Origin of the sequence: Exiguobacterium chiriqhucha RW-2, from assembly GCF_000416965.1 — a bacterium.
Lineage (GTDB): Bacteria > Bacillota > Bacilli > Exiguobacteriales > Exiguobacteriaceae > Exiguobacterium > Exiguobacterium chiriqhucha.
Genome location: NZ_ATCL01000014.1, coordinates 627,186 through 683,821 on the forward strand (window position 1 = coordinate 627,186; position 56,636 = coordinate 683,821).

General features: G+C 52.3%; 65 protein-coding genes (2 of these 65 cut by a window edge). 52 read left to right on the top strand and 13 right to left on the bottom strand.

Features of this window, described 5'->3' with window-relative positions; translation table 11 throughout:
* Positions 1–49: the beginning of a methyl-accepting chemotaxis protein gene (locus tag M467_RS22765; RefSeq protein WP_021066486.1), read on the bottom strand. 1,655 nt of this gene lie to the left of the window's left edge; 49 of the gene's 1,704 nt are visible here — the first part of the coding sequence; the start codon lies at positions 47–49; its stop codon lies beyond the left edge, outside the window.
* A gap of 217 nt (positions 50–266) precedes the next feature.
* On the opposite strand from M467_RS22765, the gene gatC reads away from it, so the two are divergent.
* The 7 genes from gatC to M467_RS22800 all read left to right on the top strand — a co-directional run bounded on the left by gatC (position 267) and on the right by M467_RS22800 (position 7,241).
* Positions 267–557 carry an Asp-tRNA(Asn)/Glu-tRNA(Gln) amidotransferase subunit GatC gene (gene gatC / locus M467_RS22770; protein WP_021066487.1) on the top strand — a complete coding sequence of 97 codons (291 nt, stop codon included), beginning with the start codon at positions 267–269 and terminating at the stop codon, positions 555–557.
* A gap of 11 nt (positions 558–568) precedes the next feature.
* A complete protein-coding gene (gene gatA, locus M467_RS22775; protein ID WP_021066488.1) occupies positions 569–2,011 on the top strand; it encodes an Asp-tRNA(Asn)/Glu-tRNA(Gln) amidotransferase subunit GatA in 1,443 nt (480 codons plus the stop codon).
* 12 nt (positions 2,012–2,023) lie between these two features.
* Positions 2,024–3,454 carry an Asp-tRNA(Asn)/Glu-tRNA(Gln) amidotransferase subunit GatB gene (gatB, locus tag M467_RS22780; RefSeq protein ID WP_021066489.1) on the top strand — a complete coding sequence of 477 codons (1,431 nt, stop codon included), beginning with the start codon at positions 2,024–2,026 and terminating at the stop codon, positions 3,452–3,454.
* Between the two features lie 61 nt (positions 3,455–3,515).
* A complete protein-coding gene (locus tag M467_RS22785) occupies positions 3,516–4,517 on the top strand; it encodes a diacylglycerol kinase (protein ID WP_021066490.1) in 1,002 nt (333 codons plus the stop codon).
* Between the two features lie 96 nt (positions 4,518–4,613).
* Positions 4,614–5,975, top strand: coding sequence for a 23S rRNA (uracil(1939)-C(5))-methyltransferase RlmD (rlmD, locus tag M467_RS22790; protein ID WP_021066491.1), 1,362 nt, complete (start codon positions 4,614–4,616; stop codon positions 5,973–5,975).
* A 77-nt stretch (positions 5,976–6,052) separates the two neighbouring features.
* The gene (locus tag M467_RS22795) at positions 6,053–6,625 is read left to right on the top strand and encodes a dihydrofolate reductase family protein (RefSeq protein ID WP_021066492.1); all 573 of its coding nucleotides are present in this window, start codon (positions 6,053–6,055) and stop codon (positions 6,623–6,625) included.
* Positions 6,626–6,722: 97 nt separating this feature from the next.
* Positions 6,723–7,241 carry a DM13 domain-containing protein gene (locus M467_RS22800; protein WP_021066493.1) on the top strand — a complete coding sequence of 173 codons (519 nt, stop codon included), beginning with the start codon at positions 6,723–6,725 and terminating at the stop codon, positions 7,239–7,241.
* A 180-nt stretch (positions 7,242–7,421) separates the two neighbouring features.
* On the opposite strand, the gene M467_RS22805 is transcribed toward M467_RS22800, so the two are convergent.
* Together M467_RS22805 and M467_RS22810 are read right to left on the bottom strand one after the other, a co-directional pair.
* The gene (locus M467_RS22805) at positions 7,422–7,982 is read right to left on the bottom strand and encodes an AAA family ATPase (RefSeq protein ID WP_021066494.1); all 561 of its coding nucleotides are present in this window, start codon (positions 7,980–7,982) and stop codon (positions 7,422–7,424) included.
* Between the two features lie 110 nt (positions 7,983–8,092).
* A complete protein-coding gene (locus M467_RS22810) occupies positions 8,093–9,052 on the bottom strand; it encodes a DUF5692 family protein (RefSeq protein ID WP_021066495.1) in 960 nt (319 codons plus the stop codon).
* Between the two features lie 217 nt (positions 9,053–9,269).
* On the opposite strand from M467_RS22810, the gene M467_RS22815 reads away from it, so the two are divergent.
* From M467_RS22815 to M467_RS22915, 23 genes are all read left to right on the top strand, one after another.
* On the top strand, positions 9,270–9,872 hold the full coding sequence (locus tag M467_RS22815) for a TetR/AcrR family transcriptional regulator (RefSeq protein ID WP_021066496.1): 603 nt from the start codon (positions 9,270–9,272) through the stop codon (positions 9,870–9,872).
* Positions 9,873–9,968: 96 nt separating this feature from the next.
* Positions 9,969–10,976 (top strand): tRNA dihydrouridine synthase, encoded by a 1,008-nt coding sequence (locus M467_RS22820; protein WP_021066497.1) that lies wholly within the window; start codon positions 9,969–9,971, stop codon positions 10,974–10,976.
* Positions 10,977–11,098: 122 nt separating this feature from the next.
* Positions 11,099–11,425, top strand: coding sequence for a PadR family transcriptional regulator (locus M467_RS22825; protein WP_021066498.1), 327 nt, complete (start codon positions 11,099–11,101; stop codon positions 11,423–11,425).
* Complete coding sequence (locus M467_RS0115930) at positions 11,422–11,952, top strand: DUF2812 domain-containing protein (RefSeq protein WP_021066499.1); 531 nt, start codon at positions 11,422–11,424, stop codon at positions 11,950–11,952. The genes M467_RS22825 and M467_RS0115930 overlap by 4 nt, the downstream gene beginning before the upstream one ends.
* Positions 11,953–11,976: 24 nt before the next feature.
* Positions 11,977–12,468 (top strand): hypothetical protein, encoded by a 492-nt coding sequence (locus M467_RS22830; protein WP_021066500.1) that lies wholly within the window; start codon positions 11,977–11,979, stop codon positions 12,466–12,468.
* A gap of 96 nt (positions 12,469–12,564) precedes the next feature.
* Positions 12,565–13,245 (top strand): response regulator transcription factor, encoded by a 681-nt coding sequence (locus tag M467_RS22835; protein ID WP_021066501.1) that lies wholly within the window; start codon positions 12,565–12,567, stop codon positions 13,243–13,245.
* A gap of 1 nt (position 13,246) precedes the next feature.
* On the top strand, positions 13,247–14,251 hold the full coding sequence (locus tag M467_RS22840; RefSeq protein WP_021066502.1) for a sensor histidine kinase: 1,005 nt from the start codon (positions 13,247–13,249) through the stop codon (positions 14,249–14,251).
* 85 nt (positions 14,252–14,336) lie between these two features.
* Positions 14,337–15,020 (top strand): ABC transporter ATP-binding protein, encoded by a 684-nt coding sequence (locus M467_RS22845; RefSeq protein WP_021066503.1) that lies wholly within the window; start codon positions 14,337–14,339, stop codon positions 15,018–15,020.
* Entirely contained in the window at positions 15,017–17,587 is a 2,571-nt protein-coding gene (locus M467_RS22850; protein WP_021066504.1) for an ABC transporter permease, read from the top strand. The genes M467_RS22845 and M467_RS22850 overlap by 4 nt, the downstream gene beginning before the upstream one ends.
* Before the next feature lie 97 nt (positions 17,588–17,684).
* Entirely contained in the window at positions 17,685–18,194 is a 510-nt protein-coding gene (locus tag M467_RS22855) for a hypothetical protein (RefSeq protein ID WP_021066505.1), read from the top strand.
* A gap of 57 nt (positions 18,195–18,251) precedes the next feature.
* The gene (locus M467_RS22860; RefSeq protein WP_021066506.1) at positions 18,252–18,797 is read left to right on the top strand and encodes an RNA polymerase sigma factor; all 546 of its coding nucleotides are present in this window, start codon (positions 18,252–18,254) and stop codon (positions 18,795–18,797) included.
* Positions 18,794–19,537, top strand: coding sequence for a hypothetical protein (locus M467_RS22865; protein WP_021066507.1), 744 nt, complete (start codon positions 18,794–18,796; stop codon positions 19,535–19,537). Before M467_RS22860 ends, M467_RS22865 begins: the two co-directional genes overlap by 4 nt.
* 33 nt (positions 19,538–19,570) lie before the next feature.
* A complete protein-coding gene (locus M467_RS31740; protein ID WP_021066508.1) occupies positions 19,571–19,744 on the top strand; it encodes a hypothetical protein in 174 nt (57 codons plus the stop codon).
* Positions 19,745–19,766: 22 nt separating this feature from the next.
* Complete coding sequence (locus M467_RS22870; protein WP_021066509.1) at positions 19,767–20,189, top strand: hypothetical protein; 423 nt, start codon at positions 19,767–19,769, stop codon at positions 20,187–20,189.
* 19 nt (positions 20,190–20,208) lie between these two features.
* On the top strand, positions 20,209–20,859 hold the full coding sequence (locus M467_RS22875) for an SIMPL domain-containing protein (RefSeq protein ID WP_021066510.1): 651 nt from the start codon (positions 20,209–20,211) through the stop codon (positions 20,857–20,859).
* Positions 20,856–21,284 carry a hypothetical protein gene (locus tag M467_RS22880; RefSeq protein WP_021066511.1) on the top strand — a complete coding sequence of 143 codons (429 nt, stop codon included), beginning with the start codon at positions 20,856–20,858 and terminating at the stop codon, positions 21,282–21,284. Before M467_RS22875 ends, M467_RS22880 begins: the two co-directional genes overlap by 4 nt.
* Before the next feature lie 83 nt (positions 21,285–21,367).
* Positions 21,368–21,838 carry a flavodoxin family protein gene (locus M467_RS22885; protein WP_021066512.1) on the top strand — a complete coding sequence of 157 codons (471 nt, stop codon included), beginning with the start codon at positions 21,368–21,370 and terminating at the stop codon, positions 21,836–21,838.
* A 110-nt stretch (positions 21,839–21,948) separates the two neighbouring features.
* Positions 21,949–22,350, top strand: coding sequence for a hypothetical protein (locus M467_RS22890; RefSeq protein ID WP_021066513.1), 402 nt, complete (start codon positions 21,949–21,951; stop codon positions 22,348–22,350).
* An 87-nt stretch (positions 22,351–22,437) separates the two neighbouring features.
* Positions 22,438–23,550: a M14 family metallopeptidase gene (locus M467_RS22895; protein ID WP_021066514.1), complete on the top strand. Its 1,113-nt coding sequence runs from the start codon at positions 22,438–22,440 to the stop codon at positions 23,548–23,550.
* 86 nt (positions 23,551–23,636) lie between these two features.
* Positions 23,637–24,437, top strand: a complete 801-nt coding sequence (locus M467_RS22900) for an alpha/beta fold hydrolase (RefSeq protein WP_021066515.1) — start codon at positions 23,637–23,639, stop codon at positions 24,435–24,437.
* Between the two features lie 390 nt (positions 24,438–24,827).
* Positions 24,828–25,256, top strand: coding sequence for a CBS domain-containing protein (locus M467_RS22905; RefSeq protein WP_021066516.1), 429 nt, complete (start codon positions 24,828–24,830; stop codon positions 25,254–25,256).
* Between the two features lie 76 nt (positions 25,257–25,332).
* Complete coding sequence (locus M467_RS22910; RefSeq protein ID WP_021066517.1) at positions 25,333–26,586, top strand: hypothetical protein; 1,254 nt, start codon at positions 25,333–25,335, stop codon at positions 26,584–26,586.
* A gap of 84 nt (positions 26,587–26,670) precedes the next feature.
* Positions 26,671–27,516 (top strand): pentapeptide repeat-containing protein, encoded by an 846-nt coding sequence (locus M467_RS22915; RefSeq protein ID WP_021066518.1) that lies wholly within the window; start codon positions 26,671–26,673, stop codon positions 27,514–27,516.
* A 50-nt stretch (positions 27,517–27,566) separates the two neighbouring features.
* Here the strand turns inward: M467_RS22915 and M467_RS22920 are convergent, their stop codons facing one another.
* Together M467_RS22920 and M467_RS22925 are read right to left on the bottom strand one after the other, a co-directional pair.
* Positions 27,567–28,514, bottom strand: coding sequence for an LLM class oxidoreductase (locus M467_RS22920; protein WP_021066519.1), 948 nt, complete (start codon positions 28,512–28,514; stop codon positions 27,567–27,569).
* Between the two features lie 10 nt (positions 28,515–28,524).
* Positions 28,525–29,727, bottom strand: coding sequence for an MFS transporter (locus M467_RS22925; RefSeq protein WP_021066520.1), 1,203 nt, complete (start codon positions 29,725–29,727; stop codon positions 28,525–28,527).
* A gap of 260 nt (positions 29,728–29,987) precedes the next feature.
* On the opposite strand from M467_RS22925, the gene M467_RS22930 reads away from it, so the two are divergent.
* From M467_RS22930 to M467_RS22940, 3 genes are all read left to right on the top strand, one after another.
* Complete coding sequence (locus tag M467_RS22930) at positions 29,988–30,314, top strand: winged helix-turn-helix transcriptional regulator (protein ID WP_021066521.1); 327 nt, start codon at positions 29,988–29,990, stop codon at positions 30,312–30,314.
* A gap of 81 nt (positions 30,315–30,395) precedes the next feature.
* Positions 30,396–30,899, top strand: coding sequence for a cupin domain-containing protein (locus M467_RS22935; protein ID WP_021066522.1), 504 nt, complete (start codon positions 30,396–30,398; stop codon positions 30,897–30,899).
* Positions 30,896–31,786 carry an aldo/keto reductase gene (locus M467_RS22940; RefSeq protein WP_021066523.1) on the top strand — a complete coding sequence of 297 codons (891 nt, stop codon included), beginning with the start codon at positions 30,896–30,898 and terminating at the stop codon, positions 31,784–31,786. Before M467_RS22935 ends, M467_RS22940 begins: the two co-directional genes overlap by 4 nt.
* Positions 31,787–31,947: 161 nt before the next feature.
* Here M467_RS22940 and M467_RS22945 read toward each other — a convergent pair whose 3' ends face one another.
* Together M467_RS22945 and M467_RS22950 are read right to left on the bottom strand one after the other, a co-directional pair.
* On the bottom strand, positions 31,948–33,066 hold the full coding sequence (locus tag M467_RS22945; protein WP_081637923.1) for an acyltransferase family protein: 1,119 nt from the start codon (positions 33,064–33,066) through the stop codon (positions 31,948–31,950).
* 245 nt (positions 33,067–33,311) lie between these two features.
* Positions 33,312–35,006 (bottom strand): M3 family oligoendopeptidase, encoded by a 1,695-nt coding sequence (locus M467_RS22950; protein WP_021066525.1) that lies wholly within the window; start codon positions 35,004–35,006, stop codon positions 33,312–33,314.
* A 206-nt stretch (positions 35,007–35,212) separates the two neighbouring features.
* Here M467_RS22950 and M467_RS22955 point away from each other — a divergent pair, with 206 nt between their 5' ends.
* The 3 genes from M467_RS22955 to M467_RS22965 all read left to right on the top strand — a co-directional run bounded on the left by M467_RS22955 (position 35,213) and on the right by M467_RS22965 (position 36,662).
* Positions 35,213–35,713, top strand: coding sequence for a PTS sugar transporter subunit IIA (locus M467_RS22955; RefSeq protein WP_021066526.1), 501 nt, complete (start codon positions 35,213–35,215; stop codon positions 35,711–35,713).
* Between the two features lie 86 nt (positions 35,714–35,799).
* Positions 35,800–36,399, top strand: a complete 600-nt coding sequence (locus M467_RS22960; protein ID WP_021066527.1) for a helix-turn-helix domain-containing protein — start codon at positions 35,800–35,802, stop codon at positions 36,397–36,399.
* A gap of 56 nt (positions 36,400–36,455) precedes the next feature.
* Entirely contained in the window at positions 36,456–36,662 is a 207-nt protein-coding gene (locus M467_RS22965) for a hypothetical protein (protein ID WP_021066528.1), read from the top strand.
* A 46-nt stretch (positions 36,663–36,708) separates the two neighbouring features.
* On the opposite strand, the gene M467_RS22970 is transcribed toward M467_RS22965, so the two are convergent.
* The 3 genes from M467_RS22970 to M467_RS22980 form a co-directional block, all read right to left on the bottom strand.
* On the bottom strand, positions 36,709–37,134 hold the full coding sequence (locus tag M467_RS22970; RefSeq protein WP_021066529.1) for a hypothetical protein: 426 nt from the start codon (positions 37,132–37,134) through the stop codon (positions 36,709–36,711).
* A gap of 63 nt (positions 37,135–37,197) precedes the next feature.
* Positions 37,198–38,391 carry an ABC transporter permease gene (locus tag M467_RS22975; protein WP_021066530.1) on the bottom strand — a complete coding sequence of 398 codons (1,194 nt, stop codon included), beginning with the start codon at positions 38,389–38,391 and terminating at the stop codon, positions 37,198–37,200.
* Positions 38,381–39,271, bottom strand: coding sequence for an ABC transporter ATP-binding protein (locus tag M467_RS22980; protein ID WP_021066531.1), 891 nt, complete (start codon positions 39,269–39,271; stop codon positions 38,381–38,383). Before M467_RS22980 ends, M467_RS22975 begins: the two co-directional genes overlap by 11 nt.
* 117 nt (positions 39,272–39,388) lie before the next feature.
* Between M467_RS22980 and M467_RS22985 the strand changes: the two genes are divergently transcribed.
* Both M467_RS22985 and M467_RS22990 read left to right on the top strand, forming a co-directional pair.
* Positions 39,389–40,333 carry a VOC family protein gene (locus M467_RS22985; RefSeq protein ID WP_021066532.1) on the top strand — a complete coding sequence of 315 codons (945 nt, stop codon included), beginning with the start codon at positions 39,389–39,391 and terminating at the stop codon, positions 40,331–40,333.
* On the top strand, positions 40,330–40,929 hold the full coding sequence (locus M467_RS22990) for an alpha/beta hydrolase (RefSeq protein ID WP_021066533.1): 600 nt from the start codon (positions 40,330–40,332) through the stop codon (positions 40,927–40,929). Before M467_RS22985 ends, M467_RS22990 begins: the two co-directional genes overlap by 4 nt.
* Here M467_RS22990 and M467_RS22995 read toward each other — a convergent pair.
* Positions 40,926–41,414, bottom strand: a complete 489-nt coding sequence (locus M467_RS22995; protein WP_021066534.1) for a hypothetical protein — start codon at positions 41,412–41,414, stop codon at positions 40,926–40,928. The genes M467_RS22990 and M467_RS22995 overlap by 4 nt on opposite strands.
* Before the next feature lie 276 nt (positions 41,415–41,690).
* Here M467_RS22995 and M467_RS23000 point away from each other — a divergent pair, with 276 nt between their 5' ends.
* The 5 genes from M467_RS23000 to M467_RS23020 all read left to right on the top strand — a co-directional run bounded on the left by M467_RS23000 (position 41,691) and on the right by M467_RS23020 (position 45,830).
* Positions 41,691–42,746, top strand: a complete 1,056-nt coding sequence (locus M467_RS23000) for an acyltransferase family protein (protein ID WP_021066535.1) — start codon at positions 41,691–41,693, stop codon at positions 42,744–42,746.
* Positions 42,747–42,819: 73 nt separating this feature from the next.
* A complete protein-coding gene (locus M467_RS23005; protein ID WP_021066536.1) occupies positions 42,820–43,155 on the top strand; it encodes an Asp23/Gls24 family envelope stress response protein in 336 nt (111 codons plus the stop codon).
* A gap of 200 nt (positions 43,156–43,355) precedes the next feature.
* The gene (gene pgmB, locus M467_RS23010; protein ID WP_021066537.1) at positions 43,356–44,021 is read left to right on the top strand and encodes a beta-phosphoglucomutase; all 666 of its coding nucleotides are present in this window, start codon (positions 43,356–43,358) and stop codon (positions 44,019–44,021) included.
* A gap of 218 nt (positions 44,022–44,239) precedes the next feature.
* On the top strand, positions 44,240–44,653 hold the full coding sequence (locus tag M467_RS23015) for a Rok-like winged helix domain-containing protein (protein ID WP_021066538.1): 414 nt from the start codon (positions 44,240–44,242) through the stop codon (positions 44,651–44,653).
* A 124-nt stretch (positions 44,654–44,777) separates the two neighbouring features.
* On the top strand, positions 44,778–45,830 hold the full coding sequence (locus M467_RS23020) for a glycosyltransferase family 4 protein (RefSeq protein WP_021066539.1): 1,053 nt from the start codon (positions 44,778–44,780) through the stop codon (positions 45,828–45,830).
* A 48-nt stretch (positions 45,831–45,878) separates the two neighbouring features.
* Here M467_RS23020 and M467_RS23025 read toward each other — a convergent pair whose 3' ends face one another.
* A complete protein-coding gene (locus tag M467_RS23025) occupies positions 45,879–46,901 on the bottom strand; it encodes an LCP family protein (protein ID WP_021066540.1) in 1,023 nt (340 codons plus the stop codon).
* 41 nt (positions 46,902–46,942) lie between these two features.
* Positions 46,943–47,584, bottom strand: a complete 642-nt coding sequence (locus M467_RS23030; protein WP_021066541.1) for a YigZ family protein — start codon at positions 47,582–47,584, stop codon at positions 46,943–46,945.
* 174 nt (positions 47,585–47,758) lie between these two features.
* Here M467_RS23030 and M467_RS23035 point away from each other — a divergent pair, with 174 nt between their 5' ends.
* The 9 genes from M467_RS23035 to M467_RS23075 all read left to right on the top strand — a co-directional run.
* Positions 47,759–48,883, top strand: coding sequence for a sensor histidine kinase (locus M467_RS23035; protein ID WP_021066542.1), 1,125 nt, complete (start codon positions 47,759–47,761; stop codon positions 48,881–48,883).
* Between the two features lie 25 nt (positions 48,884–48,908).
* Positions 48,909–49,601, top strand: coding sequence for a response regulator transcription factor (locus M467_RS23040; protein WP_021066543.1), 693 nt, complete (start codon positions 48,909–48,911; stop codon positions 49,599–49,601).
* 94 nt (positions 49,602–49,695) lie between these two features.
* Positions 49,696–50,544, top strand: a complete 849-nt coding sequence (locus tag M467_RS23045; RefSeq protein ID WP_021066544.1) for a DegV family protein — start codon at positions 49,696–49,698, stop codon at positions 50,542–50,544.
* 91 nt (positions 50,545–50,635) lie between these two features.
* On the top strand, positions 50,636–51,301 hold the full coding sequence (gene treR / locus M467_RS23050; RefSeq protein ID WP_051627780.1) for a trehalose operon repressor: 666 nt from the start codon (positions 50,636–50,638) through the stop codon (positions 51,299–51,301).
* A gap of 203 nt (positions 51,302–51,504) precedes the next feature.
* Positions 51,505–52,953: a PTS system trehalose-specific EIIBC component gene (gene treP / locus M467_RS23055; RefSeq protein ID WP_021066546.1), complete on the top strand. Its 1,449-nt coding sequence runs from the start codon at positions 51,505–51,507 to the stop codon at positions 52,951–52,953.
* Between the two features lie 83 nt (positions 52,954–53,036).
* Positions 53,037–54,668 carry an alpha,alpha-phosphotrehalase gene (treC, locus tag M467_RS23060; RefSeq protein ID WP_021066547.1) on the top strand — a complete coding sequence of 544 codons (1,632 nt, stop codon included), beginning with the start codon at positions 53,037–53,039 and terminating at the stop codon, positions 54,666–54,668.
* 167 nt (positions 54,669–54,835) lie between these two features.
* Positions 54,836–55,060: an AbrB/MazE/SpoVT family DNA-binding domain-containing protein gene (locus tag M467_RS23065; protein ID WP_021066548.1), complete on the top strand. Its 225-nt coding sequence runs from the start codon at positions 54,836–54,838 to the stop codon at positions 55,058–55,060.
* A gap of 27 nt (positions 55,061–55,087) precedes the next feature.
* A complete protein-coding gene (locus tag M467_RS23070; protein WP_021066549.1) occupies positions 55,088–55,588 on the top strand; it encodes a cation:proton antiporter regulatory subunit in 501 nt (166 codons plus the stop codon).
* 3 nt (positions 55,589–55,591) lie between these two features.
* Positions 55,592–56,636: the 5' portion of a cation:proton antiporter gene (locus M467_RS23075; RefSeq protein ID WP_021066550.1), read on the top strand. Its footprint extends 164 nt past the window's final position; only the first 1,045 of its 1,209 coding nucleotides appear in the window; the start codon lies at positions 55,592–55,594; its stop codon lies beyond the right edge, outside the window.

The window sequence follows — 56,636 nt, forward strand, 5'->3', positions numbered from 1 at the left end:
ACACGAGCAAGACGGTGAAAGCGACGATCAGTTTATTACGGATTGACATAGGAATCCCCCTCGAAAAAATAATGCTTCTTTCTAAGCATAATGAGATTAGGGGACGGACCGAATAGGCGTTTTTGGAAACGAGTCAATATTACGAGGACATTCCCTAAGTTTTCAAAAAAGACATCAAGATTGGTGAGATGGGATTTTCTTTTTTGTCTTATAAAAAAGTGGTATGATAATGGACGATGTATTGAAAACTGTTGGAGGTGGAACCTTTGGCTCGAATCACAGAAGCTGAAGTTCGGCACGTCGCCGGACTCGCCCGACTTGCGATCACAGAAGATGAAGTGACGCACTTCACGGAGCAATTGACAAAAATCCTCGAGTTCGCCGAGCAACTCGATGAACTCGATACGACGGGCGTCATCCCGACGACCCATGCCCTAGATTTGAAAAACGTACTACGCAAAGACGAGGTTCGTCCTTCACTTCCACGCGAGGAAGTCGAACGGATGGCACCTGATTGGGAGAACGGCCAAGTCCGTGTCCCAGCGGTCTTTGAATAAGGAGGCCCTTCATGAGTTTATTTGATCACGGTGTAGCCAAGCTGCATACGCTTATAAAAGAAGGCGAAGTCACGGTATCCGACCTCGTCAAAGAATCATTTGACCGCATCGAGGCGACCGACGAGAAAATCGGTGCCTTCTTGACGCTCAACGAAGACGCGTTCGAACAGGCGAAACGGATGGACGAGCTCGCCAAGACCTCGGACAACCCGCTCTTCGGTTTGCCAATCGGCGTCAAAGACAATATCGTCACGAAAGGGACACGCACGACGTGTGCCTCGAAGTTCCTCGAGAACTTTGTCCCGGCCCATGACGCGACGGTCGTCGAGCGTCTCCATGACGCCGGTGCCGTCACAATCGGGAAGTTGAACATGGACGAGTTCGCGATGGGTTCATCAAACGAGAACTCGGCGTTCAAAGTCGTCCGTAACCCATGGGACCCAACGCGCGTACCAGGCGGTTCGTCAGGCGGTTCAGCGGCAACGGTCGCGGCCGGCCAAGTCCTGTTTAGCCTCGGCTCGGATACGGGTGGCTCGATTCGTCAACCGGCAGCCTATTGTGGCGTCGTCGGGATGAAACCGACGTACGGTCTCGTCTCACGTTACGGCCTCGTCGCATTCGCCTCGTCGCTCGACCAAATCGGTCCGCTCACACGTACGGTCGAAGATAACGCCTACTTGTTGAACGCGATTGCCGGTCATTGCGACATGGACTCGACGTCGGCAACGGTCGATCTTCCGGATTACACGAAATCGCTTCACGGCGACATCAAAGGCATGAAGCTCGCGCTTCCGAAAGAGTTCATGGCTGAAGGCGTGTCGGACGGTGTCCGCAAACAGATTGAAGAAGCGGTCGAGACGCTCAAATCACTCGGGGCGACGGTCGAGACCGTCTCACTTCCGACGGTGAAATATGCGCTCCCGACGTACTACTTGCTTGCATCATCGGAAGCCTCATCTAACTTGGCTCGCTTCGACGGGATCCGTTACGGACGCCGCGCCGAGGCCGATGCGCTCGAAGAAGTATTCACGTACTCGCGCGAACAAGGCTTCGGGGAAGAAGTGAAACGCCGCATCATGCTCGGGACGTACGCGCTCAGCTCAGGTTACTACGATGCGTTCTATAAGAAATCGCAACAGGTCCGCACGCTCATGAAGCAAGACTTCGCGAACGTGTTCGCCGACTACGATGCGATTATCGGACCGACTGCGCCGACGGTCGCGTTCAAACTCGGTGACCAGCTCGAAGATCCGCTCACGATGTATGCCAACGATATTATGACGATTCCGGTCAACTTGGCGGGCATCCCGGCCATCTCGGTACCGGCTGGCTTGTCAGAAGGCCTCCCGGTCGGTTTACAGATCATCGGGAACCATTTCAGTGAACCAACACTCTACCGCGTGGCCCATGCTTTTGAACAAGCAAACGGCGGTTTCAAGATGCCACAGCTCTAAGGAGGACGTACGATGAACTTTGAAACAATCATCGGGATCGAGGTGCACGCCGAGCTGAGCACGAAGTCGAAGATTTGGTGTGGCTGCTCGCGCACATACGGTGCCGAAACGAATACACAGACGTGTCCGATTTGTCTCGGACACCCGGGCGTCTTGCCTAAATTGAACGAAGAGGCGGTCAATCTAGCCATCAAGGCCGCGATGGCACTCAACTGCGAAATCGCGACCGACACGAAGTTCGACCGCAAGAACTACTTCTATCCAGATACGCCGAAAGCGTACCAAATCTCGCAGTTCGACCAACCGATCGGCTTCAACGGTCACGTCGACGTCGAAGTCGACGGTGAGATGAAACGGTTCCGCATCGAACGCGTCCATCTCGAGGAAGATGCCGGGAAGATGAACCACACGGGCGAGAAACACTCGGTCGTCGACTTCAACCGGACCGGCTCACCTCTCATCGAAATCGTCAGTGAGGCCGACATGCGCTCACCGAAAGATGCCGTCGCTTACCTCGAGCGCTTGAAAGAAGTGCTCTCGTTCGCGGGCGTCTCGGACGTCAAGATGGAAGAAGGGTCGCTCCGTTGCGACTGTAACATCTCGGTCCGTCCGTTCGGTCAAGAGCCGTTCGGCACAAAGACGGAGCTTAAAAACTTGAACTCGTTCTCGAACGTCTTGAAGGCGCTCGAGTATGAGGAAGACCGTCACCGCAAATTGCTCATCACGGGCGGCGTCATGCGTCAAGAGACGCTCCGGTTTGACGAGGCGGCGAAGAAGACGATTCTCATGCGTGTTAAAGAAGGAGCGGCCGATTACCGCTACTTCCCAGAGCCGGACCTCGTCCGTCTCGAAATCGATGAGGAATGGAAAGAACGCATCCGTGCCACGCTTCCGGAACTTCCGGTCGCACGTCGCGAACGCTACATGAACAATTACGGTCTGTCGGCGTATGACGCCAAGGCGCTCACGTCGACGCGGGAGTTCTCGGACTTCTTCGAAGCGACGACGGCAGCCGGTGCAGAACCGAAAGCTGCTGCCAACTGGCTCATGGGCGAAGTGCTCGGTCATTTGAACAAATCGGACGATACGATCGAGACGATGAAATTGACGCCGAGCTCGCTCGCGGAGTTGATTCGTTTGATTGGAGAAGGTACAATTTCTTCGAAGATCGCCAAACGCGTATTTACAGCCATGATCGAAGAAGGCGCCGAACCGAAGGCGTACGTCGAAGCGAACGGTCTCGCCCAAATCTCGGACGAGAACTTGCTCCGCGGCTACATCCTCGACTTGTTCGAAGCGCATCCGCAGATGATTGAAGACTTTAAGAACGGGAAAGACCGTGCCAAAGGCTTTATCATCGGGCAGATCATGAAGCAGACGAAAGGGATGGCGAACCCGGCACTCCTCGATGGCTTGTTCCACGAAGAGATCGCCAAACGCTAAACAAGCGGCGAGGCACTTGTGTCTCGCTTTTCGCTCGACTTGAGCATGGGGAGAGAACATTATGCAACGAAAACGCGCACGGGTCATCTATAACCCGACATCTGGAAAAGAAGTGATCAAACGGGAACTCCCGTACATTTTGAACCGCCTCGAGGATGCGGGTTATGAGACGTCGACGTACGCGACGAAAGCAATCGGCGACGCGACGCTCGAGGCCGTTCGAGCCGCGGAGGCCGAGTTCGACTTGATTATCGCGGCCGGTGGGGACGGGACGCTGAACGAGGTCATCTCGGGACTCGCCCCGCTCGACACGCGTCCGACGATCGGGCTCATCCCAGTCGGAACGACGAACGACTTTGCCCGAGCGATGCGGATTCCGCTCAACGTCGTCGGTGCCCTCGACGTCATCTGTGACGGATTCGAGATGCCGGTCGACCTCGGTGAGATTGAAGGGGAGACAGGGGATATCCACTACTTCATCAATATCGCCGGTGGCGGCATCATGACGGAGCTGTCGTACGAGGTACCGTCGAAACTGAAGACGGCGCTCGGTCAGCTCGCCTATTACGTCAAAGGGATGGAGAAGCTTCCACTCATCAAGCCGACATATATTGAGCTCGAGCACGATGAGGGCACGTTCAGCGGCGAGGTCATGATTTTCCTCACGTCGAACTCGAACTCGGTCGGTGGCTTTGAGAAGATTTCACCACACGCCTCACTGAACGACGGACTGTTCGACTTGTTCATCTTGCGCAAGTGTAACTTGTTCGAGTTCATCCACGTCGTCCGTTTGTTGCTCCGTGGTGAGCACTTGTCGAGTCCGCTCGTCGAGCACGTCAAGACGGGACGCGTCAAGATGAAGACGACGACGGAACGGATGAGTCTCAATATCGACGGCGAATACGGCGGCGAATGCACGGGCGAGATGCGAAACTTGTTCCGTCACTTGACGGTGCTCGCACCGAACGCGCGCATCCGTGAGATGGAAGACTTGAACGCCCAGTATGAACGCGAACAGATGATCAAACAGCTGTTCAACGTGTCAAACGAGAAAGCAGAATGATTCGGCTCGGCGTGGCGCACACGCCGAGCTTTTCGTTCGCTTGGAACGGGTATGAACCAATACACACTATTTTTTGAATCGGGAAAGGAGAGACTCATGTTACCAGTCCAAAAAAATGACCGTCTCGACGTCCACATCCATGACCTCACACACGAAGGCGCGGGCGTGGCACGCGTCGACGGTTATACGTTGTTCGTGCCGAACGCACTTCCGGGAGAGACCGTGGAGATCGTCGTGACGAAGACGAATAAACAGTACGGGTTCGCCCGCTTGATCGATGTGAAGCAAGCGAGTGCGGACCGCGTTGAGCCGCCGTGCCCGATTTTCTATCAGTGCGGGGGCTGTCAGCTCCAACACTTCAGCTACGACGGCCAGCTCCGTCAAAAACGGGACCGTGTCGTCGAGGCGCTCCAGCGACTTGGCCAATTCGATGTGCCTGTCCACGAGACGATCGGCATGCCGGAACCATGGCGTTACCGCAACAAGGCGCAAGTGCCGTTCAAAGACGAGGCCGGCCGCCTCGTCGCGGGATTCTATCGTCCACGTTCGCACGACATCGTCGAGATGAAGGAATGTCTCATCCAAGACGAGAGAAACGATGAGGCCGTCCAAGTCGTCCGTGACGTGCTCGCGGCGCACCGTGTGCCGGCGTACGATGAGAAGACCGGGCGCGGCGTCATCCGCCACGTCATGGCCCGTTACGGCTACCATTCGGGCGAATTGATGATCGTCCTCATCACGAAGACAACGAAAATCAAAGGCGTCAACGAGATTGTCGCCGACATCTTGAAACGTCTGCCGGACGTGACATCAATCATGCAAAACGTCAACCCGGACAAGACGAACGTCATCTTAGGATCGACGAACAAATTGTTATATGGCCATGAGACGATTGAGGATAAGATTGGTGGACTGACGTTCACGATTTCCCCGCACTCGTTCTTCCAAGTCAACCCGGTCCAGACGGAGAAGCTATACGGTAAGGCGCTCGAATACGCGCAACTCACGGGGACGGAGCAAGTCGTCGACGCCTATTGCGGCATCGGGACGATCAGTCTGTTCCTCGCCCGGAAAGCGGCGCACGTATACGGCGTCGAAGTCGTACCGGAAGCGATTGAGGACGCGAAACAGAACGCGCTCGTCAATGAGATCGACAACGTGACGTACGCGTGTGGCGCAGCGGAAGATGTGTTGCCGCAGTGGAAGCAGGATGGCATCAATCCGGACGTCATCGTCGTCGATCCACCACGTAAAGGCTGTGCCGAGTCGTTCCTTGAGACGATGGTCGAGATGGCACCGAAGCGGATCGTTTACGTGTCGTGTAACGTCGCGACGCAGGCACGCGATATGCGTTATCTTGCGGACCGTGGCTACCGACTCGTCGAAGTGACACCGGTCGACATGTTCCCGCATACGGCGCATGTGGAGACGGTGGCGTGGCTAGAAAAAATGGAATAAGATGAATGTAGATGGACCTTCGATTTTGTTTGAAATCGGAGGTTTTTTGTTTAGTCGTGTCAAAAGGGGTGATGAAGATGAGGAAAATCATTGTACTTGAACATGTATCCTTGGATGGTGTGATTCAGTCACCGGGTGGGCAAGACGAGGACGTGAGCGAAGGGTTTACGTATGGAGGATGGACAGAACCATTTGCGAGTGATGAGTTAGGTCGTCTGATTCGGACGCAAATGCACAGCGACTTTGCATTGCTACTTGGGAGAAAGACGTATGAACAATGGGGAGACTATTGGCCCCAACACGCGAATGTTTGGCCGGAAGCACAAATTGCGACAAAGTACGTAGCGTCACAAACGTTGCGTGAAAGTCTATGGGAGCCGACCGTTTTTTTGACGGACCCCATCAAACAGTTAAAGCTATTGAAGCTGGAAGCTGAGCCCGATTTTCATGTGTGGGGAAGCAGTGATTTGGCCCATGCTCTGTTTCAAAACGACCTAGTCGATGAATGTTGGTTGATTATCTATCCGATTATCATAGGGGCAGGGAAGCGCTTGTTCCCAAATGGTGAAATGAATCCAATCACTTTTAAATCAATTGAGCATTATCCGATGACGAAAGGTGTCATTGTCTCTCATTATCACAGGATGTGATTGCACATTGCGGTTTGAGTAGACCTTGAAGCTCCAATAGACAGAAACATATAATTGATGTAAACCCGTGTTCTCCTAACGAAAGGGAGCGAAAAAAATGAAGGCTTTCACTAAACTCGTAATCGGTCTCTTGCTCGTCTTAATAATGGTCATTGGTTGGTGGTTAATCTCTCCTCTCTTTCTCGATCAAACAGTAGATGAGGGGCTCCCACCCGTCTCTACAGACACCGTTGAGATGACCGAAGATCCGGAAGCTGTAGCGCCCGATGCGGAAGATGAAGCAAAGGATTCAGAGACTCTCGGTTTGTCAGGAATGTTTATGGATGGAGAAAAGAATTACCAAACTTCTGGAACGATCCAAACAATTAACGCGGACGATGGTTTGTACCTAAGATTTGAGGATTTTCAAACGACCAATGGACCCGACCTGTTTGTTTATTTGATTCAGCCAGGGACGGAAACGACAGAAGGAATCAGCTTAGGGGCTTTGAAAGGAAACACGGGGAATCAAAACTATTTAGTCCCTGAAGACGTCGACCTCACTCAATATTCGACGGTCGTGATTTGGTGTCGAGCCTTCGATGCGGATTTTGGTTTTGGTGAACTAAAACAATAATCGATTTACGAGTTGACCGCGCTCGTTCGTCGTCGAAGCACGCATGAAGCACTATATGGAGCGGATTGAATTTTGGCGCGAGCATACTAGTGAATATGAATGGGCCGCGTTCATGATGAAAGACTAAAGACTCCTCAAGAATGAACCCTTCAATCGGTAGATTGGAGGGTTCTTGCTTCGTCATGACCGGAACGCGCGTACGAAGAGACTGCGTTTTACGGCTAGTAGTGTCAAGCCGCTCCGCTTAGCGATTTCCTCGACGACCTGTTCGACTGTAAGGTGATTGGTCTCGATTTTGTCATGTGTGATGTCGTGATGAAAAGCGTGGAGGCAGCGGTCGATTTGTATCTTGCCCCACGAATTGAACCATTCGAAGCGTTTATTTAATCGTCTTACGAGTGTCCGTTTATCGGCGTGAAGAATATAATGGTCGACCCGAATCCCGTCACATTGTAAGGCTCCGATGATTTCATCGTAGTAGAGCTGGTCCACGAGCGTCATCGGGACGATAATCACGCCATCGTATGAACGGGCAATCTTCGCCAACATCTCAACATTGAACGCCCGCCATTCCGGATGATGTTGGAAATCGGCAAGTCGCATGTCTTCGGGCAGATTGTCGCGAATGAAAAAGCCGACTTGTTCCGGGTCATAGATAAACGCGTTCGGTAACCGTTGTTGCAATTGTTTGGCGGCTGTCGTTTTTCCTGATCCGAAAGCGCCGTTGATCCAAACGATCATCTTTATCCATCCTTTCAAAATACTTTCTGTATTACCATTCTGATTGGTTTGACGATTGTCCTGTAAAAAATAAAAAAGACGGACTATCACGCAGTCCGTCTGTCTCATATTTACAGCACTCTACTGGCCGCAGTTTCCTGTTCAGAAACAGCGTCTTCGCGCATCGCATCAATTTCTTTATATTCGTTCGTATCTTTCCACAACTCATCTTTCAACGGATTGAGTTTGTATTTGAGGATCCGTGTCACTTGCCAGACGGCGAGGACGACGTTCAGTGCCAAACTGAGCAGGGCGATCGTCCAGTTCGCTGCCGGGTTGTATGACACACTCACATTGAACGTGCTACCGACAGCAAAGAAGTAAGGGAACGTCATGACCCACATCATCCAAAACGAAAGCGTCTGGGCACGGTTTTGCATCCATGTACCTTTTGCCCATAAGAGTACGGGCACTGTCGCAGCGATGTTCAAAGCGAAGCCTGAGTAAAAAGCGTTACCCGGTGCACATGAATAGACGTAGGCGATGTTCCAAACACCATAGGCGATAATCCATAGCTTCGTCTGGTCGGGCCAGAGCATGTCTTTCTTTTTACCAGATGTCGCGAAGATCCCGACCCAGCCGCAGATGAGGAGCAAGTTCAAAATTCCCGCGACGGCGTTCACATAGTTCCAACCGCCCGAGATGTAGTACATTCCATCGACCATCCCTTCGAATCCCATGATCCCGACTTGGAACTCTCGAACGACGGCCTCGGCGATGTTAAGTGCCAAAATACCTGGGACAAGCATCAAATACCATGGATGCTTCTTATGGTAATCGGTGAAGCGGATGACCATGTAAATCAAGCTTCCGGCCAATGCTGAATACACTTTCACCCAATGGAACCATGAGGTGATTTCAGGATCGGCGGTGAAAAACCAAATCGGGGGTAAGGCGATCGGTACGGCCATGAACATGAAGATACTTGCTTTTTTGCTAGATCGGACGATTTCATTCAACCCGATCAATAGACCGAAGACGACGAACCACATCACGACATTGTACCAAGGGATAGACTCAAAGAAGAACATACGATAACGCCCCTTTCATTTCTAAAGGATAGTGATGAAGCAACGATGAAAAGATGATGTCTTTAAACATACCGAACGTTCGTTATGTTTATGTGAAAAGTGTAACAAACTAATGAAAGCGATGTCAATACGGTTTGGTACGTCACAGGGACATGTCATAAATCCGACAAATCATTATGATATAATTAGCCATTATTACGTGAGGAGCGTCGGGCATATGATGAACGAAGGAAAACAAAAGATATTAGAAGCGGCGCGAGCGACGATTATCGAAAACGGGATTCAAGGTACGACGCTTCGGGGAATCGCAAAAAAAGCAGGCTTTAGCACGGGCGCGATCTATCATTATTACAGTTCGAAAGAGGCTATTCTGTATGACGTGATGGACGAAGGATTAGGTGAGATTCGACGAATCGCGACCATCTCGATTGAAGATAAGAAAGAGGCCCGCGAAATCATTCAAGAAATCTTTGATGGGATGCAAGACCGACTCAAAAAAGATGCGGAAAGCCGGTTGCAGTTTTATTTGGCTCACGAGGCGATGCTCGGGAATGTGGAGTTACAAAATAAGTTTAAGGAAAAATATGAGGATTGGATCAATCGCGTCGAAGCCATCTTTGTGAGAGCGTACGGCGTTGAACGCGGACCCTCGACGAGAGCGGTCGCCGCGTGGACGATGGCTGCAATCGATGGGATGGTGCTCCAAACGCTGTTGAATGTTCAAGTTGTCGAATCTGAGCACACGAATCGTATATTAGAGTATTTGCTGCAGGACGGGTTTACACACTTCTTTAAAGTCATCGAAAATGAACAACGCTGAGCTTTTTAAAGTATTGTCAGTTGATACATTCCCGCGTCCATAATAAGATAGATAAAGTGATTTTATTGGATTGACTACGAAAGGGAATGATTTGACATGAAAGAAAACTTCTGGCGCGATTTGCCGCGTCCATTCTTTATACTTGCCCCGATGGAAGACGTGACCGATGTCGTCTTCCGCCATGTCGTCGCCCATGCCGGCCGACCTGACGTCTTTTTCACCGAGTTCGCCAACTCGGACAGCTATTGCCATCCAGAAGGGAAAGGCAGCTTGCGCGGACGTTTGACGTTCACCGAGGACGAACAGCCGATGGTCGCACACATTTGGGGTGACAACCCGGACTACTTCCGCGAGATGAGCATCGGCATGGCCGAGATGGGCTATAAAGGCCTCGATATCAACATGGGTTGCCCGGTCCCGAACGTGGCCAAACGCGGAAAAGGGAGCGGGCTCATCCTCCGTCCTGACGTCGCAGCGGAACTCATCCAAGCGGCGAAAGCCGGCGGAATCCCGGTCAGCGTCAAGACGCGTCTCGGTTTCGCGAAGCTCGACGAGTGGCGCGACTGGTTGACGCATCTTTTGAAGCAAGACATCGCCAACTTGTCGATTCACTTGCGCACACGCAACGAGATGAGTAAAGTCGACGCGCACTGGGAGATGATCCCGGATATCGTCAAACTGCGTGACGAGATTGCACCGGACACGCTCATCACGATTAACGGAGATATCCTCGACCGTCAGATGGGGTTAGAACTCGTCGAGAAGTATGGCGTCGACGGCGTCATGATTGGCCGCGGGATTTTCAAGAACCCATTCGCGTTCGAGAAAGAACCGCGTGAGCATTCGATGGAAGAGTACCTCGACTTGCTTCGTCTCCAACTCGATTTGCAAGACAAGTTCCAAGAAGAGGTGCCGCGCTCTATTTCGAACTTGCATCGCTTCTTCAAGATTTACGTGAAAGGATTCCGCGGGGCGAGCGATCTCCGTGTGAAACTGATGGACACGAAATCGACAGACGAAGTGCGGGCGCACCTTGATGCGTTCGTCGAGAATTATCATAAAGAAGAAGCTGCGCTTGCCGAGGCGGCGTCGACAGTTGAATAAGTTTTTGAAGGGATTCAGTGTATACTGGGTCCCTTTTTTTCTTGTAGTCATCCACCAATTTTTAGGATATACTAAGTGTATCGGAAGCCGATATATCGTTAGACGAAGTAAAGGGGACAACTATGGCACAATCAGCTGGAAGCATCGCCTTGACGGAAGCGGTTTATTACATTTTACTGTCGCTACAAATTCCTAGACACGGATACGGCATCATGCAGTTTGTACAAGAATTGAGCCACGATCGCGTTCAATTGGCGGCGGGGACCTTGTATGGGGCACTCAGCAGCCTGGTAGAAAAGGGATGGATTGAGGCGGTCGAAGGAGCAAGCGGACGAAAGAAGGAGTATGTCATCACCATAGATGGACAATCAGTGCTCGAAGCCGAACTCCTTCGACTTGAAGAGCTCGTCGCAAACGGGAAACAGTGGATTGGAGCAAACCGATCATGAAAACAAAAACAGTTTATCGTGTATATGTCGATTATGAAAAAGAAGAGAAATGGTTGAATAAAATGGCGGCACAAGGATGGTTTCTCGAACAATTTAAGTTAGGTCGTTATGAGTTTAGGCAGGGGAATCCGAATGAGTACACGTATCGGATTGAGTTACTTGAAGAATTGCCTAACAGCCCGAAGTCAGATGCTTACTTTGAGTTATTAGAGGAGATGGGAATTACGATTGTGGCGACCTCGTATCGTTGGATTTACTTAAAAAAACGAACCGAGGAAGGTCCGTTCCAGCTCTATTCGGATATTGATTCGAAAATTCGTCATGAAAAACGTATCTATCAACTATATAGTTTTGTGCTGTATCTCAACTTATTTGTGACATTTCTTAATATAGCGAACGATGCCGTCCCGTTCATATGGATTTTGAATTTCACTGTAAGTGTACTGTTTATTGTATTCGTGGTGAAACAATATCGAAAACTAGTAAAGTTGAAAGAAAAACGACAGCTGGTCGAGCGTGATGTATAAATTAAAACATGAGGAGGTTTTTACATGAGTGAATTCCAATTTATAACGAGCGACCGGCCGCTGAAAGAAGTCGAAAATCCGTACATCAAGTTCTTATCCATCAACGAGGCCATCAAAAAAGGTGTCATCTTGCCTGACATGCTCACAGACGACGAAGACCTCGATCGTGACGAAAAGATATTGATGAACGTCGAGTCGGAAGAGCAGCTCGACGAGATCGAGATCAAGCGAGACTTGTACTATGACGTGGAGAACGTTGAGGCGTACTCGGAAAAACCGCACGTCGTGGAGTTGCGTTGGCGCTATTCCGATGCGAGAGCCGAACAGCTCGTCGAGTATATAACCGACCACTTGAAGACAGCGGGTGAAGTCGAAATCTGGAAAGTATGGATCGATGAACAGACGGCACCAAACGTTCAATCCATCACGCTCGACGAGTTGACGACTGATGCGCTGCGATTTTTAGGTGCAGTCGGGTTCGATCGGCCGGAATGCCTTCGCGTGACAAAAGCATAACCTGACCGAACGAGATGTCTCGTTCGGTTTTTTGTTTTGTCTCCTCACTTGAAAAAGACTGCTATATTATGAGGAGAAGAATCAGGAGGGAATCAGATGCACATTTTAATCGTGGAAGACGACCGGACAATCGCCTCCGGTCTCCAATATTCGCTCGAACAAGAACAATTCACGACGACGTTGTGCCAGAACGTGGCCGACGCCACACGTTTGATCGAACAACAGTTACATACGATCGATCTGTGTCTATTCGACTTGTCGTTGCCGGACGGGAGCGGCTATGACTTGTGTCGGCTCGTAAAACAAAAACAGGATATACCTGTCATCTTTTTGACAGCGTTCGATGATGAAGTGAACGTCGTCATGGGACTCGATATGGGGGCGGACGACTACATCACGAAACCATTCCGGGTCCGTGAACTCATCTCACGGATTCACTCGGTATTGCGCCGCTACAATAAACAAGCCAGCTCGCCCGTTTTGACAATCGGGGCGGTTGAAATCAATACCCAAGACGCCAAAGTCAAAAAAGATGGAAGCGAGATTTTATTGACGGCGCTTGAATACCGCTTATTGCTCATCTTCGGCAGACATACAGGACAAGTGTTGTCCCGCGCCCAGCTGCTCGACCAGATTTGGGACATGGGCGGGGACTTCGTGAATGACAATACGTTGACCGTCTACATCAAACGGTTACGCGAGAAGCTCGAAGACGACCCGCAACGGCCGACGTTGATTAAGACGGTTCGCGGGATTGGCTATAAGGTGGAACGCTGACATGTTGCGCAATCGAGAAATCCGTATCTATTTAGTCAGTCTGTTGCTGCTGATTGGGGTGGCTTCTATCGTCGCAGCTTTGTTCCTATCGATGGAGGCCGTCATTCTGGTCCTCCTTTTGTCGGTCGCGTTCTTGATTGTGACATATCGCTTCACGGTGTGGCGCTATCGGGAGATCGAACAACTTTCGAGCTACATCCAAGAAATCAGCAACGGCAACTACAAACTCGACGTCCGCGACAATCGCGAAGGCGAACTCAGTCTGTTGAAGAGTCAAATCTATAAAGTGACGAAGATGCTGTCGGAACAAGGGACGCATCTCGAAGAGGACAAGCAGAAGCTGACGGATGCCATCTCCGACATCTCCCATCAGTTGAAGACCCCGCTCACCTCGATGACCGTCATGGCGGATTTACTCAGTGACCCACGGCTGTCGGATGACAAGCGTCAAGAGTTCACGCATAACGTACAAGTGCAGCTCGAGCGGATGGAATGGCTCGTCTCGTCACTGCTCAAGCTGTCTAAAATCGATGCCGGGACGATTCATTTCAAACGGGAACCGGTGTCCGTCCCCGTGCTCGTTCAAGCCGTGACGGAACCGATGCTTGTGCCAATCGATATTAAAATGCAGCGGCTTCAGATTACGGGTGAGCGTGATGTCACGTTCGAAGGCGACTTGAAGTGGACGACCGAGGCGCTCATCAACATCTTGAAAAATTGCGTCGAACATACACCGGAAGAAGGGGAGCTGTTCATCGAATTTAGCGAGAACACACTGTACACGGAAATCGTCATTCGCGACACGGGGAGCGGCATCGCCAAACAAGACATCCCGTATATTTTCCAACGTTTTTATAAGGGTATGAATGCGAGTGACGACAGCGTCGGCATCGGGCTTGCCATGGCCCACAGCATCATCACAAGCCAACAAGGTGAACTGACCGTCCGCAGTGAACGTGGAGCCGGGACCGCGTTTCAAATTCGATTCTACAAAGCAATCGTCTAAGTGACGAAACAGTCACTTTCGAGTCACGGACGTGTCACACTCGCTCGGTACACTCAAAGTAGATCAAGTACTGGAGGGTGCAAACATGAACATATTAGAAGTGCAACACTTATCGAAAGTATACGGAAAAGACGAGATGGAAGTGCGGGCGCTCGATGACGTGTCGTTCACCGTCAAAAAAGGCGAGTTCGTCTGTATCGTCGGACCGTCGGGCTCGGGGAAGTCGACGTTGTTACATTTGCTCGGCGGCGTCGATGTCCCGACGAGTGGACAAGTGTTGATCGACAATACGGATATTTACAAGTTAGACGAGACGCAGCTCGCCATCTTCCGCCGCCGTCAAATCGGTTTGATTTATCAGTTTTACAACTTAATCCCGATTTTGACGGTCGAGGAGAACATCACACTGCCGATGTTGTTGGACGAGCAAAAAGTCGACGCCGCCCATTTGGAGCGCATCATCGGCATCCTTGGTCTGTCGAACCGATTGACTCATCTGCCGAACCAATTGTCTGGCGGGCAGCAACAACGCGTTTCCATCGGTCGGGCGCTCATCAGCAACCCGGCCATCATCTTGGCCGATGAGCCGACGGGGAACTTGGACAGTCAAAACAGTGAAGAAATCATGAGCCTCCTCAAACTGTTCAACAAGAAGTTCAATCAGACGCTGATCATCATCACGCATGACGAACGAATCGCCTTGCAGGCCGACCGGATCATCTCGATCGAGGATGGGAAGATTGCGAAGAACGAGGTCGTCCGCTCATGAACATCATCAATAAAATGACGCTTCGACACTTGCGTGAAAACAAGCGGCGTTCGCTCGTCACCATCATCGGGGTTATCATCTCGGTGGCGATGATCACGGCTGTGACGACACTCGGTTCATCGTTCTTAGACTTGATGATCCGTCAAGACATCGCGGACAATGGAGAATGGCACGTCCAATACATCAACACGAATGAGGAGCAGGTCGAGGCAATTCGAAATGATGCATCGACGAAGGATATCATCCTTTCAAGTGACGGCTATGCAGAATTAAAGAATTCACAGAATGCCTATAAACCGTACTTATACGTCCGGAACTATAACACGTCAGGGCTCAAGAACTTTCCCGTCGACTTGACGGAGGGACGCTTGCCAAACAAAGAAGGCGAAGTCGTTATTTCTGAGGCCATCCGTCAAAATGCGCAAGTCACGTACAATATCGGGGATGAATTGACGATTGAGATCGGTGAGCGCATGGACGAATCATCAGGTCGCGTATTAACCCAAAACGATGGCTTGATCCGTGACGGGGAGACGATGCTTGAACAGTTGAAAATCGAGGATACGGTGACGTTGACCGTCGTCGGCACGATGACGCGCCCAGCCTGGGAGCCGACTTGGTCGCCGGGCTATACGGTCGTCGGATACATTGACGACAAAGCGTTGAACGGTGCGATCGTCGATACGTTCGTCGCCTTGAACGACGTGAACGGCTCGATCTATGAGGATACGAAACAAGTGATGAACGAACAGAAGATTGAAGGGGTCGCTTATAACTCATCGTTGCTCCGCTATTATGGGGTGACGGATGATGACGGCTTGCGCAAGACGCTGTACGGGTTCGGTGGCATCATCATGGCGGTTATCGTCATCGGCTCGATTTCGCTCATTTATAACGCTTTTGCCATCAGCGTATCTGAGCGCTCGCGTTATCTCGGGATGCTCGCGAGTGTCGGGGCGACGAAACGGCAAAAACGAAACTCGGTCTTCTTTGAAGGACTGATCATCGGAGGGATTAGCATCCCGATCGGTATCATCGCCGGGGTGACCGGAATCGGGGTCACGTTCTTGTTCATCAACGCTTTTGCGGAGAAGGCGCTCAACGTGACGGAGAAGTTTGAAGTCGTCGTCACCCCGCTCACACTCCTGTTGACGGTCTTCATTTCGAGCGTGACGATTTTCATCTCGTGTTATCTGCCGGCGCGCCGCGCTTCGAAGATTTCTGCGATTGACGCGATTCGTCAGACCCAGGACGTGCGACTGACGTCGAAGAACGTGAAGACGTCGAAACTCGTGCGACGGATCTTCGGATTGGAAGCGGAGATTGGGCTGAAAAACACAAAACGCAACCGGAAACGGTATTTGGCGACGGTGTTCTCGCTCGTCATCAGTATCGTGCTGTTTTTAGTCGTCAGTTACTTCACGGATCGACTCGAACAGTCACTCGAGATGTCACAAGGCACGTACGAGTTCGACATTCTCGTGAACGGGTCGAATCTCAGTAAAGATGACTTACGTCGCTATGAGACGTTGGATAATGTGACGAGCGGGACGTACTTCGAGAACACGACCGTCCAGACGGTGGTTGACGAAGCGCGGTTACCGAGCGCGGTCACCGAGAATGAAGACTTGGTGTCCACGTTCGTCGATGGGAAATTTGTGTACTACGTTTCTCTTTATCAATTAGATGATGAAAGTTTCGATGCGTACTTGAAGCAGATCGGGGCATCCGCCAGCAATTTTGAAGACGGGGAGATGCCGGGTGCCGTCTTGATTGATGAAGTATCGTATCAAGACGTCGACAAGAAGAAATTTGTGAACTCGAAGACGATTGAGACCGAAATCGGCGATACGCTTGAACTCCGGGACGAGAACGCAACGGACGAGACGGCACCGCTCAAAACAATCAAAATCGGCGCCATGACCGACGTCCCCCCGACCGGTGTGATGACGAGCTCACTTGGATGGCTTGATGTGATCGTTCGGGAAGGGACGTTTGAAGAGGATGCGATTGGTCAATTGATGAAACAATCAAGTCCATCAATCGCCTTGAACACGAGTAATCCTGAGGCGACGCAACAAGTGATTGAGGCGGAACAAAATATGGACCAATACATCTTCAACGTGTCGGAGCAGCGTGAACAACAAGAGCAGGTGTTGTTGTTGTTATCGATTTTCGTCTATGGGTTCATCGTCTTGATCTCGCTCATCTCGGTGGCGAACATCTTCAACACGATCTCGACGAGCGTCTCGCTCCGTCGTCGCGAGTTTGCGATGCTGCGGTCGGTCGGGATGACACCGAAAGGATTCAACAAGATGGTGTACTATGAGAGCATTTTCTATGGCATGAAAGCATTGGCGTATGGGGTGCCGGTCAGTGTTCTGATCATGTACCTGATTTACCGGGCGCAAATCAACACGTTCGAAGCACCGTTCACGTTGCCGTGGGGCGATATCTTGTTCGTCACGGTCGTAATCTTTCTGATCGTTGGTTCTTCGATGGTGTACGCGATTTCGAAAGTGAAGTCGGATAATATCATCGACCGGTTGAAGCAAGAGAACAATTGATGATTGACGTAGAGTCACTCAAAAAATAGATGGAACGGGATTCAGTGTCTACTGGGTCCCGTTTTTGTAAAATGAGAGAGAAGAAAGAGGTGGGAGAATGGACATCCGAGAAGTATTGAGTGGTGGGGATTTGCGCTCGATTGGTCATGTCGATGCGGTCGTCGCTTACGTCGGGAACGACCCGGACCGATTCAGCGAATTGATGACCGGCTTGACCGATGACCGTCCCGTCGTTCGGATGCGGAGTGCGGACGCGATGGAGAAAGTGACACGCCGTCATCCAAAGCTGCTTCGAGCTCATCAGGCGTCCTTGTTCGAGCAGTTACAGATTGCCACCCAACAAGAAGTGAGGTGGCACTTGGCCCAACTCATGCCACGGATGACGTGGACAGAGGAAGAGGCGTCCGGCATCGTTCACGTGCTCACCGATTGGATTGACACGGAGACGAGCGCCATCGTCATCGTCAACGCTCTGCAGGCGATGTTTGATTTGAGCGCCGTGCATCCACGATTTCATGACGAGCTGAAAGCATTGCTCGAGTCGCAACTCGAGACGGGGAGTCCGGCCGTGAAGAGCCGCTCCAAAAAACTTTTACAGAAGTTGTGACCGATGGACTTCATTTCCGGTCTATAAAGATGCAAGTACATCGAGAGGGGGATTCGATTGGACGATCAAGCGATTATCGATTTGTATTGGAGACGTTCTGAGCGGGCGATTGAGGCGACGGCCCAAAAGTACGGCGGCTATTGTCATACGATTTCCTATAATATTTTGAATAGCCGAGAGGACGCGGACGAGTGCGTCAATGATACGTACATGAAGGCGTGGCAAGCGATTCCGCCGACACGTCCATCGCGGCTCGCCGCCTATTTGGCGAAGCTTGTTCGTAACGTCTCGCTCCATAAGTATGAGAAGGCGAACGCCAAGAAGCGCGGAGCGGGGCAAGTCCCGCTCATTGTCAGTGAGCTCGAGCACTGTCTCGCCTCCTCCGTCGCGACTGATTCAGAAGTCGTCGAGTTGTTGAACGACTTTTTGGCCCAGTTGTCGCAAGAGACCCGGCAGATCTTTATGGGGCGTTACTTTCACTTTCAATCGATTAAAGACATCGCGAAGATGCGCCAGGTGAGTGAGAGCAAGGTCAAGATGGTGCTACTTCGGACTCGGAACGACTTGAAACAAATGCTCGAAGCGGAAGGGGTGGCGCTATGAACGGAGATCGGCTCACACGTTTGATGGGGGACGTCGATGACCGGTTCGTCGAGGAATCGATGGTGGTTGAAGCCAAAAAGCGGAGACATTGGCATTGGATGGGTGGTCTTGTGGCAGCCGCCGCTGTCACACTCTTCGCCGTGACATGGGACGGTTTTAAAGAATTGATTCCACTGTCGGACAACTCAAGCAATATGTCGGTCGCTTATATCGATGAAGGGGACATCGATGTCGGGATGTCATCAGCAAACCTTGCCGAGATGAGTGAAGACGAGCTGTTCTCGAAATGGAAACCTGCGGTAGTACGGGGCGTCGTGAAACAGATTGACCACATCGAGCTCGACTTCAACGGACAAGCGGAATATCAGTCGATTGTGACGATTGGCGTGACAGACGTCTATCGGGGCGAGATCGAGCCAGGCAGCACGATTCAAGTCCTCACGGTTGCCGGTGTCGGTTCTGAAGTGCTTCAGTCGGATGCGGATGTCATCTCTGAACTTCGTCTCGGCATGGAAGGGATTTTTATGCCGAGACGGCATGATGCTTCCCACGTCTGGTCACAAAACGGGGCCACGCTTCAAGTGATGGACGTGAGTGATTACGGATTTCCAGACGGTGAGCGGTACATGTTCTTGAACACGGACGAAGGTCTCGTCTTCAGTCGAGATGCCTATCCGTCGCTACGTGGCGCTGAAACACTTGATGACATAGAGGCGTTCATGACGGAACGGTTCCGTTAACGGGAAGGGGATATGGAAGAGAGGAGGGCTACGATGACAGAGCAGAATTGGCGAGCGTCAGGGGTAGGACTCGGACTGGTGTTCGGAGCCGGGATTGGCATCATCAGTTCGCTCCTACTCGGATTTGAATTAGTGTATGGGATTGCGGCAGGTGCAGCATTCGGCTATCTCATCGGACTCGTGGTGTCATTGACAGGAAAGACATGATTGAAGGGAAGGCTAACTCAAAATGATCGCAAAGAAAATCATGCAGTGGGTGAAGAAGCAAGGAAGTCTTGGGGTTAAGGAAAACTTGCTCGAAATCAGGTTTCGGGTAGGTGGGTTCGGGATTTCGAATGAATCCAAACTGACATTCTTTTCAGATGGGACAGCTAGACGACAGATTATTCGGCGAGAGGATGATTGTTCTAAATCAATCAAATCATTCATTTTTTACGATGAAGCGCAAACAAAAACTCTGTACGGAACATTTCTAGCGCTCGAGACGGAGGAGTGGCCATCTACGTTTGAAGAAAAGAAGTACGAAACACTCGACGGAACACAATGGGGCTTGATCATTACACAACCGGACGGAACCACACGGACGCATGACGGCAGCAACGCTTATCCGGATAACTGGAAGGACGTCACGGCACTGTTCGGCATTTCTTGAATCAAAAGGAGGAAATCATATGGATCGCACAATCACTGTGAAAGGAACAGGAAAAGTATCGGCTACGCCCGATTTGATTGTCGTGAGAATGGATTTGACGTCAAGAGCCGTCCGTTATGAGGAGACGATGAACGGGGCGGCGATGGCCGTCACGCGTCTACAAAAGGCAGTCGAGCAGGCCGGATTCGAGAAAGCAGCGCTCAAGACGACCGACTTCTCGATCGACACGGACTATGAGAGTTATCGTGATAAGCAAGGCAACTATAAATCTCGTTTCCGGGGTTATGTCTGTCAGCAGAAGACGAAACTCGAGTTTCCGCTCGATACGAAACAATTGTCCTCGGTCATCGAACACGTCAGCAACTCGCTAGCCGAACCGAAACTGTCCATCTCGTTCACGATCAAGGATGCGGATACGATTCAAGATGAACTGCTCGCGAGCGCGGCGGCGAACGCGCGTCATCGGGCCGAACTGTTGGCGAAAGGGGCCGGGGCGACGCTCGGTGACTTGCTTCAAATCGATTACACGTGGGGCGAGCTCCATCTTTACTCCCCGACACGTCTCACGCTCCATGACGAGGTGCTCTTCTCAGAGGCCGCGATGCCGGAACTCGAACCGGACGAGATTGACTTGAGTGACTCGGCGACGTTCGTGTGGGCGATTCGATGAGGCGTGTCATCGGATTAGTATTGCTCCTTCTGTCTGTCTCTCTGTCGGCTCAAGCGTTGTCGTGGGCGTATGCGTTCGTCGTGTTGGATGGACGGGTGTATGAAGTGATGGATGTTGCCGTATTGGAGGCTGACTTGGGAGAAGTCGTCGGCGAGGTGAAGACGATGGCCGACGATATGGATGGCAGCTATTATGGGGATGCCTCGAACATGTATCTGATTGGGACGACCTATCGAGAAGTGAACGGGGAAGCGATGCAGGATGTGCTCGCGGTCGAGGACGAGTTGGGATGGAAGCGGGCCGAATATCGGCATGACGCCCCGTTCAGCATGCGTGACCATCTCGATACAGTCGCATATGCGGTACTTGGGATCGGCGCTGTCCTTTTTGTGTCCACACGAGTAAAGAAAAGATACAAAAAATAAATGATTCCGTGATGAGGTATCGTTCATTAAGGGAAGAGTCATATGTAGATACGTAGAGATTTCACTCAATGGAGGGATATTCTATGAAAATCCTCATCATCTTTGACTCGATGTACGGGTGTACCGAAAAAGTCGCATATGCCATCAAGGACGGGTTCAGCGACTTGCACCAAGTTGACATCATGCAAATCAGTCACGTCGGATACGGCGACCTTGCCAATCTCGATTTGTTCGTCGTCGGTTCGCCGACGCATGGCGGGCGCGAGACCGAGGACGTGAAAACCTTTTTAGACGGCCTGTCGGATCATGCGCTCCGAGGCATCCGGGCTGCGGCATTCGATACGAGCATGGCTGAAGAAGACCAAGGCTTTTTCGTCGGAAAAATCGTCAAATGGTTCGGCCACGCCTCGACCCGGATCGAGCAGCTCTTATTGGACAAAGGAGCGGAACCGGTGTTGAAAGAGTCGTTCATCGTCCTTGATAAAGAAGGTCCACTCAAAGACGGAGAGCTCGAGCGGGCGACCGAATGGGCTCGTCACTTGATGGACAAATAATCTGGCGTGTTCCTTATGGGACGCGTCTTTTTTGACGCGGAATTGTCCGAAGCGTTCGCAAAACGGGTAAATATAAGGGTAGCTCTTTTGTATGGAACGGAGGGAGAATGATGAAAAAATGGGAACGTGACGTCCTCATGGGTTGGATTGTCGTCTTGTTGGTGCTCGTTGCGCATTATGTGATCACGGTATCGCTCGGAAACACGTATTTTGCCGAGTCGACGATGAATCGGATGCTTTGGCTCAGTAGCTTCCCGGCCTTTTTGATTGCCTTTCTCGCAGCCCTCTTCCAAAAAACGAACACGCTCATGCTCGCCGTGCGTCGTGGCGTCATCTGGACGGCCGAACTTGTCGTCGGCTTCTCGCTCGTCGCCTGGTTTTTCCGGGCGTTCGAGACGCTGTTCGTGACTCCGGGCGCGTATTGGGTGTTCGGAGCGGTCCTACTCGCACCGCTCGTCTATTTGTTCGAGTTCCGCCGTCAGAACCGGGGCACGAAGGCCGGTGCCCACTAAGCGTAGAAAACGTCTCCTCAAGGGGGCGTTTTTAGTCTGGCCAGGAATGGGAATGGGATACAGAAGATTAGAATGGAGGGAGTCACTATGAGTCAGTATTTTTCATCATCATACGAAGAGTCGCGTGAGAAGTTTCTCGCCCTGCTCGACCGCGTCAAACCCTATTATCCGACGGCCCGCGTGATGTCCCACTCGATCGGCGAGGACACGATTGATGTCATCATCGGTGAACCTGCGGGATCACGCGAGGCGGTACTTCTCATGACAATCGGGGAGCACGGCATCGAAGGGTACGCCGGGGCCGCCGTGACACACCAGTTCGTCGAGACGCAACTTGAAAACCTTCGGCACGAGTCGACCGGCATCTGTCTCATCCATGCCGTCAATCCGTGGGGAATGAAACACTTCCGCCGCGTCAATGAACATAACGTCGACTTGAACCGAAACTATGTCATCGACCGGGAGGCCCTCCCGCGTAACGTCAATAAAGAATATGAGGTCATGCGGCACTTGTTCGTCCCGGACGGTGTCATCGATGATTACCATGAGGCGCGCGAACACATCTACTCGTTCCTCGGATCTGGCATCAAGCTCGACGGGTTTGACGCGATGACCGAGGCGAAAGGGATGGGACAGTATCAGTTCCCGAAAGGTGTCTATTACGGCGGCGAGTCAGATGAACCGTCCGCCATCTTTTTAAAGGAGATTCAGCACGATTTGCTCGACCGCTACGACCGCGTCATCCACATGGATTGGCACACGGCGCTCGGTCCGACGAACGAGGTGACGATGGTCATCAGTGAACGGAACGGGCGTGATGCGGACGAACTGAAGCGGACATACGGATTGAAAAATATCCAGACGTATGACCCGACCGACGTCCTCGGAGACTCGACGAACCATTTTTATTACGTACGGGACACGCACTATCCGGACAAACAACTCGTCTCGGCGTTGTTCGAGTTCGGGACATTCGGGACGTCGACGAAAGCGACGATTCGTGAGTTTTTGACGATTATTCTCGAGAACCGGCTCTACTTTGAAGGAACGAAAGACCCGGAAGCCCGCAACGGCATTCGAAAAGAATTCATGGCCATGTTTTATCCGGAAGATGAGTCGTGGCGGACGTCCGTATTACGCGAAGGAGCGGCGGCGATTGAGCATGTCTTGAAAGCCGAATCGCTCTGGCGCGACAGTTGACAGGTTTCCACTTCGGTCAAACGGGAAAAAGTGGGTTGTGGGCAAACACGCACGCCGCTCAACAATCCAACTGGGGGTTTTGACCAATGGGGAACTATATTACAGCACATGATGGAACGAGTATTTACGTGGAAGACGTCGGGACAGGCGATGCCGTCGTATTCTTGCACGGCTGGCCGGCAAACAACAACATGTTCGAGTATCAAAAGAATGCGTTGCTCGAAGCAGGCTACCGTTACGTCGGGATCGACTATCGTGGCTACGGCAAGTCGGATGCACCGGCGACAGGTTATGACTATGCGACGATGGCGTCGGACGTGCACATGGTCGTTGACGGGCTTGGCATCAAAGATTTCACACTCGTCGGCTTCTCGATGGGTGGGGCAATCGCCATCCGTTACGCCGTCGACTTCCCGGATGACGGCCTGAAGAAACTTGTCCTGTCAGGTGCTGCGGCACCAGTGTTCACGCAACGTCCGGACTATCCGTACGGTATGACGCAAGCTGAGGTCGATGCGTTGATTGAGGACACGTTGAAAGACCGACCGAAGATGCTCGAAGGGTTCGGTGAGATTTTCTTCGAGAAAGAACATTCGAAACCGATGCAAAACTGGTTCCATCATCTTTCGCTCGTCGCGTCGAGTCACGGGACGATTGCTTCGGCGAAAGCACTCCGTGATGAAGACTTGCGTGAGGACTTGCCGAAAGTGAATGTCGAGACGCTCATCATCCATGGCGTGCACGACAAGATCTGTCCGTTCGAGTTCGCGCTCGAGATGGAAAAAGGCATCCCGAACTCTCGCATCGAGCGATTTGAGGAGAGCGGTCATGGGACCGTCCTCGACGAGATGGACAAGTTCAACAAGACGTTGCTCGAATTTATTTGAGTGTGTGACAAGCCTAGGACGTTCCTAGGCTTTTTTTGATGGCCATCTGTAGCATGTTTGTTACGGTTTTTGAGGCTAGAATGACTTCTAGTCGGGTATAGCTACAGTGAAGCCGTTTCGGGTGATTTCGTTTAGATTGGTCAACAATATATGTGAGACAAGAGGTTTGAATCACGGTCAAGATTGGCTTTGTAGAAGCCGTTCCGGGCCGTGCCTGTTTGTGTGTTGTCACACAATGCGAATAGCTTGTCTGGAAACGCTTCATCAGAAAAATGAAATGAACCTCCTTTTGACAGAACAGATGCAGATTAGATGGTCAATTTGTGCTGACTAGACCCTAATACATGGTACAATGAAGAGGTGGATTTTTAGATTGAGGAGAGATTGTACATGAATATCGCTTTCTTTTTATATCCGAAAGAAGACGTCAAATATTTAGACCCGGAATCGACGGTGCGTCAAGCGCTCGAGAAGATGAAGCATCATCGCTTCACCTCGGTGCCGCTCGTATCCGAGAACGGCTTTTACGCCGGGACGATGACAGAAGGGGATTTACTCTGGGCACTCGCCGAACAGCTTCGCGGGGAAGAAGACTACGAAAAAGTGCTCCGGACACGGTTGAAAGATATCAAGCAACGCGTACGGTATAAGCCGGTCGCCATCACGGCGCAAATCGAGGAGCTCGTCGATGCGATCACGGATCAAAACTTCGTGCCGGTCGTCGATGACGGGAAGTATTTCATCGGTATCATCCGGCGCCGCGACATCATCGAGTACTACTCGACGAAGTTGCAACAGCTCGAGAATAAAGTGAACTGAACGAATGGACCAACCTGTGTGATAGCAGGTTGGTTTTTGTATGTGTGAGTACAAGCAACGGGGAGGCGAGCTATAGATGGAAGCACGAGTCATTGAATCGATTGAACTATGGTTTCAAGAGGTAGGGTCTGAGGAAGCAGTGAACTTTATCGATTTCATGTTGTTTATGAATGAATCGGCTTATTCTTTGCTTCACCGAGACACGTTACATGGCATCTTCACCTATCAGGTCCGCTACCAAGATGGGACCTCTCAGTCCGTCTCGTACGATAAAGACGAGTGGGTCGCCCATGAACGGAATGAATGGCAAACCGTTATGAGCGGCGGTGAGTGGGTATGGTGGCTCGTCGAGCGATGGCGTTTTGTCTTGGAGTGGCGCAGTGGTCGAGACTTCCGGACGGGTGACGAGATAGAAGAGAACTTCTATGGGATGATCCCATACGGTGAAATTCAAGACCTCGATATTCTGCTATATAAGATTATTGAAAATGATGCCCTCAACACAAAAGCATTGATCAAAGAAGGTTATTACCACGACCCGCTGCTGAATGAATGGATTGTCATTCCTGATTCGACGGACAGCCTACGACCGCTCGTATTGGCCGTCTGCTACAACGAAGGGATTCTGGAGACACCTCGAACCATCGAGCGGATTGAAGTGACGTTCACCGATCTGACGACAGGGGCGGTCCAATCGCTTGCGAGTGCAGTCGAAGCGTATGAGAAGCCGGCAGACCTCGATTTAGATGATATGAGGTATCGTGATGACATGTTTTATCGCGACGATTCCATTCAAGGGACGATTCGTTATGAGGTGACGTACAAGGGCGGAAGGGTCCAATATGTCGAACATGATAAGTCGGAGATATTCATGGACTGGGACATGGCGATGATCAATTGGTTTTTCGAACATTGGAAAAAACTGTACGAAGCATATGCCGAAAAGTCGTTTCCATCCGGTCGACCGTTGCAACGTTTTGAATCGGGCTATGATTATTGGAAAGCCAGACTGTCACCGGAAGCGTGGGACGAGCTCATTCATTCAACAGACCCTTTTGACCAGCGGCTTTTAACGGATCGGAAACCGCATGACGAGATTCAAAGAGCAAAAGAACAGTTTGAGATGATGTTCCATCAAACAGCGGAGCTCCACCTTGAAAATTTGCGTCACGGATTCTATATTGATCACCTGCTGGAACAACGCATCGACGTCGAAAGCTCGTTCGATGCCGTGATTGCGCTTTACGAAGAAATATCCGAGGCAGAGCAGAAAAGGCGAACGAGGGAGCAACTGCTTTATGGGGAAAAGGATGAAGGCAACGCTAATTGATTGAATAAAGGCTATGGAAAAATAGGGACATTCCTTATACTTGTACGTATAGAGTCAAGACATACAAGGAAGGAGTGACAATGGATGGCGATGCCCGATCTGCATATGCTGCGTGAATCGCTCAAACCGGATTGTGCGAATTGTTTCGGTCTCTGTTGTGTGGCGTTCCACTACTTGAAATCTGAGGATTTCCCCATTGATAAACCCGCAGGACAGCCTTGTGTCCATTTGGCAGATTCGTATGCCTGCAATATCCATTCCGAACTGCGTGAGCGGGGCTTCAAAGGATGTACGGTGTACGACTGTCTCGGGGCCGGGCAGTTCGTGTCACAAGTGACGTTTCACGGACGAAGCTGGCGAGAGGGGGACGTGGACGGCGCGCGTATGTTTGCGACGGTACCAATCATGAGCCAAGTCCATGAGCTGTTGCTCTACATCACTGACATCCTGACCCGGGAGATCCCTGGACACGATGCTCGGTTATTCGAGACGTTATTGGGAGAGCTACTGGCTTTCCGTGAGTTGCCGCCTGAACAGTTGACCGGGACGGCGCTGATGGCATTCCGACAACAAGCCCGCCCGTTGTTCGTCCGACTCAGTCAGCACATACGTGCGGAAGGATTGAAACAGGACGGCCAGACGTTGACGTCACGACATGAGCAAGACCGGGCCGATTTAATTGGTCGAAACGTGAGTCAGCATGACGTGAGAGGAACGTGTTATCGAGGCGCCTTGTTGATTGGTGCTAACTTACGTGGGAAAGACCTGTCCTATGTCGATTTCATGGGGGCCGACGTGCGAGATTTGGACGTGCGAGGAGCAACGTTGACCGATAGTCTGTTTTTGACACAGATGCAAGTGAACGCGATGAAAGGGGACCGGCATACAAGACTGGCACCCGTTTACACGCGACCGGGCCATTGGCTGTAACGCAAGAGACGACTTCCGCGGGGGAAGTCGTCTTTTTGAATACCTGGAGTTTACGAAAGCGGTGGGAAATGGGGGAGCACATATTCCCCGAGCTCCTCGATGACCTCGTCGGCCGGACGCTCTCCGTCGAACAAAGCGAAGAACAAATGATTGACGCCGATGGCCCGATACGCCTCGAGCAGTTTGATTAACTGATTGCGACCGACACGGAAGCCGAGCCGGATTGGAGTCGGAAGCTCGTCCGGATCGTGCGCCAAATCGAGATGCATCGGCATCGAGAACGGACGGAACCCTTTTCCATGCGTCTGACCTGATTCGCGCCAATCGTTCAGCACTTGCTGTTGGGCGAATGGGGCCTGCGGATAATACATCCACCCGTCCCCGTGTTGCCCGAGCCAGTCCATTTCCTGCTGCGCGAACCCGGTGATCATCGTCGGGATGCGTTTTTTCGGACGGGGAACGAGCGTCGCCTCATGGACCTCGCCGTACGACGAATCGATGGTCGGATAGTTGTGGTAGAGCGCCTGCTCCATGATACGGAGCGACTCTTTGAACTGCTCGCCCCGTGTCGTATGGTCGACCCCGAGTCCTTTGAAGTCGGCTCGACGGTCACCGGACGAGATGCCGAGAATCAAACGTTCTGGGAACAACGCTTCAATCGTCGCGACTTCTTTCGCCGAACGGAGCGGATGGCGGAGCGGCAAGACGAGGGCGGACGTGCCGAGGGCGATGCGTTTCGTCTGACCGAGCAAGTGTGTCCCGTAAATCAACATGTCATAGATTTGTCCGACGGCCGGATCCAAGAAGTTCGGGTCTTTCAGTAATACGTCCCGAAGCCAGAGCGCCGTGAAGCCATAGTCATCTGCTTTTTGAGCGAGCTCGACTTGACGCTCGAGCGTCGGGGTACGCATCTTGAAATTTTCTAACGGGATGTGGAGGCCGAGCGTGAGCTCGCCCTCCCGATACATCCGATTGTAGCTTTTGTGATTATTGAACATAAGTTCCTCCTTAGTTCGCTTCCAAACGACGTGAGACGGCGGTCAAGATGACAGCGAGAATGACCATGATGCCACCGACCCAAGGGGTGTGGACGAGACCGATCGAGTCGGCGACGAGGCCACCGATGGTCGCACCGAGCGCGATGCCGATGTTGAAGGCGGCGATGTTGAGCGCCGACGCGACATCGACCGCGGCCGGAACATATTTTTCAGCCAATTGGACGATATATAGTTGAAGTCCTGGTACGTTCATGAAGGCGAGCAGTCCCATCATGACGATGGCGATGAGACCCGCGATTTTGAACGGAATCATGAACGACATGACGATCATGACGGCGGCGTGAACGATGAACATATAGAACAACGCCTTGGCCGGATCTTCATTGGCGAACTTCCCGCCCGCCCAGTTGCCGATGGCGACAGCGATACCGTAAACGAGTAGGACGATACTGATCAAGTTTGGGCTGATCTTTGTCACGTCCTGCATGATTGGTGTCAAGTACGTGAAGGCGACGAACGTTCCACCATAACCGAGTGCGGTGATCAAGAAGCCGAGTAGGATGCGACCGTTCGTGAGCAGTTTCTTCATATCGGAGAACTTCGCGGGTGGTGACTGTTTCAAATCTTTCGGAATCAAGAAGAAGCTGGCGATAATCGAGACGATTCCGAGTGCGGCGACGGCGAAGAACGTGGCGCGCCAGCCGAATGCTTGGCCGATGAACGTGCCGAGCGGGACGCCAGTGACGGTCGCGACGGTCAAACCGGTAAACATGAGTGCGATCGCACTCGCTTTTTTATGAGGCGGCACGAGTTGAACGGCGATGGTGGCCCCGATGGAGAAGAAGACACCGTGTGCGAACGCGGTGATGAATCGGGCGGCGATCAACAGTTCAAAGCTGGTCGACAGGGCAGAGACCAAGTTCCCGCCGATAAAGACGACCATGAGTGCCATGAGCAACGTCTTGCGATTCATCCGGTTCGTGAGTGCCGTCAGGATCGGCGCACCGACGGCGACGCCGATGGCATAACCGGAGATGATGAGTCCGGCGAGCGTGATGCCGATATTTAAGTCACTGGCGATCGAGGCGAGCAATCCGACCGGGACAAATTCGGTCGTGCCGATGCCGAAAGCGCTGATGGCGAGGGCGAGCAGCGCCAGCCCTCCGTTTTTAGGTGCCTGTTCGTCGACAGGCTGCTTATACGGTTGATTCATGAGTAGTTCCTCCTAAAGTTGGGTTGGGAAGACGAGGGCCCTTCGTCTCGAAGTAGCCTAAGTCTCTGCCATCCTCCATTTCGTTCAGTACGGTCAAAAAAGAACCTTACTGTCTCAAGAGGAGATTACTGGCCAGATGGACTTGTATTGTTGGGCTACAGTTGCTATCATAAGTCCATCGAAACCAGTTGGGAAGTACGCACTTTCAAGTACGATAGGCACCGAAAAGTACCTATCCCGGTCCATAAGGAGGAACCTTTATGCCATACAACATCCCGGTCGAGGCGACGCTCGACGTCATCGGCGGCAAATGGAAAGTCGTCATTATGTGTCATCTCATCAAAGGGGAACGCCGGACGAGCGAATTGAAAAAGCTCATGCCGAACATCACGCAAAAAATGCTCACGCAACAATTGCGCGAGCTCGAGGCGGACGGGGTCATCATCCGCACGGTATATGAACAAGTCCCGCCGAAAGTCGTCTATTCCCTCTCCGACTACGGCTGGTCGCTCCAACCGATTTTGGATGCGATGTGTGCCTGGGGCGAAGGACATATTGAACAGACAGGGGAAGACGTCATCTCCTGACGAAACGGTTGCTCATGCCGAGCAGCCGTTTTTTGTTGTCTCATGTCGGGTACAGACACTAGAGACAAAGGAGGGGACAATATGGATGTGAAGACATATCGATTTGAAGACGACGGCTCAATCCCGAACAATCCAGATTTTCCGGTGTTGTTATACCGAGGTGTGTTCGACGAGACGGACGGTATACAGGCGACGTTCGAACATAACGGATGGGGCAACAGCTGGGTGAACGGGGTGTTCGATTATCATCACTATCACAGCAACACGCATGAAGTGCTCGGTGTGAAGTCGGGCCGGGCGACGGTCCAGCTCGGTGGTGCGACAGGAGACCTCGTCTCGCTTCAAGCGGGGGACGTCTTGATTTTACCGGCCGGGACGGGACATCGCCGTCTCGAGGCGAGTGCGGACTTCGCCATCGTCGGCGCGTATCCGGAAGGTCGTGACTACGACACGTTGACGGGGAAACCAGAAGAGCGGCCGGACAGTGTGCTGCGTATCGAACAAGTCGACAAGCCGGCCACCGATCCCGTCTTCGGGACGACCGGGCCGTTACATGAACAATGGACGAAGGAGGAGATGACATGAATCGAATTCCACACAGCTTGATCTTGGCAGCGTTGAAACAACACGTCGTCAAACTACCGAACGGTCACGAGGTACGTGTCCTCGGGCAAGGCACGTGGCGCATGGGGGATGACGAATCGAAACGGGACGCTGAAATCGAGGCGCTCCAGACGGGACTCGACTGCGGATTACACCTCATCGACACGGCCGAGATGTACGGGGAAGGGAAAGCGGAGTCGCTCGTCGGCGAAGCGATTCAAGACCGACGCGAAGACGTGTTCCTCGTCTCGAAAGTGTATCCGCATAACGCCGGGGGCGACAAGCTCGTCCAAGCATGTGACGCGACGCTCAAGCGACTCGGCACCGATTACCTCGACTTGTATCTGCTCCATTGGCGCGGGAACATCCCGCTCGAGGAGACGGTCGATGGGCTCGAGCAGTTGAAGGCGGACGGAAAGATTCGGGCGTGGGGCGTCTCGAACTTCGATGTCGACGACATGAAAGAACTGCTCGCGTTGCCGAACGGGAAGCATTGCGCAGTCAACCAAGTGCTATATCACCTCGGCAGCCGCGGTGTCGAGTATGACTTGTTGCCGTTCTTACAGGAGCAGGGCATCCCGATGATGGCGTATTCGCCGCTCGCGGAAGGCAGCGACGTGAAAGCGGACATCTTTGAGGATGAGACGGTGAACCGGATCGCGAAGGCGTACAGCGTGACGCCGGCCCAAATCCTCCTCGCTTGGACGGTGCGGAGCGGTCACGTCATCGCCATCCCGAAAGCGGGCCAAAAAGCCCATGTCGAAGAGAACGGGGCCGCGATGCTGCTCAATTTGAGCGAGGACGACCTCAACGCGCTCGACGAGGCGTTCCCGCCACCGAGTGGGAAAGAACCGTTAGATATCATCTAAAACGAAAATAGAATATAGCTAGCTGATTTTCTATTTTAAAAAATGAGAAGAGGTCATCGGACGCGAACAAGTCGCACCCGATGGCCTTTTTTATCATCAGTCTCTTGAATTATGTTGTCTCATTTAGTTAAGTTCAAATCGACATTTGAAGCCAAACGGAGTCATGCGACATTCTTTTTCTTACGACCTTGATTCAGCTGTTGGATGAGTTTCCTCCCTGTTTGAATCCCGCGTAATTCGATAAGGCGATAGGACACAAAAGATATCAAGACTGATAAGAAAAATGTAATCAAAAATATGATTAGAAGGGCATTCAGCGGCGCAAATGACTGTTCTAATTTATCAAATAACAAGTGGTTGACCATGTCCAACACAAAAAAATGGACTAAATAAATACTAAAGCTGATGGTACCGATAAACTGCATGAATTGGTTATTAAGAATATGATTAGGTAAGCCAGATAAGCCGAATGCCAACAGTGAAAAAGCAATACCAAATAATACGTGTTTAGGCAAAATGGATATCATCTCGAAAGGCGTAAGGCTTAACACAAGAATACCTAGCACTGCGACTAACAAAATGGCATGGTAGGTGTTTGGGCTGACTTTATACTTTTTCCAAATGTAGTACGTAGTGATTCCCATCAAGAAAATAGATAGTTGGTTCGGGAACCAATAAAATAAATAACTTGTCACTTCTGAGAACGGAAGCATATTTTTTAAAGATACATGCAAGATCATACCTATTAAAATTGAGAAAATGGTGAAAATACTTGCTTGACGCGGCGTCCTAATCCATTTAAACAGAACGGGGATGCATAGATAAAATAAAAATTCGTTAGAAATCGACCAGCCCCCGGGAACGAGGCTAAACAACCAATCAGGGTGTAGGACGGTCGTGAAAGTAATTGTCGATAGTAGGAGCGACAATGACACATCTGGATAGTTAGAGTAGATGCCCAATAAATCGTTCACCAGATTAAACAACAAATAAAAAAGTAAGGCGAAATAAAACATAGGCGCAATACGAAAGAAGCGTTTTATATAAAAGTCGGGTAAAGCGAATGTACGATTGAATGAATATTTTTCTAGGGAATAAAATAAGGTAAACGAGCTTACAATGAAAAAAAGTTGTACGCCACGCGAACCTTGAATACCGAATTGATATAACATTTCAGGGATCGACCCGTTAAAATTCCGGGTCGTATGTGTCAATATCACTCCGAGAATCGCATAACCTCTTAGAGCGTCTAAATAGCTTAATTTCAGCAACTGAATCATTCACCTCGCAATGATAAATCGTAAACCATTTTTTGTCTGGGCAATCAGAATACGATTTGTTTTTTTCACCTCTGTAATGTATCACGGGCTAGAAAAAAGTTCTAATTTATTTTAGTGATAACACGTTTGAACGATATGTGTAGAAATCTAAAAAACAGAAAACAAAAAAACAGGATTAGGTAGCCCGATTGCTACTTAACCCTGTTTGGCATTCGAACCCATACCAATTCGCTTTTTATATTGAATCAGTTTGCGAGCGGATGTTTCAACAGGTAATCTTCAATCTGTCCGACTGTCTGTTTCAACACGCCGTCCTCGAACGGTGACTTGAGTCCAGCCAATTCGACGAGCTCGAGGAACGAGCGGCTGCCGCCGGCTTGGCAGAGCGTGAGATAGTCGCTCCACGCTGCCTCACGGTCCTCATGCATGCGCACCCAGAACTGGAAGGCGCACACTTGCGCGAGCGTGTAGTCGATATAGTAGAACGGGCTCTGGAAGATGTGTCCTTGTTGGTGCCACCAAGCGCCTGACTCGAGATAGTCGTTCGTCTCATAGTCGCGGTGCGGGAGATATACCTTCTCAAGGTCGCGCCATGCCTGGCGACGTTCAGCGGCCGTCATTCCTGGGTTGCGGTAGATGACGTGTTGGAACTCATCGACGAGGACACCGTACGGCAAGAACGTGATGCTTCCGGCCAAGTGATTGAACTTGTACTTGTCGACTTGATCGCCGAAGAACAGCTCCATCCATGGCCAGCAGAAGAACTCCATCGACATCGAGTGAATTTCACACGCCTCGTATGTCGGGAACGCATATTCCGGCGTCGTCAAGTGACGGCTCTCGTACACTTGGAAGGCGTGACCGACCTCATGCGTGAGCACGTCGATATCGCCGGCCGTCCCGTTGAAGTTTGAGAAGATGAACGGGAGACCTTCAGACGGGAGGTACGTGCAATAGCCGCCTCCGGCCTTGCCCGGTTTCGCCGTAAGATCGAGGGCGCCGCGCTGTTGCATGAATTGGAAGAACTCGTCCGTCTCTTTCGAGAGTTCACGGTACATCGTGTTCCCGCCTTCGATGATGAACGCCTCGTCACCCTGTGGCGTCGCGTTGCCATCTGGGAAGACGAACGACTCGTCGTAGTACGTGAGCGCATCGACATCGATCCGCTTCGCTTGCTTCTCTTTTAACGTCGTCGCGAGCGGGACGATGACGTCGCGCACTTGTTTGCGGAAGTTGTCGACTTTCGACTCGTCATAGCCGACACGTTGCATCCGGGCGTAACCGAGCTCAACGAACGACGGGAAGCCGAGCGCGTGAGCGATGTCGGTCCGGACGCGTACGAGTTCGCCGTAGATGCGGTCGAGTTCGTCCCCGTTGTCGGCGAGATATGTATAACGGGCCTCGGACGCCGCTTTTCGCACCGAACGGTCAGGGGATTGCAGATACGGGCCGAATTGGGACAAGTTGAGCGTCTTGCCGTCGAATTCGATTTGGGCCGCTGACATGACTTTCTGATAAGCGGTCGCCAATCGGTTCTCTTCCTGCAGTTTCGGGATGAGCGACTCTTCGAACGTCTTGAGCGCGCGCTCGGCAAGTTCGAACAACTGGCTGCCCCATTCCTGTTCGAGGTGGCTGCGTAGGTCGTGCTCGGTCAAAACGCGATAATACGCCTGCACTTCTTTTTCGTACACCGGCAAGGCATCGTCAAAGAACGTCTGCTCGGCCTCATAGAACGCATCGCGCGTGTCGATCGAGTGGCGGATCGAGACGAGCTGACTTTGCGTCTCGAATTCGTTCCGTTCCTGGTTGATTTGGCGAATCAATTCGTTCGCTTCCTCGAGTGTGCTCGCTTGTTGCAATTCGACTGAATAGTCCGACAATCGGCTGTTTAGAGCGTCCAAGTCGGGCCGTTCATATGACAATTTTGTGAAAGTCGTCATTGTAAGCGCCTCCATCATGTGAAATTTTTATAAAGTGTAAAAAGGGCTTGCAAAAGCGATTGCACACTCGTATTCTTACGATGTGTAAACGAATTCGCACTACCTTATTACAACTATACCGTTTATAGGGTAGGGATTGAAGAGGAAGCTTTTCGGGTATAAAAGCTAAGACTTTGATTAACAGAACATGTTGGAGGGATTAAGCTATGGGATTCTTTAAAAAACTATTCGGTGGTAAAGAAGAACAACTTAACGCGGTTTCACCGCTTACAGGGAAGGTCATTGACATCACGAACGTTCCTGACCAAGTGTTCTCGCAAAAGATGATGGGTGACGGCATCGCCGTCGAACCGACAGACGGCAAAGTCGTCTCACCGGTCAACGGTACAATCGCGACTGTCTTCCCGACAAAACATGCGATTGGCATTAACGCTGACAACGGTGCCGAGTACTTGATTCACATCGGTCTCGACACAGTCAACCTTAAAGGTGAAGGGTTCGAAACGCACGTGACAGAAGGTCAAGCAGTTAAAGCTGGCGATACGCTCGTCACTTTCGACCTCGACTTCATCAAAGCGAACGCGCCGTCGACGATCACACCGGTGATCATCACGAACCACGACAGCTTCGGCGTGAACAAACTCGTTGCTGAAGGCGACACGGTCACAGCCGGTTCTACAGAAGTCGTCGAATTGACGAAAAAATAAGTTGAAGATTTTACTCGGAGGCATACGCTTCCGAGTATTTTTTTATGGATTCGGGAACTATACTAAAAAGAGAGGGGGAGAGACACATGGATGGAAAGAACGCACCGTATCGGGGTTATGGGGATCGGATTCGAATTTTACGTGAGCGGGCTGGCATCTCGGTCGAGGCGCTCGCCGATCGCATCGGCGTCGCTCCGTACTTTATTCGCCGGACCGAACTGAGTGAGGTCTACCCGACGATGCCTTACATAGAGGCGCTCGCCGAGGCGCTCAAGATCGACGCGAATTATTTGGCCCGCCATATTTGGACGGGTGAATCGCTCAAAGTGCTCATGAAAGGGACGGTCCCGGAGCTCGAACAGATGAAGCTCGCCTACGACGAGGCGATGCACGGCAAGTCGACCGAGGACATGCAGCGGCAACTCGAGGCGCGTATGCGCATCTTTGACCTGATGCATGAGGAAGAACTCCGTCGCATCTTCGCCGAAGACGAGGAACCGACGTCACATCATGCGCTCGAGGCGCTCGTCGATGCTGTGCTCGACCTGGGACGCTCGCACGAACCGACGCATCGGATTGTGCCGTTCGCTCGCTATATCGAGCAGCTCGTACCGGACCAGTTCGTCGACAACTCGTTCCAATACACGGAGTTCGGGGTCGTCGATAAATCGTATAAATTGCAGTGAACAACACGGACTAAAAGTTCGTGTTTTTTTAATTTAGTTAGGGAGGAGGTATAGATATGGAGATGGTGGAAACAATGAAAAGCACTAGGGAGCAATTAGGTAAAAGTTATCGAAGTGCGGATAGTGAATTTAGAGATTTGATGTTTTATGGACAGAAATTAAGTAAACGAGAAAAAATGATGCTAACCCTTAAACTTGATGAACTACTTGATGCGTCGATGTTATATCATCAGCAAATTGGAAGGGAGCAGAGCAAAGGATAAATACAAAAGGAGCCAAGACGTTTTGTCTTGGCTCCTCGTGTGGGTATTAACGCGCCATGCGCGCGTCGTAGCGTACTTTCGGTCGTGTCCCGGCAAGTAGGAAGCCGAGCACGATATTGAGAATCGTGAGCACCCAGCCGACGTAACCGAACGTGTAGGCGAGGCTCGCGAGCATCGTCTGCCAGTCGAGTAAGGACGCGGCGTCACCACGAACGGTGAAGCGGATCGCGGTGAATCCGATGAGCGTCGTCGCTGTGATCAAGATGCCGATCCACGCGCCGCCGAATCGCGACGTCTCCGGACGCCGGCTGACCGGATACCAAAAAGCGAGCGTCCCGAGGAACGTGCTTCCTGCGTATGCGAGCAAGATTTGCCACAGCGCATCGGCGTCCAAGAAGACGGTATAACAGATGAACGTCGTGAGCGTCGTCATGAAAGTAAAGATTAAAGCTGCGAGTAATCGTGATCGCATAGTTCGTTTCCTCCTCATTTTGCACATTCTTTAGAGTATACGAAAACGAAAATGCTGTAAACGTTATTGTCGATTCTGTAATATTTGTCGCCATTGTTTAATCGCATTGTTGCCGTAGAACAAGACGCCGCCGCGATAAAATTTCGAGCCGACCCACAAAATCACACCGATTGTGGCAATCATGATACCGATTGATAACGCGACTTCCCACACTGGGACATCGACGAGCATGACGCGAAGGAACATGAGCATCGGCGTGAAGAACGGCACGTACGACAGAATCGTGACAATCGGTGCCTCCGGATTGTTCAAACCGAACATGGCGGCGAGGAACCCGGCGACGAGGAGCATGATGACCGGCATCGTCATTTGTTGCGACTCCTCGACCCGGCTGACGAGCGAGCCGAGCACGGCGAACATGGCCGCATAGAGCAGATAGCCGAGCGTGAAGAACGTCAACAGATAGACGACGGCGCGGACGTTGCCGGCGTTGTCGATGACCGACTGGGCCATCTCGTTGCTGCGGGCGCTGAAGTAACCGAAGCCGAGGAAGATGGCGATTTGGAGCAGGGCGAGTGTCCCGATGGCCGAGATTTTAGCGAGCATGTGTGTCACCGGATGCGTCGTCGAGATGATGAGCTCCATGACGCGCGACGATTTCTCGGTCGTGACCTCGGTCGAAATCATCGACCCGTACGTGATAATCGAGACGTAGAGCAACATGAGCATGACGTAGACGAAGGCGAACGACGAGAACAGCTCGTCCGAGTTCTCTCCGCCGCGGCCGAGATACGATTCCTCGACCGTCACGGGCTCATTCAACGCCGCGAGGACGGTCGGATCGATGTTCGACGCCTCAATCAGTTCGGCGTTCCGGACTTCGCGTAGCGCCGTCTGTAACACCGTCGTGAAATCCGGTTCCGGCCGTTCCGATAAAACGCGGGCCGAATCCCCTTCGATGAAGGCGACGATCTCATAGTCGCCGTTATCGAGCCCAGCGCGCGCTTCGGACTCGGAGATCGCGGACGATTCGATGTCCTCATAACCGAGCGACTGCATGAGCGTCGTCAGTTCATTATTGTCGGTGACGAGGATGGCTTGCGCCTGGTCTGTGTCCTCGAAATTCGCGAGCAATCGGTCGATGTTCGTGAAACCGAAGATGAACAGAATCGTCAACAGCGTCGAGATGAGGAACGCCTTCGAGCGCAGTTTCGAGCGTAACGTGAACGAGTAAAGTGGTCCGAAGTTATGAAACATGTTGGCCGACCTCCTTGATGAAGATGTCGTTTAATGAGACGGGCTGGCGCATGAACGTCTTGATGGCGGCCCCGTTCGCCACGAGGGCACCGAGCACCGCATCGCTGTCGTCGAACGAGTCGAGCCGAACGAAATGGCCGTCCTTATGTGGTTCGACCGCCCGGACGACCGGGAGGGCTTGAAGCAGGTCCGGGCGATCGGTCTCGATGAATAGTACCGGCTCCTCGTAACGAGTTTTGATCGTCGGGACGTCGCCGCTGACGACGGCACGGCCGCCTTTCAAAATGCCGATATGTTGGCACAGCTCTTCGACGTGTTCCATCCGGTGACTGGAGAAGACGATTGTCGTCCCGGCGTCACGGAGGGCGAGCACTTCACGTTTTAAAATCTCGACGTTGACCGGGTCGAGCCCGCTGAACGGTTCATCGAGAATAAGCAGTTCCGGGTTGTGGAGCAGGGCGGCCACGAGTTGAATCTTCTGTTGGTTCCCTTTTGACAGTTGTTCGACGCGCATCGTCTCATACTGAGGGATCTCGAGCCGTTCGAGCCACGTCTTGACGGCCCGCTTCGCCTCGGCCTGCCGCATGCCTTTCAGGCTAGCCAAGAAGACGAGCTGGTCACGGACGGGTGACTTCGGATAAAGGCCCCGTTCTTCCGGCAAATAGCCGACGATGCGATGATCGACGTTGCGGCCGTCCCACGTAATCGTCCCGGCACTCGGTTTGAGGATGTCGAGAATCATGCGGAACGTCGTCGTCTTACCGGCGCCGTTCGCCCCGAGCAGCCCGAACATCTCGCCTTTTGGGACATGAAAGCTCAAGTCGTCGACGGCCGTGAAGTCGCCGAACTGCTTCGAGACACGATCAATTTGTAACGTCATAGAATGTACCTCCTTATAGGTGTCTACTAGTAGCGTACGCCATGTTGAGCAAAAAGTTTCACATTTCTTCAAAAATGATTTATCTTGAAATCAAGATAATAAAAAGGAGGACATGACATGACGAAGCAATCAGCGGGTATCCATCACATCTCGGCGATGGTGAAAGACCCACAACGTACATTAGATTTTTATGGGAATGTCCTCGGACTTCGATTCGTCAAACAGACGGTCAACTTCGACGACCCGGGCACGTATCACCTCTACTTCGGGGACGAGCAAGGAGCGCCGGGGACGGTCATCACGTTCTTCCCAATCCCTGGGATCGGCAAAGGTAGCGTCGGCAGCGGACAGGTCGGGGTCACGGCCTATCTCGTCCCGGAAGGCAGTCTGTTGTTCTGGGAGAAACGATTGAACGACCATGGCGTCGGTACGGTCGCGACCGAGCGCTTCGGCGAGCCGTCGCTCCTGTTTGAAGACCCGGACGGACTCGTCGTCGAGCTTGTTGCCCGGACCAGTACGAAACAGACAAGTTGGGTCGTGCCGGGCGTGACATCACGCGAGGCGATTGTTGGTTTTGCCGGGGCGACGTTGTTGTCGAAAGACCCGGAGGCGACGGTTCGCCTGTTGACGGGGCTGCTTGGCTTTGAGACGGTAGGGGAAGATTCAGAATGGATTCGCCTTGAGGCGACGGCCGACTACGGCAACGTCATCGACGTGAAAAAGACCATCCTGCCGAACGGGTTTCCTGGTTCGGGGACGGTCCATCATATCGCCTGGCGCATCAATGATGGGGAAGACTATGCCTCATGGCAAGACGCCATCTTCGAGCTCGGGCTACGCCCGACCGAAGTGAAAGAGCGTCATTATTTCCGCTCGGTCTACTTCCATGACGGCGGCCGGATTCTTCATGAACTGGCGACCGACGCCCCTGGCTTTTTGATCGATGAGAGCTTGGAGGGCCTCGGCTCGACACTCAAACTTCCGGCTTGGTTCGAACAAGACCGCGAGGCGATCACTCGCACGTTACCGACGATTACAATCCCGAGAGGAGACATGACATGATTCATCAATTCATCAAAGGCACGACCGAGACGACACTCGTTTTATTGCACGGAACAGGAGGGACAGAACAGGACTTGATTCCGCTCGCTCGAATCCTCGCCCCGGAGGCGAACATTTTGACGCTACGCGGGGATGTCCTCGAGAACGGCATGTCTCGCTTCTTCCGCCGTCACGCGGAAGGCGTCCTCGACCTCGAGGACTTGAAGAAACAGACGGAACGGTTCTTGACGTTCTTGGATGACGCCACGACAGAGTACGGCATTGACCGGGACAAGATGATTCCGCTCGGTTATTCGAACGGCGCCAACTTGATCGGCTCGGCGCTGTACCGACAAAACGCATTCCACGCGTCGCTCTTGTTCCACCCGATGGTCCCGGACCGCTCGCTCACGTTACCGGACCTCGCTGGTGCGAACGTGTTCATCTCGGCCGGGGAGCGTGACCCGATTTGCCCGAAAACAGAAACAGAAGAGCTCACGTCGACGCTACGGGGTGCCGGAGCGGACGTCGAACTCTTCTATCACGGAGGTGGGCACGAGCTGCGCATGGAAGAAGTCGAGGCAGCTCGGGCATGGCTAGAACCGTTCCTCGGTTAAGCCATCTTCTTCGGTTTCGGTGGTCTCGAATAGACGACGAGCACACCTCGATCAATCAAATAGGCGGCGAACAGACGTTTCGCCTCTTCAGAACGAACGGTTCGGTCGATTTGGATATACAATCGGCCGAGCTTTTTTTGTGACGTGCGGGTCAATAACCAGATGGAGTCGAGCGTGTACTGCCAACCGCGGAGCGTATCCGCGCCGATGTACATATACCGGTTCGACGTGCGCTCAAGCAAGTAATTGAGCCACCAGACGTCCCGGGCGAGCTTCATGGCGACACCGATGAAGAACGAGATGAACACGAACGACAGGACAGACAGAATCGGATGGATGGCGGTAAATCGTTCCCGGATGGGTTCGAAGGCGACGATGAGCAGTCCGACGGAAAAGGCGCCGGTGAACCACCAAAATCCGAAGTTAGAGAATGAACGTTTCGGGTCATGCACCATATGATGACGGTTACGGATGACGGAAGCCATTCTCCACACCTCCTTTTATTAGAATATTCTGATTATTTAGTAAGACTACTATACTATACTGTACCCACTCTCGTCTATTTGAATACGCGCGAAACGTGCTCTAGCTTGAAGATTTCTTGACGTTTCGGCTTGCGGAGGGCAAATCCGGGGAATGATGACAGTGACGTCATCATTTTTTTGTGGAATCGTAATTTCGCCGGCTCAAAAAATCGGCTATGATGGATGAGGCAAAAAAGAGAGAACATCAGAAAACTAATCAGAACTAGAGGGAAAGACATGCGAAATCATTGGTACGATAATATTAAAGGCGTGCTCGTCTTGCTCGTCGTGTTCGGTCACTTGTTGACCGACGTGCGCGGCGCGTATGACGACATCCTGCCAAAATGGGTCTATTTATTTTTATACACGTTCCACATGCCGTTGTTCATCATGTTGAGTGGTTACTTCTTCCGGGAGAACCGTTATTTGCGCGTCATCCAGTTGTTCGTCGTCTACGTCATCTGGCAAGTGATTCTCGGCTCGTGGTTCGCCTTCACCGAGGGCATCCCGCTCTTATCACTCGAGAACCCTGCACTGAACATCTTGACGCCGTATTGGGCGCTCTGGTATTTGATGGCGATTATCATCTGGTACGTCATCACCCCGTACGTGACACAATTGAAAGGATACGTGCTGTTCGCGCTCTTGTTCGCGCTCCTGTTCGGCTTCCAAGCTGAGTCGACTGGGTTCTTCGCGCTCCGAAAAGTCATCATGTTCTATCCGTTCTTCTTGATCGGGAACTGGATGAGCGAACGGAACACGTTGAACTTCTTTGAATTGCCGAAGCGGGCCGAGCAACGCAACCGTTACCGAATTGGCGGTTTTGCCGTCTTCACGACGCTCACGCTCGGGCTGCTCGCCTCGATGAGTTTCCAACAGGAGGGTACGTTCTATCATATCGGTAACTTGTTCAAATTCCGGTTCGCCTATGAATCGGCGGTGCCGGAGGCGATTTGGAGCGGGCCGTTCGCTTTCTTGATCGTCTACACGGTGTCGATTCTTATGGCGATCAGCTTCGCCTTGATGATTCCAGGGCGTGAACTGCCGGTGTTCACCCGGGCCGGGAAGTATAGTCTCTACGTCTATTTGGTGCACGTCTTCCTCGTCGTCGCCTGGAAGGCGTTCATCCCAGCCGGTTTCATGCCGACGTCGTGGCTCCAATTGCTCGTCTTGTTCGGCGTCGCCTTCTTGATCGTCCTGGTCATTATCAGCCCACCGGTCGTCAAGTTGTTGAAGCCGCTCGTCGAAATCGACGTTCGCCGTGCCCAAGATGTGAAGGACGTGAAATCGTAAACCCTTTTCTAAATGGCGGTTTTCCGCTACACTTTAAGATGGGAAGCGAAACTAGAGTTAAGGAAGTGACACCATGCCATACGAAAATGGAATGCACAGCACTGAAGGAGACGTCAACGTCTCACGCCACGTCGTGGAAATGATCGCCGCTGTCGCGGTCAAAGAGACGAAATACGTGTCGTTCACACAAGAAGATACGAAATTGTCAGAGCGCGCGCTCATGAAGCATGTCAAAGTCGACGAGTCGTCAGAAGGCGTCACAATCAACTTGTCACTTTACATCGCGTACGGTCAATCGATCGTCAAGACGGTGACGGCCGTGCAAGAACGCATCACGCAAGACATGGACACGATGCTTGCCATGACACCGTTATCGGTGAACGTGAAAGTCGTCGGAATCCAATTATAAGTCGTGGGAGAAGCACCTGCTTCTCCTGCTTTTTTATTTTTTTGCGAAAGCGGTTGCATGATGATGGCTTTTTCATTTATAATAGAAATCGAACAAGTGCAACCGTTTGCATCAATGACCAATCGTGCAACGGGTACTTGTCAAGTTCCCTTAATGTAGTCTGACGACAGAAGCATTAGAAGGAAAGGCGGAAAGCATGTATGTCGACGATTGAAGCAGTCATTTTTGATTTGGACGGTGTCATCACTGACACCGCGGAGTACCATTACCTCGCTTGGAAACAACTTGGAGAAGAGCTCGATATTCCGTTTGACCGCGAGTTCAATGAGACGCTAAAAGGCGTGAGTCGGACGGACTCGCTCGAGCGCATCCTCGCGCTCGGTGGAAGACAGGACGATTTCACACCGGATGAAAAAGCGGAACTCGCACAGAAGAAGAACGAGCATTACGTTGAACTCATTCAACACATCTCTTCAGCCGACTTGTTGCCGGGCATCATTTCATTCCTCGATGAAATTAAAGAGGCTGGTCTCAAAATCGGAATGGCTTCGGCTTCTAAAAACGCATTCGCGGTCGTAGACGCACTTGGTGTCCGTCATTACTTCGATCACATTGTCGATGCAGCAACTGTCGCCGAATCAAAACCACATCCCGAAGTGTTTTTGAAGGCTGCCTCTGCCCTTGGCGTGAAACCCGAACATGCCATCGGCGTTGAAGACGCAGCTGCAGGCGTAACTGCAATCAAAGCGGCAAACATGTTTGCTGTCGCCGTCGGGGAAGAGTCGATGCTCGGTCATGCAGACCTCATCGTTTCTTCGACCGATGAACTCTCGCTCGCACGCATCCTCGAACGCGTCGGCGCGTAAAGACTACGATCATCTTCCGTGAGATGACGACTGCCCCGAACAGTCGTCATCTTTTTGTGTTGGTCCAAAAGACCTAAAATAGATAGAAATGCCTAAAAATAGATGACAAGTACATTACAAAACCGTTACACTTTTATATGGGAACAAGTAATAACTGGTAATAATTGATGAATTTGGGTGATGGGGAACATCAATTAGGTGTAGAGGAGGATTTGTGCATGGAATCTACAAACGTGAATGAAAATATTTATCGGGAACTGATGGAGATCGAAGAGTCGTATCGCCAGCTGCAACGCAGGGCCGAGTATTTGATTTCGGAACTGAACCGGAACAAGCGGGAAGAAGAATCGCTACTCGATCCGTCAAAACGAATGCGCCCACGTCGCGTCAATCAACGTTATCCGCTCGAGGTCTATGTCCATCAGGTAACAGACCTGTTGAAGGAACGGAAGACGATGAGCGTGCGGGACATTCAAATGGAGCTCGAGTTGCGTTATCGTCACCACATTAGCAATATTTACCAGCTAATGGTGAAAATCGAGTCCGTCAATCCTGACATCAAAAAAGTAGGACGCGGGTTATATACATACGAAGCCACGGATGACGTGACGACGCACCCGGCCCACGCCTGACCAGACCCGACGAGATTCACTCGTCGGGATTTTTTGTTGTAACATTTCTGATACGTCTCGCCTCACGGGAAATATGCTATAATTCGCCAGAGTCTATTTTTTTATGAGAGAGGAACGTTGGCCCATGTTATGGATTGCCATGTTGGTCAGTTTTGTGATGGCCATCTTAATCACGCCGCTCGTTCGCCGGTTTGCTTTTCTGATCGGAGCGGTCGATCACCCGAACGCCCGAAAAGTACATTTACGGACGATGCCACGGATCGGCGGCCTCGCCATCTTCATCGCTTTCTTTATCGGCTATGCGCTCCTATTGCCGACGAGCCGTTATAACGATGCCATCTTGATTGGGGCGGTCGTCATCCTGTTGACCGGTTTGATTGATGATCGCTTCCAACTGACGGCCCGCGTCAAACTGATGGGCCAGATGATCGCGACCGTCATCGTCTTGAACTCAGGCATGCGCATCGAATTGATTAACCTGCCGTTCGACCAACAGCTGTATCTCGGTTCGTGGAGCATCCCGGTGACGGTGCTCTGGCTGATCGGCATCACGAACGCCATCAACTTGATCGACGGTCTCGACGGACTCGCCGCCGGGGTCTCGAGCATCGCCCTCGGGACGATCGCGCTGCTCGCAATCATCCAAGGGAACGTTTATTTGACGATGATGGCGCTGTTGCTCCTGGCGAGCACGCTCGGCTTTCTCGTCCATAACTTCTATCCAGCGAAGATATTCATGGGCGACACCGGGGCGCTCTTCCTCGGCTATATGCTCGCCGTCTTCTCCTTGATCGGATTCAAGAACGTGACGCTGTTCTCGCTCGTCGTCCCGGTCCTCTTGCTCGGTCTGCCGATCTCGGACACGATTTTTGCGATCGTCCGTCGGCTCGTGCAAGGGCGTCCGCCGATGTCGCCTGATAAGTCGCATATGCATCACCAGTTGATCGATATGGGCTTCACGACGCGGCAAGCCGTCCTGCTCATGTATGGGATGACGTTCTTCTTCGGCATCGCCTCGATTCTGTTCGCGAAGACGACGATGCTCGGAGCCATCATCACGTTCGTCATCGTCCTGATCGTCATCGAGCTGATCGTCGAGTCGACCGAGTTGATTCACCCGAACTATAAGCCGATTATCCAGACGTCCCGGCGTCTGCTCGGACGACCGAAGACATGAAGCATCAACAAAAGCCCAAGGACATCGTGTCCTTGGGCTTTTGTTTGGTCAGTAGGTCGTCGTTTCGCTGAAACCGTCTTCTGTTTCATTCAAACCGTCGCCGGTCCCGTTGTCACGATCTTCCGCCGTGAGCGGGAGGCCGAGCTCGGTCTTCAAGAGCGAGCGCTTCTCACTCAAGTCGGCCGGGTCGAGCTCGTAATAGTAGACGCCGCCGAGCGTCAAGTCGCCGCCTGCGAGCGTCTCCTGGTTGAACGAGCGGAGCGACTTCGTGTACGGCTGCAGCTGGGACGCCTCGGAGAGGGACATGTTCGTTCGGATGTTATCGCCGACCGCATTCATGATCCGGTTTAGCTTCGTGAACGAATTGATCGTCGTCGCCTCGTTGATGATGGCCTCGAGCACTTGCTGTTGACGTTTCGCCCGTCCGACGTCGCCTTCAGGGTCGTCTTTGCGCATGCGCGCGTAGGCGAGCGCTTCCTTGCCGTCTAGCGTCTGGACGCCCGGTTCGAGCTCGACGTTGCCGGTCGCCCGCCCGGAGATTGGGACGAGCACATCGACCTCGACGCCGCCGACCGCATCGACGAGATCCTCGATGCCATCAAAGTTGATCGTCGCGTAATAGTCGATCGGGATGTCGAACAGCTTCTCGACCGTCGCGATCGTCGTGTCGATGCCACCGTAAGCGTAGGCGTGGTTGATCTTGTCCTTGAACTCGCCATCGGTCGTGACGATGTCGACATACGAGTCGCGCGGGATGCTGACGAGCGTCACTTGGCGCGATTCCTTGTTGAACGTCGCCACCATGAGCGAGTCGGTCCGTCCTTCTTCGAGCGAGGCGCCGCCATCGACACCGGCGAGTAAGACGGAGAAGTGATCTTTCGTCAAATCGACCGTCTCTTCACGTCGGTCCGACTTGTCCCCCCGTGTCAGTTCGCTGTTCGTGTTCTCCGCCGTCTCGTTCGCCTTATAGACGAAGTAGCCGAAGGCCGACCCGCCGATCAGTAAGACGAGGCCGAGCACGAGCAGTACGATTTTCCACACGGGACGTTTCTTGCGGGAGTCTTGTTCCATGTCGTCTCCTCATTTCATTCGTTTCCTTTAGTATACGTGACCTACCGCACAAAATCACGTTCGATGATACGTTGGTCCTGGGTCTCGAGTCCTCCTTGGCCGTTCGTCAAATCGACCAGCCAGGCGAGGGCGGCCTCGGTCTCCTCGACCGGCACCGAGATGTGGAACGTGACGGTGTCCGCGTAGACGATGTCGTCGAGAAGGTACGACGATTGCCGCAGCTCGTTCTCGACCTTGCCGATCCAGCCGTAATCGACCGTGAGCGTCAACCGTTGCATCGGGATGCGTTCGACGATGCCGACCGCGTCGAGCCCTTCGCTCACCGTGCCGCCATAGGCGCGGATGAGTCCGCCACCGCCGAGCTTGATGCCGCCGAAGTAGCGGGTGACGACGACAACCGTGTCCTTCAACTCGCGTTTACGGAGCACCTCGAGCATCGGCAGCCCGGCCGTTCCGCTCGGCTCGCCGTCATCGTTCGCTTTTTGGAACTCGTTCCGTTCGCCGATGATATAGGCCGAACAGTTGTGGTTGGCGCTCCAGTGCGCCTTTTTGATGGCTTGAATGAACGCCTGCGCCTCGTCCTCGGACGTCACGCGTTTGAAGTGGGCGATAAATTTTGACTTTTGAATGACGACCTCGTATTCTCCGTCTTGTTTTATAGTATAATTTTGTTCAGCAGACATTTCTGAAAATTCTCCTTTCTATTTTTGAATATTTTTTTTAAAATTCAAGTAGGCGTCAACGCCAGTTGCGGCGAAATGGAAGGAGAGCCTCCAAGTTTTACTGTAAACGAACGTTCCGCAGACGATAATAGGAATAGATGAGGACTTACTACCGAATTATTAGGGGATGGCATCGTGAATCATATTACCGATCGTACAGCTTTAGAACATATCATAACAAATATGATTGATACGGTGACGGAAAGTAAAGAGGAGATCGTCCGGATTACCGAGAGTTCGGCCAACGAGTATTCGTTGATCCAGAACGAACTGAAAGAGTTGACGCAAAAGATCGAGTTTTACATCGAGGAGTCGGAACGGCTCGACCTGCTCGTGAAAGCGGCGAAGAACAAACTCGTCCAAGTGAGCAAGAAGTTTCATATACATAGCGAGCAAGAGATTCGGGAGGCGTACGAACGCGCCAACCAGATGCAGCTCGAGCGTTTTCTCATCCAAAAGGAAGAGATGGCCGGCCAACAGCGTCGCAACGACCTCGAACGCCGCCTGCTCATCCTCGAGGACACGATCGAGCGGGCCGACAAGCTCGTCAGCCGCGTCTCCGTCGTGCTGAACTTCCTGCGGGACGACCTGCAGCAAGAGTATTCGGACATGATGAAGAAGCAAGAGATGGCGATCAGCGTCTTTGAGGCGGCCGAACGCGAACGGCGCCACCTCGCCCGTGAGATGCACGACGGACCAGCGCAATCGCTTGCCCACATCTTGATTCGGGCCGATTTGATCGAGAAGACGTACGACAAGCGGGGGAAAGACGAGGCGTTCGCCGAACTGCACGAGCTGAAACGCCTCATCCGCGGCGCGCTCGTCGACGTCCGGCGACTCATCTACGACCTTCGTCCGATGTCGCTTGACGACCTCGGTTTCTTGCCGACGCTCGAACGCTATCTCCATCAGACGGAAGAGTACACGGCCATCAAGACCCGGCTCAACTACCGGGGCTCGCGGGCCCGTCTCCCCGAACGATTGGAGATCAACGTGTTCCGGCTCGTCCAAGAGGCAGTCCAAAACGCGATCAAACATTCGAAGACGGCGGAGATTATCGTCAACGTCGAGCAAGCGCATGATGCGATACATATTCATGTACGCGACCATGGGGTCGGATTCGTGCCGAGTTCGATTGGCGAAGAGTCATTCGGGATCGTTGGGATGCGAGAACGGATCGAGCTTGTGAACGGAAGCATGACCATTGATTCGGAAGTCGGCAAAGGGACGGTCGTCCGTATGTCGATTCCGATCACGTAAGACAAGAACAAGGGGGAGTATCCAGATGGAACAATTACAAACACGCATCGCGATTGTGGATGACCATGAGCTGTTTCGAGAAGGCTTGAAACGGATTTTTGATTTAGAGGACGAGTTCACGGTCGTCGCCGAAGGGCGTACCGGAATCGAGGCGATTCGCATCGCCGCGGACCACAAGCCGGAAATCTTGATTCTCGACATCAACATGCCCGAATTGAACGGGATTGAGGCGACGAAGCAGTTGTCCGTGCTCTCACCAGAGACGCGCGTCCTCATCCTGTCGATTCACGACGATGAGTCGTACATCACGCATGCACTCGAAGCCGGGGCATCTGGGTTCTTGCTCAAAGAAGTCGCATCGACCGAGCTCATCTCGGCCGTGCGCTCGGTCGCGAAGGACGGGGCATACTTGCACCCGAAAGTGACGACGAACGTCTTGAAAGAGTACCGTCGCTTGCTCCAATTCAAAGGCGAACAGGCCGGCCGTAACGTCGAGAGCCGTACTGACGATCCCGTCTACCAATTGCTGTCACGCCGTGAGGTCGAAGTGTTGCACTTGCTCGCCGAGGGCCGTTCGAACCGCGATATTAGCGACATGCTGTTCATCAGTGAGAAGACGGTCAAAAACCACGTCTCATCGGTGCTTCGCAAGATGGAAGTGAACGACCGTACGCAAGCCGTCGTCGATGCCATCCGTCGCGGATGGGTTGAGATTTGACCCCGACCGATGCAATACATCGTTTTTATGCTACAATATGGAATGGAATCTACATTCAATTGGAAAATGAAACGATGTAAAGTGAGGATATAGCATGGGAAACATAGCCATTTTGACCGACAGTACCGCCTATTTGCCGGCCGAATTTTGTGAGCGCCACGACGTCCACGTCGCACCGCTCAGCGTGATTTTTAACGGGGAGTCGTTCCGCGAAGCCGTCGATATCACGACCGAGGCTTTTTATGACCGGATCGAGGCAGGGAACTTGCCGACGACGTCCCAGCCGAGCATCGGTGAAACGATTGAACTGATTGAGCGTCTCCCGAACGAGGTGACGGACGTGATCGCGATCACGCTCTCGAGCGGCATCAGCGGGACGTATCAATCGATGATCGCCTTGAACGACATGGTCGACGTCAACGTTCACGCATTCGATTCGGAGATCTCATGTATGCCTCAAGCGTTCCTCGTCGAGGAAGCGATTCATTTACGCGATGCAGGCGCGTCGGCGCAAGAAATCATGGCTCACCTTGAAAAGATGCGCGAGTTGATTCGGGCGTACTTCGTCGTCGATGACCTCGACCACCTCCAACGAGGCGGCCGACTCAGCGCGGCGCAAGCGCTCGTCGGGTCGTTCCTTCAAATCAAACCGGTGCTGCATTTCCAAGACCGGATGATCGTCCCGTTCGAGAAGATTCGGACGTACAAGAAGGCGGTCCGTCGCATCGAAGAGATGATGGAACAGTCGATTCAAGGCGACGGGACAGGCTACTGTATCGGCATCATCCACGCCAACTGCCCGGAACGTCAGGCCGAGGAAATCGCCTCGATGAAACAGAAGTTTCCGCAGGCGCATGTCACGGGCGGTCATTTCGGACCGGTCATCGGGACACACCTTGGGCCAGGCGCAATCGGCATCACGTGGTATCGCCGCGAATGGTAAACAAAAGACGGCCATCTGGTCGTCTTTTTCGATAGAGAGGAGTGAGCCTGTGGCCAAATATCGTCAAATCTATGAGCGCCTCGCCGAGCGGATGAAGACGGGCGAGTATGCGGCGGAATCGAAACTGCCGTCCGAGACCGAACTCATGCACGAGTACGAGGCGAGTCGAGGGACGGTCCGGAAAGCGCTCGATTTGCTCCAAGAGCACGGCTACGTCCGGAAGCATCACGGGAAAGGCGTGTTCGTGCTGCGGCGCGATCAAATCGAATTCCAGTTCAACGGCATCGTCAGTTTCTCCGAAGTGTACGCCAGCATGCTCGGTCGCTCGATTCAGACATCGGTCGCCTCGTTCGAGGACATCGAGGCGCCGGCGTGGCTCGCCGACCGGATGAATTTGACGCCGGGGACACGCATGTTCCGAATTGAACGGGTCCGCAACTTCGATGGTGAGAACGTCATCTTGGACGTGAACTATTTCGTCAAAGACCTCGTGCCCGGCCTGACAGAAGAGATCGCCGCGCAATCGATTTACGCCTATGTCGAGCACGAGCTCGGGATGCAAATCAGTTACGCCAAACGGAAGATCGCGGCCGAGGACGTGACCGAGCTCGACCGGTTGCGGCTCGACCTGCACGATTATGAATACGTCATCGTCATCACGAACGACACGTTCCTCTATGAGGGCAGACAGTTCGAATATACCGAGTCCCGCCACCGGCTCGACAAGTTCCAGTTCAGCGATGTGGCGCGCCGATAAGGCTCCTTTTTCGAAAGGAGTCTTTTTTGTCGTTTTGAATCAAGGTAAGAGGGAACAAAAATACTGAACGCCTGTCACATAGTTGTTACACCTAACTTATATAGATAAGTTGTTGACATGACTTATCTATATAAGTTAAACTTTGTTTGTACTCATAAGTAACCGTTTTCAACAAACGCTTTCAAACAAAGGAGGCCTACAATATGAAGGCAGATTATCGTCAAATCGCCGCGGATATCCTTGAAGCCATCGGGGGCAAGGATAACGTCGACAAAGCGGCACACTGTGTCACGCGGCTCCGTCTTTCGTTGAAAGACCAGTCGCTCGTCAATGAAGCGAAAGTGAAAGAAGCCGATCTCGTCAAAGGCGCATTCGAAAACTCGGGTGTGTATCAGGTCGTCATCGGGGCCGGTGACGTCGAGCGTGTTTACGCCGAGTTCATCAAACTCGCTGGGCTTGAAGCGGCGACGGTCGCCGAGGTCAAATCGTCTGGCGGCAAGAAGATGAACCCGCTCCAGAAACTCGTCAAAGTGTTCTCGGACGTGTTCATGCCGATCATCCCGGCCATCATCGTTGCCGGTCTATTGATGGGGATTAACAACTTGCTCGCCTCAGAAGGACTGTTCGTCGAAGGAGCGACGTTGATTGAGGAATATCCGAACCTACAAGGGTTATGGGATCTCGTCAACATGATGGCAAATACGGCGTTCGTCTTCCTCCCGGCACTCGTCGGTTGGTCGGCGACGAAGCGGTTCGGCGGCAGCGAAGTGCTCGGGATCGTCATGGGTCTCTTGCTCGTCCACCCGGACTTGCTCAACGCATGGGGTTACGGACAAGCGGCGCTGGAGGGCGACGTTCCGACGTTCAATATCCTCGGCTTGTTCGAGATCGAGAAAGTTGGTTACCAAGGTCAGATTCTTCCGATTTTGGCCGCGGCCTTCATTTTGAGCCATATTGAGATTTTCTTGAAAAAACATGTACCGAATGCGATTCAATTGCTCGTCGTGCCAATCACGACAATCGTCATCACTGGTTTCCTTGCGCTTTCAATTGTCGGACCGCTCACACGTGGCCTCGGTAACTTGATTGCAACGGGAATCGTCAACGTGTTCGAAGCGGTACCGGTCGTCGGGGCACTCCTGTTCGGTCTGCTCTACGCACCGCTCGTCGTCACCGGAATGCACCACTTGTTCCTCGCGATTGACTTGCAACTCATCGCGGAGACGAACGGGACGTTCCTCTGGCCGATGCTCGCCTTGTCGAACATCGCCCAAGGTGCAGCCGCACTCGCCATGTTCCTCGTGTTCAAACACGACGCGAAACAAAAGAGTATGGCGTCGACGTCATCGATCTCGGCTTTCTTCGGAATCACCGAGCCGGCCATGTTCGGGGTAAACTTGCCGAACAAGTTCCCATTCTACTCGGCGATGATCGGATCAGCCGTCGCGGCAGTGTTCATCACATTGAACGACGTCCAGGCGTTCGCTGTCGGGGTCGGGGGTCTTCCTGGATTCCTGTCAATCTTCACCGATAAGATTCTCATCTTCATCGTCGGGATGGTCATCGCCCTCGTCATCCCATTCGTGTTGACGCTCGTCTTGTCGAAGCGTTACATGAAGAAGGGTGAAATCGAACAAAATAAAGTTGCATAAGAAGATGACTGACAAGGGGAGGGACGGAGGTTCTTCCCCTTTTCCAATTGAAATGAAAACTCTTACAAAAGGAGACTACATCTATGACACAACCAAACTGGCGCAAATCCGTCGTCTATCAAATCTATCCGAAAAGTTTCTATAGCCCGGAAGGCAATGCCACCGGCTCCATCAAAGGGGTGACGGCCAAGCTCGATTATTTGGCCGAGCTCGGCATCGAATACATTTGGATGACCCCGGTGTACAAGTCGCCGCAAAATGACAACGGCTATGACGTCAGCGATTATTACGCGATTGATCCATCATACGGGACGATGGACGACCTCGACGAGCTCGTCCGCGAGGCCGAGGCGCGTGGCATCGGGCTCATGATGGACATCGTCGTCAATCACTCCTCGACCGAGCATGAATGGTTCCAGAAGTCGCTCGCCGGGGATGAGCGTTATCGCGACTACTACATCTGGCGCGACGAACCGACGAACTGGGAGTCGAAGTTCGGCGGCAACGCCTGGAAATATGACGAGGCGAGCGGTCAGTACTACCTTCACTTGTTCGACGTGACCCAGGCCGACTTGAACTGGGAGAACGAGCAGATGCGCGAGGACGTCTATGAGATGATGCGCTTTTGGCGCGATAAAGGCATCAAAGGGTTCCGCCTCGACGTCATCAACCTGATTTCGAAGCAGCAGGACTTCCCGCAAGACGACTCGGACGGTCGCAAATTCTATACGGACGGGCCGCGCATCCATGAATATTTGAAAGAGATGAACCGCGAGGTGTTCGACGGCCACGACGTCATCACGGTCGGCGAGATGTCGTCGACGACGCTCGACCATTGCGTCCGTTATTCGAGTCCGGACGAGCGCGAACTCAGCATGACGTTCAGCTTCCATCACTTGAAAGTCGATTATCCGAACGGCGAGAAATTCGTCGCTGCACCGTTCGACTTCGTGCAATTGAAAGACATCATGTCGACGTGGCAGGAAGGGATGCACGGCAAGGGCTGGAACGCCATCTTCTGGTGCAACCATGACCAACCGCGCGTCGTCAGCCGCTTCGGCAATGACACCGACCACCGCGTCGAGAGCGCGAAGATGCTCGCGACGGTGCTCCACGGCCTGCAGGGGACGCCGTACATCTATCAAGGCGAGGAGATCGGGATGACGAACCCGGGCTTCGACTCGCTCGACGAGTATCGCGACATCGAGACGCTCAACGTCTACAAGTTGAAGCGCGAACAAGGCGTGTCGCACGAGGACATGATGGCCGCCATTAAACAGAAGTCGCGGGACAACTCGCGGACGCCGATGCAGTGGGACGCGACACCGCACGCCGGATTCACGAGCGGGACGCCGTGGATCAATGTGGCGCCGAACTATGCGGACGTGAACGTCGAGACGGCACTCGATGACCCGAACTCGGTGTTCTATCACTACAAAAACTTGATCTCACTCCGTAAAGAGCTCGACGTCTTGACGGACGGGGACTATACGATTCTCACGCCGGACGCGCTCGACGTCTGGGCGTACACGCGCAAGACGGAACACGAGGAAGTGCTCGTCGTCGCGAACTTCTACGGACCGGAGACGACGTATGAGATTCCGGCCGGCTTCACGCATGCCGAGGTCGTCAGCCATAACTATGACGTGCCGCAGCTCGACGGGACGACGCTGTCGCTCCGGGCGTATGAGGCGATCATGTTCTATAAAAAATAATAAGTGAGAAGCCACACATCATGTATGGCTTCTCTTTTTATGGTCAAACGAATCTGAAATGAGCAGATATTTCGACGATTGACCGAATAGTCTGATAAAGTAAGGATGTAAGGAAGTAAGGAATTTGTAATTCAGTCTTCTAATCCCTATGAAAGAAGGAATAGGCCATGGAGCTTGCCAAACTGACATCAAAAGGACAAATCACCGTCCCTAAAAAAATCCGCTCGTTATTACAAGTGGACGAAGGCGATCGAATCGCCTTCATTGAAAACGATGACTTTGTGATTATGGCAAAAGCTGATTTAGTGAAGCTGCACCAGTTGGAGGCGTTTCTCAGTGACGGGAAGTTTCAGCGGTTGATTCAAACAGCGAATCAACAATTGGAAGAATGAAAATAACGACAAATGGAGGAATGGACAATGGATATGCGAGAAGTGGATTTACCGGGAATCGGGAGAAAGTTTGAAGCTGTGACCCGAAGAGGGGACAAGGTCGTGTTGATTGTGCATGATGATGGGCGTCGTGAAATCCATCACTACGATGACGACGATTTCGATGAGAGCATCTCGAGCGTAACGTTTACGGATGAAGAAGCGAGACAGATGGCCGGTATTTTAGGTGGACTTGTCTACAAGCCGAAAGATTTAGAGAAGATCGAGCTCGAACTCGACGATTTGGTCATCGAATGGGTGAAAATTAATGAAGACTCAATCGCGATTAACCGAACGATCGCCGACTTGGATATTCGGAACCGTTATGATATCTCCATCATTGCCTTGTTGAAGGCCGATAAATCGAAGACGTTGAACCCGGGTGCGGACACGCTCATTCAAAAAGGAGATACGATTGTCTTTTCGGGTGAGCGTCAACACGTACGTGCGGCGACGAAAACTTTGTTTTTGACAGAAGGAGGTGGATGATGAGTGGATCATATCATCTTTGAAGTCGGTACTGCCCTGCTATTGGTCGCCATTGCAGCCCTTCTAGCCAATAAGTTCAACTTCTCGATTATCCCATTTTTGATTATCCTCGGGATGATTGTCGGTCCCCACGCCCCGTCCATCGGGATTTTAGATTTCCGTTTCATCGAAAGCGCTGAATTTATCAGTTTACTCGGACGCATTGGCGTCTTGTTCCTCTTGTTTTATTTGGGACTTGAGTTCTCAATTGGAAAACTGATTCGTTCAGGGAAGTCGATTGTGACGGGAGGAAGCATCTATCTGTTAATCAACTTCACCGGGGGCTTGTTATACGGCTATTTCGCCGGATTCCCGCTGTTAGAGGTCCTCATCATCGCCGGAATCATAACGATTTCTTCTAGTGCAATCGTCGCTAAAGTGTTGGTCGACTTACGCCGGACCGGGAATACAGAGACCGAATTGATTTTAGGCATCATCATGTTCGAAGATATCTTCTTGGCCGTCTATCTCTCGGTCATCTCAGGACTCGTCCTTGGCGGTGGGACGACGTTAGGGGAATCACTCCTATCGATTGTGATTGCGTTGGCGTACATGTTGACGTTCTTCGTCATCGCGCGCAAAGCGACGCCGTTGTTGAATCGAATGTTGAAGATTGCCTCCGATGAAGTGTTCATCATCGTCGTGTTCGCTGCCTTGTTCTTTGTGGCCGGCTTCTCGGAGACGATTCACGTCGCTGAGGCGATTGGGGCACTCTTGCTTGGCCTCGTCTTCTCTGAGACTGACCAAGGGGAGCGAATTGAGCACCTCGTCATTCCGTTCCGTGATTTCTTCGGCGCCATCTTCTTCTTCAGCTTCGGGTTGAGCATCGACCCGACGACGTTGCTCGATGCGGTCTGGCTCGCCCTGGGAGCCGTCGTCTTGACAATTGTCGGAAACTTCGTCGCGGGCATGATTGCGGGACGGAAATCGGGCTTGTCTCACAAGGCGTCAGCGAATATCGGATTGACCATCGTGTCACGCGGTGAGTTCTCGATTATCGTCGCCAACT

Coding starts and splice junctions, on each gene's coding strand:
- gatA (WP_021066488.1), top strand. CDS start 569: ATGAGTTTATTTGATCACGGTGTAGCCAAGCTGCATACGCTTATAAAA.
- gatB (WP_021066489.1), top strand. CDS start 2,024: ATGAACTTTGAAACAATCATCGGGATCGAGGTGCACGCCGAGCTGAGC.
- M467_RS22785 (WP_021066490.1), top strand. CDS start 3,516: ATGCAACGAAAACGCGCACGGGTCATCTATAACCCGACATCTGGAAAA.
- rlmD (WP_021066491.1), top strand. CDS start 4,614: ATGTTACCAGTCCAAAAAAATGACCGTCTCGACGTCCACATCCATGAC.
- M467_RS22795 (WP_021066492.1), top strand. CDS start 6,053: ATGAGGAAAATCATTGTACTTGAACATGTATCCTTGGATGGTGTGATT.
- M467_RS22800 (WP_021066493.1), top strand. CDS start 6,723: ATGAAGGCTTTCACTAAACTCGTAATCGGTCTCTTGCTCGTCTTAATA.
- M467_RS22805 (WP_021066494.1), bottom strand. CDS start 7,982: ATGATCGTTTGGATCAACGGCGCTTTCGGATCAGGAAAAACGACAGCC.
- M467_RS22810 (WP_021066495.1), bottom strand. CDS start 9,052: ATGTTCTTCTTTGAGTCTATCCCTTGGTACAATGTCGTGATGTGGTTC.
- M467_RS22815 (WP_021066496.1), top strand. CDS start 9,270: ATGATGAACGAAGGAAAACAAAAGATATTAGAAGCGGCGCGAGCGACG.
- M467_RS22820 (WP_021066497.1), top strand. CDS start 9,969: ATGAAAGAAAACTTCTGGCGCGATTTGCCGCGTCCATTCTTTATACTT.
- M467_RS22825 (WP_021066498.1), top strand. CDS start 11,099: ATGGCACAATCAGCTGGAAGCATCGCCTTGACGGAAGCGGTTTATTAC.
- M467_RS0115930 (WP_021066499.1), top strand. CDS start 11,422: ATGAAAACAAAAACAGTTTATCGTGTATATGTCGATTATGAAAAAGAA.
- M467_RS22830 (WP_021066500.1), top strand. CDS start 11,977: ATGAGTGAATTCCAATTTATAACGAGCGACCGGCCGCTGAAAGAAGTC.
- M467_RS22835 (WP_021066501.1), top strand. CDS start 12,565: ATGCACATTTTAATCGTGGAAGACGACCGGACAATCGCCTCCGGTCTC.
- M467_RS22840 (WP_021066502.1), top strand. CDS start 13,247: ATGTTGCGCAATCGAGAAATCCGTATCTATTTAGTCAGTCTGTTGCTG.
- M467_RS22845 (WP_021066503.1), top strand. CDS start 14,337: ATGAACATATTAGAAGTGCAACACTTATCGAAAGTATACGGAAAAGAC.
- M467_RS22850 (WP_021066504.1), top strand. CDS start 15,017: ATGAACATCATCAATAAAATGACGCTTCGACACTTGCGTGAAAACAAG.
- M467_RS22855 (WP_021066505.1), top strand. CDS start 17,685: ATGGACATCCGAGAAGTATTGAGTGGTGGGGATTTGCGCTCGATTGGT.
- M467_RS22865 (WP_021066507.1), top strand. CDS start 18,794: ATGAACGGAGATCGGCTCACACGTTTGATGGGGGACGTCGATGACCGG.
- M467_RS31740 (WP_021066508.1), top strand. CDS start 19,571: ATGACAGAGCAGAATTGGCGAGCGTCAGGGGTAGGACTCGGACTGGTG.
- M467_RS22870 (WP_021066509.1), top strand. CDS start 19,767: ATGATCGCAAAGAAAATCATGCAGTGGGTGAAGAAGCAAGGAAGTCTT.
- M467_RS22875 (WP_021066510.1), top strand. CDS start 20,209: ATGGATCGCACAATCACTGTGAAAGGAACAGGAAAAGTATCGGCTACG.
- M467_RS22880 (WP_021066511.1), top strand. CDS start 20,856: ATGAGGCGTGTCATCGGATTAGTATTGCTCCTTCTGTCTGTCTCTCTG.
- M467_RS22885 (WP_021066512.1), top strand. CDS start 21,368: ATGAAAATCCTCATCATCTTTGACTCGATGTACGGGTGTACCGAAAAA.
- M467_RS22890 (WP_021066513.1), top strand. CDS start 21,949: ATGAAAAAATGGGAACGTGACGTCCTCATGGGTTGGATTGTCGTCTTG.
- M467_RS22895 (WP_021066514.1), top strand. CDS start 22,438: ATGAGTCAGTATTTTTCATCATCATACGAAGAGTCGCGTGAGAAGTTT.
- M467_RS22900 (WP_021066515.1), top strand. CDS start 23,637: ATGGGGAACTATATTACAGCACATGATGGAACGAGTATTTACGTGGAA.
- M467_RS22905 (WP_021066516.1), top strand. CDS start 24,828: ATGAATATCGCTTTCTTTTTATATCCGAAAGAAGACGTCAAATATTTA.
- M467_RS22910 (WP_021066517.1), top strand. CDS start 25,333: ATGGAAGCACGAGTCATTGAATCGATTGAACTATGGTTTCAAGAGGTA.
- M467_RS22915 (WP_021066518.1), top strand. CDS start 26,671: ATGGCGATGCCCGATCTGCATATGCTGCGTGAATCGCTCAAACCGGAT.
- M467_RS22920 (WP_021066519.1), bottom strand. CDS start 28,514: ATGTTCAATAATCACAAAAGCTACAATCGGATGTATCGGGAGGGCGAG.
- M467_RS22925 (WP_021066520.1), bottom strand. CDS start 29,727: ATGAATCAACCGTATAAGCAGCCTGTCGACGAACAGGCACCTAAAAAC.
- M467_RS22930 (WP_021066521.1), top strand. CDS start 29,988: ATGCCATACAACATCCCGGTCGAGGCGACGCTCGACGTCATCGGCGGC.
- M467_RS22935 (WP_021066522.1), top strand. CDS start 30,396: ATGGATGTGAAGACATATCGATTTGAAGACGACGGCTCAATCCCGAAC.
- M467_RS22940 (WP_021066523.1), top strand. CDS start 30,896: ATGAATCGAATTCCACACAGCTTGATCTTGGCAGCGTTGAAACAACAC.
- M467_RS22945 (WP_081637923.1), bottom strand. CDS start 33,066: ATGATTCAGTTGCTGAAATTAAGCTATTTAGACGCTCTAAGAGGTTAT.
- M467_RS22950 (WP_021066525.1), bottom strand. CDS start 35,006: ATGACGACTTTCACAAAATTGTCATATGAACGGCCCGACTTGGACGCT.
- M467_RS22955 (WP_021066526.1), top strand. CDS start 35,213: ATGGGATTCTTTAAAAAACTATTCGGTGGTAAAGAAGAACAACTTAAC.
- M467_RS22960 (WP_021066527.1), top strand. CDS start 35,800: ATGGATGGAAAGAACGCACCGTATCGGGGTTATGGGGATCGGATTCGA.
- M467_RS22965 (WP_021066528.1), top strand. CDS start 36,456: ATGGAGATGGTGGAAACAATGAAAAGCACTAGGGAGCAATTAGGTAAA.
- M467_RS22970 (WP_021066529.1), bottom strand. CDS start 37,134: ATGCGATCACGATTACTCGCAGCTTTAATCTTTACTTTCATGACGACG.
- M467_RS22975 (WP_021066530.1), bottom strand. CDS start 38,391: ATGTTTCATAACTTCGGACCACTTTACTCGTTCACGTTACGCTCGAAA.
- M467_RS22980 (WP_021066531.1), bottom strand. CDS start 39,271: ATGACGTTACAAATTGATCGTGTCTCGAAGCAGTTCGGCGACTTCACG.
- M467_RS22985 (WP_021066532.1), top strand. CDS start 39,389: ATGACGAAGCAATCAGCGGGTATCCATCACATCTCGGCGATGGTGAAA.
- M467_RS22990 (WP_021066533.1), top strand. CDS start 40,330: ATGATTCATCAATTCATCAAAGGCACGACCGAGACGACACTCGTTTTA.
- M467_RS22995 (WP_021066534.1), bottom strand. CDS start 41,414: ATGGCTTCCGTCATCCGTAACCGTCATCATATGGTGCATGACCCGAAA.
- M467_RS23000 (WP_021066535.1), top strand. CDS start 41,691: ATGCGAAATCATTGGTACGATAATATTAAAGGCGTGCTCGTCTTGCTC.
- M467_RS23005 (WP_021066536.1), top strand. CDS start 42,820: ATGCCATACGAAAATGGAATGCACAGCACTGAAGGAGACGTCAACGTC.
- pgmB (WP_021066537.1), top strand. CDS start 43,356: ATGTCGACGATTGAAGCAGTCATTTTTGATTTGGACGGTGTCATCACT.
- M467_RS23015 (WP_021066538.1), top strand. CDS start 44,240: ATGGAATCTACAAACGTGAATGAAAATATTTATCGGGAACTGATGGAG.
- M467_RS23020 (WP_021066539.1), top strand. CDS start 44,778: ATGTTATGGATTGCCATGTTGGTCAGTTTTGTGATGGCCATCTTAATC.
- M467_RS23025 (WP_021066540.1), bottom strand. CDS start 46,901: ATGGAACAAGACTCCCGCAAGAAACGTCCCGTGTGGAAAATCGTACTG.
- M467_RS23030 (WP_021066541.1), bottom strand. CDS start 47,584: ATGTCTGCTGAACAAAATTATACTATAAAACAAGACGGAGAATACGAG.
- M467_RS23040 (WP_021066543.1), top strand. CDS start 48,909: ATGGAACAATTACAAACACGCATCGCGATTGTGGATGACCATGAGCTG.
- M467_RS23045 (WP_021066544.1), top strand. CDS start 49,696: ATGGGAAACATAGCCATTTTGACCGACAGTACCGCCTATTTGCCGGCC.
- treR (WP_051627780.1), top strand. CDS start 50,636: ATGAAGACGGGCGAGTATGCGGCGGAATCGAAACTGCCGTCCGAGACC.
- treP (WP_021066546.1), top strand. CDS start 51,505: ATGAAGGCAGATTATCGTCAAATCGCCGCGGATATCCTTGAAGCCATC.
- treC (WP_021066547.1), top strand. CDS start 53,037: ATGACACAACCAAACTGGCGCAAATCCGTCGTCTATCAAATCTATCCG.
- M467_RS23065 (WP_021066548.1), top strand. CDS start 54,836: ATGGAGCTTGCCAAACTGACATCAAAAGGACAAATCACCGTCCCTAAA.
- M467_RS23070 (WP_021066549.1), top strand. CDS start 55,088: ATGGATATGCGAGAAGTGGATTTACCGGGAATCGGGAGAAAGTTTGAA.